Source organism: Numidum massiliense (genome assembly GCF_001375555.1).
Lineage (GTDB): Bacteria > Bacillota > Bacilli > Thermoactinomycetales > Novibacillaceae > Numidum > Numidum massiliense.
In genome coordinates, this window is the sequence record NZ_CTDZ01000008.1 from 1 (window position 1) to 57671 (window position 57671).

General features: G+C 51.0%; 47 protein-coding genes and 2 pseudogenes. 32 read left to right on the forward strand and 17 right to left on the reverse strand.

Annotated elements, in window-relative coordinates; all coding sequences use genetic code 11:
• Nucleotides 1-332 precede the first annotated feature (332 nt).
• The 19 genes and pseudogenes from BN1247_RS00170 (at nt 333) to trmL (ending at nt 20630) form a co-directional block, all read left to right on the forward strand.
• The gene (locus BN1247_RS00170) at nt 333-1670 is read left to right on the forward strand and encodes an ABC transporter substrate-binding protein (protein WP_054948551.1); all 1338 of its coding nucleotides are present in this window, start codon (nt 333-335) and stop codon (nt 1668-1670) included.
• 223 nt (nt 1671-1893) lie between these two features.
• Complete coding sequence (locus BN1247_RS00175) at nt 1894-2781, forward strand: carbohydrate ABC transporter permease (protein ID WP_054948647.1); 888 nt, start codon at nt 1894-1896, stop codon at nt 2779-2781.
• 45 nt (nt 2782-2826) lie between these two features.
• Nucleotides 2827-3646 (forward strand): annotated as a pseudogene (locus BN1247_RS00180) (carbohydrate ABC transporter permease).
• An 81-nt stretch (nt 3647-3727) separates the two neighbouring features.
• Nucleotides 3728-4492, forward strand: coding sequence for an MBL fold metallo-hydrolase (locus BN1247_RS00185; RefSeq protein ID WP_054948552.1), 765 nt, complete (start codon nt 3728-3730; stop codon nt 4490-4492).
• A gap of 197 nt (nt 4493-4689) precedes the next feature.
• Complete coding sequence (locus tag BN1247_RS00190; RefSeq protein WP_054948553.1) at nt 4690-5487, forward strand: HAD-IIA family hydrolase; 798 nt, start codon at nt 4690-4692, stop codon at nt 5485-5487.
• A 115-nt stretch (nt 5488-5602) separates the two neighbouring features.
• Complete coding sequence (locus BN1247_RS00195) at nt 5603-6220, forward strand: glycerol-3-phosphate responsive antiterminator (protein WP_231633041.1); 618 nt, start codon at nt 5603-5605, stop codon at nt 6218-6220.
• Nucleotides 6221-6620: 400 nt separating this feature from the next.
• Complete coding sequence (locus BN1247_RS00200; protein WP_054948554.1) at nt 6621-7439, forward strand: glycerophosphodiester phosphodiesterase; 819 nt, start codon at nt 6621-6623, stop codon at nt 7437-7439.
• A 334-nt stretch (nt 7440-7773) separates the two neighbouring features.
• Entirely contained in the window at nt 7774-8403 is a 630-nt protein-coding gene (locus BN1247_RS18295) for a UPF0236 family transposase-like protein (protein ID WP_187119679.1), read from the forward strand.
• A complete protein-coding gene (locus BN1247_RS18300) occupies nt 8327-9124 on the forward strand; it encodes a UPF0236 family transposase-like protein (RefSeq protein ID WP_074011013.1) in 798 nt (265 codons plus the stop codon). Before BN1247_RS18295 ends, BN1247_RS18300 begins: the two co-directional genes overlap by 77 nt.
• A 363-nt stretch (nt 9125-9487) precedes the next feature.
• Nucleotides 9488-10534, forward strand: a complete 1047-nt coding sequence (locus BN1247_RS00215; protein WP_054948557.1) for an extracellular solute-binding protein — start codon at nt 9488-9490, stop codon at nt 10532-10534.
• 11 nt (nt 10535-10545) lie between these two features.
• Nucleotides 10546-11676 carry an ABC transporter ATP-binding protein gene (locus BN1247_RS00220; RefSeq protein ID WP_054948558.1) on the forward strand — a complete coding sequence of 377 codons (1131 nt, stop codon included), beginning with the start codon at nt 10546-10548 and terminating at the stop codon, nt 11674-11676.
• On the forward strand, nt 11673-13490 hold the full coding sequence (locus tag BN1247_RS00225; RefSeq protein WP_082415720.1) for an ABC transporter permease: 1818 nt from the start codon (nt 11673-11675) through the stop codon (nt 13488-13490). Before BN1247_RS00220 ends, BN1247_RS00225 begins: the two co-directional genes overlap by 4 nt.
• A gap of 328 nt (nt 13491-13818) precedes the next feature.
• Nucleotides 13819-15528, forward strand: a complete 1710-nt coding sequence (locus BN1247_RS00230; protein WP_054948559.1) for an ABC-ATPase domain-containing protein — start codon at nt 13819-13821, stop codon at nt 15526-15528.
• 109 nt (nt 15529-15637) lie between these two features.
• Nucleotides 15638-16081 carry a ribonuclease HI gene (rnhA, locus tag BN1247_RS00235; RefSeq protein WP_054948650.1) on the forward strand — a complete coding sequence of 148 codons (444 nt, stop codon included), beginning with the start codon at nt 15638-15640 and terminating at the stop codon, nt 16079-16081.
• A gap of 277 nt (nt 16082-16358) precedes the next feature.
• Nucleotides 16359-17498 (forward strand): tRNA epoxyqueuosine(34) reductase QueG, encoded by a 1140-nt coding sequence (gene queG, locus BN1247_RS00240; protein ID WP_054948560.1) that lies wholly within the window; start codon nt 16359-16361, stop codon nt 17496-17498.
• An 80-nt stretch (nt 17499-17578) separates the two neighbouring features.
• A complete protein-coding gene (locus tag BN1247_RS00245; protein WP_054948561.1) occupies nt 17579-18124 on the forward strand; it encodes a methylated-DNA--[protein]-cysteine S-methyltransferase in 546 nt (181 codons plus the stop codon).
• A 145-nt stretch (nt 18125-18269) separates the two neighbouring features.
• Nucleotides 18270-18779, forward strand: coding sequence for an amidase domain-containing protein (locus tag BN1247_RS00250; protein ID WP_054948562.1), 510 nt, complete (start codon nt 18270-18272; stop codon nt 18777-18779).
• A gap of 458 nt (nt 18780-19237) precedes the next feature.
• Nucleotides 19238-19945, forward strand: coding sequence for a PspA/IM30 family protein (locus BN1247_RS00255; RefSeq protein WP_054948563.1), 708 nt, complete (start codon nt 19238-19240; stop codon nt 19943-19945).
• Nucleotides 19946-20165: 220 nt separating this feature from the next.
• Nucleotides 20166-20630 (forward strand): tRNA (uridine(34)/cytosine(34)/5-carboxymethylaminomethyluridine(34)-2'-O)-methyltransferase TrmL, encoded by a 465-nt coding sequence (gene trmL / locus BN1247_RS00260; RefSeq protein WP_054948564.1) that lies wholly within the window; start codon nt 20166-20168, stop codon nt 20628-20630.
• A gap of 383 nt (nt 20631-21013) precedes the next feature.
• Here trmL and BN1247_RS00265 read toward each other — a convergent pair whose 3' ends face one another.
• Nucleotides 21014-22801: a S9 family peptidase gene (locus BN1247_RS00265; protein WP_054948565.1), complete on the reverse strand. Its 1788-nt coding sequence runs from the start codon at nt 22799-22801 to the stop codon at nt 21014-21016.
• A gap of 335 nt (nt 22802-23136) precedes the next feature.
• Here BN1247_RS00265 and BN1247_RS00270 point away from each other — a divergent pair, with 335 nt between their 5' ends.
• The 5 genes from BN1247_RS00270 to BN1247_RS00290 all read left to right on the forward strand — a co-directional run bounded on the left by BN1247_RS00270 (nt 23137) and on the right by BN1247_RS00290 (nt 30011).
• Complete coding sequence (locus BN1247_RS00270; protein ID WP_054948566.1) at nt 23137-24321, forward strand: GTP-binding protein; 1185 nt, start codon at nt 23137-23139, stop codon at nt 24319-24321.
• Nucleotides 24322-24621: 300 nt separating this feature from the next.
• Complete coding sequence (locus BN1247_RS00275) at nt 24622-24981, forward strand: hypothetical protein (RefSeq protein WP_147675141.1); 360 nt, start codon at nt 24622-24624, stop codon at nt 24979-24981.
• A 321-nt stretch (nt 24982-25302) separates the two neighbouring features.
• Entirely contained in the window at nt 25303-27198 is a 1896-nt protein-coding gene (locus tag BN1247_RS00280; RefSeq protein WP_054948568.1) for a PrkA family serine protein kinase, read from the forward strand.
• 12 nt (nt 27199-27210) lie between these two features.
• On the forward strand, nt 27211-28368 hold the full coding sequence (yhbH, locus tag BN1247_RS00285) for a sporulation protein YhbH (RefSeq protein ID WP_054948569.1): 1158 nt from the start codon (nt 27211-27213) through the stop codon (nt 28366-28368).
• Nucleotides 28369-28553: 185 nt separating this feature from the next.
• A complete protein-coding gene (locus BN1247_RS00290) occupies nt 28554-30011 on the forward strand; it encodes a SpoVR family protein (RefSeq protein WP_054948570.1) in 1458 nt (485 codons plus the stop codon).
• A 154-nt stretch (nt 30012-30165) separates the two neighbouring features.
• On the opposite strand, the gene BN1247_RS00295 is transcribed toward BN1247_RS00290, so the two are convergent.
• The 7 genes from BN1247_RS00295 to BN1247_RS00325 form a co-directional block, all read right to left on the reverse strand.
• Complete coding sequence (locus BN1247_RS00295; RefSeq protein ID WP_054948571.1) at nt 30166-30657, reverse strand: PadR family transcriptional regulator; 492 nt, start codon at nt 30655-30657, stop codon at nt 30166-30168.
• Between the two features lie 96 nt (nt 30658-30753).
• The gene (locus BN1247_RS00300; RefSeq protein ID WP_054948572.1) at nt 30754-33555 is read right to left on the reverse strand and encodes an FtsX-like permease family protein; all 2802 of its coding nucleotides are present in this window, start codon (nt 33553-33555) and stop codon (nt 30754-30756) included.
• Complete coding sequence (locus BN1247_RS00305) at nt 33515-34246, reverse strand: ABC transporter ATP-binding protein (RefSeq protein WP_054948573.1); 732 nt, start codon at nt 34244-34246, stop codon at nt 33515-33517. The genes BN1247_RS00300 and BN1247_RS00305 overlap by 41 nt, the downstream gene beginning before the upstream one ends.
• A 92-nt stretch (nt 34247-34338) precedes the next feature.
• Nucleotides 34339-34653, reverse strand: coding sequence for a DMT family transporter (locus tag BN1247_RS00310; RefSeq protein ID WP_054948574.1), 315 nt, complete (start codon nt 34651-34653; stop codon nt 34339-34341).
• Nucleotides 34654-35664: a DMT family transporter gene (locus tag BN1247_RS17365; protein WP_231633043.1), complete on the reverse strand. Its 1011-nt coding sequence runs from the start codon at nt 35662-35664 to the stop codon at nt 34654-34656.
• A 70-nt stretch (nt 35665-35734) separates the two neighbouring features.
• Nucleotides 35735-36475 carry a DUF4097 family beta strand repeat-containing protein gene (locus BN1247_RS00320; protein ID WP_054948575.1) on the reverse strand — a complete coding sequence of 247 codons (741 nt, stop codon included), beginning with the start codon at nt 36473-36475 and terminating at the stop codon, nt 35735-35737.
• 290 nt (nt 36476-36765) lie between these two features.
• Entirely contained in the window at nt 36766-38442 is a 1677-nt protein-coding gene (locus BN1247_RS00325) for a glycoside hydrolase family 13 protein (RefSeq protein WP_054948576.1), read from the reverse strand.
• Nucleotides 38443-38812: 370 nt separating this feature from the next.
• Here BN1247_RS00325 and BN1247_RS00330 point away from each other — a divergent pair, with 370 nt between their 5' ends.
• From BN1247_RS00330 to BN1247_RS00350, 5 genes are all read left to right on the forward strand, one after another.
• Nucleotides 38813-40132, forward strand: coding sequence for an ABC transporter substrate-binding protein (locus BN1247_RS00330; RefSeq protein ID WP_054948577.1), 1320 nt, complete (start codon nt 38813-38815; stop codon nt 40130-40132).
• Between the two features lie 124 nt (nt 40133-40256).
• Nucleotides 40257-41117: a carbohydrate ABC transporter permease gene (locus tag BN1247_RS00335; RefSeq protein WP_054948578.1), complete on the forward strand. Its 861-nt coding sequence runs from the start codon at nt 40257-40259 to the stop codon at nt 41115-41117.
• A complete protein-coding gene (locus BN1247_RS00340) occupies nt 41117-41932 on the forward strand; it encodes a carbohydrate ABC transporter permease (RefSeq protein WP_054948579.1) in 816 nt (271 codons plus the stop codon). Before BN1247_RS00335 ends, BN1247_RS00340 begins: the two co-directional genes overlap by 1 nt.
• A gap of 225 nt (nt 41933-42157) precedes the next feature.
• Nucleotides 42158-43180, forward strand: coding sequence for a LacI family DNA-binding transcriptional regulator (locus BN1247_RS00345; protein WP_054948580.1), 1023 nt, complete (start codon nt 42158-42160; stop codon nt 43178-43180).
• Nucleotides 43181-43288: 108 nt separating this feature from the next.
• A complete protein-coding gene (locus BN1247_RS00350) occupies nt 43289-44995 on the forward strand; it encodes a glycoside hydrolase family 13 protein (RefSeq protein ID WP_054948581.1) in 1707 nt (568 codons plus the stop codon).
• Nucleotides 44996-45185: 190 nt separating this feature from the next.
• Here BN1247_RS00350 and BN1247_RS00355 read toward each other — a convergent pair whose 3' ends face one another.
• The gene (locus tag BN1247_RS00355) at nt 45186-45401 is read right to left on the reverse strand and encodes a hypothetical protein (RefSeq protein ID WP_054948582.1); all 216 of its coding nucleotides are present in this window, start codon (nt 45399-45401) and stop codon (nt 45186-45188) included.
• Nucleotides 45398-45910 (reverse strand): hypothetical protein, encoded by a 513-nt coding sequence (locus tag BN1247_RS00360; protein WP_187119680.1) that lies wholly within the window; start codon nt 45908-45910, stop codon nt 45398-45400. Before BN1247_RS00360 ends, BN1247_RS00355 begins: the two co-directional genes overlap by 4 nt.
• Nucleotides 45911-46675: 765 nt before the next feature.
• On the opposite strand from BN1247_RS00360, the gene aceB reads away from it, so the two are divergent.
• Entirely contained in the window at nt 46676-48262 is a 1587-nt protein-coding gene (gene aceB, locus BN1247_RS00365) for a malate synthase A (protein ID WP_054948584.1), read from the forward strand.
• 82 nt (nt 48263-48344) lie between these two features.
• Nucleotides 48345-49622 (forward strand): isocitrate lyase, encoded by a 1278-nt coding sequence (gene aceA / locus BN1247_RS00370; RefSeq protein ID WP_054948585.1) that lies wholly within the window; start codon nt 48345-48347, stop codon nt 49620-49622.
• Between the two features lie 281 nt (nt 49623-49903).
• Here the strand turns inward: aceA and BN1247_RS18065 are convergent, their stop codons facing one another.
• Together BN1247_RS18065 and BN1247_RS18070 are read right to left on the reverse strand one after the other, a co-directional pair.
• Nucleotides 49904-50056 (reverse strand): DUF84 family protein, encoded by a 153-nt coding sequence (locus tag BN1247_RS18065; protein ID WP_390622015.1) that lies wholly within the window; start codon nt 50054-50056, stop codon nt 49904-49906.
• A 142-nt stretch (nt 50057-50198) separates the two neighbouring features.
• Nucleotides 50199-50561: pseudogene (locus BN1247_RS18070) on the reverse strand (DUF84 family protein); the annotation flags it as partial.
• A 481-nt stretch (nt 50562-51042) separates the two neighbouring features.
• On the opposite strand from BN1247_RS18070, the gene BN1247_RS00380 reads away from it, so the two are divergent.
• Nucleotides 51043-51552 carry a C40 family peptidase gene (locus BN1247_RS00380; protein WP_074011014.1) on the forward strand — a complete coding sequence of 170 codons (510 nt, stop codon included), beginning with the start codon at nt 51043-51045 and terminating at the stop codon, nt 51550-51552.
• Between the two features lie 133 nt (nt 51553-51685).
• Here the strand turns inward: BN1247_RS00380 and BN1247_RS00385 are convergent, their stop codons facing one another.
• The 5 genes from BN1247_RS00385 to BN1247_RS00405 form a co-directional block, all read right to left on the reverse strand.
• Nucleotides 51686-52129 (reverse strand): GNAT family N-acetyltransferase, encoded by a 444-nt coding sequence (locus BN1247_RS00385; protein WP_054948587.1) that lies wholly within the window; start codon nt 52127-52129, stop codon nt 51686-51688.
• Entirely contained in the window at nt 52119-53549 is a 1431-nt protein-coding gene (locus BN1247_RS00390; RefSeq protein ID WP_054948588.1) for a YheC/YheD family endospore coat-associated protein, read from the reverse strand. Before BN1247_RS00390 ends, BN1247_RS00385 begins: the two co-directional genes overlap by 11 nt.
• A 103-nt stretch (nt 53550-53652) precedes the next feature.
• Nucleotides 53653-55041 (reverse strand): YheC/YheD family endospore coat-associated protein, encoded by a 1389-nt coding sequence (locus BN1247_RS00395; protein ID WP_054948589.1) that lies wholly within the window; start codon nt 55039-55041, stop codon nt 53653-53655.
• 10 nt (nt 55042-55051) lie between these two features.
• Nucleotides 55052-56191, reverse strand: a complete 1140-nt coding sequence (locus tag BN1247_RS00400; protein ID WP_054948590.1) for a YheC/YheD family endospore coat-associated protein — start codon at nt 56189-56191, stop codon at nt 55052-55054.
• A complete protein-coding gene (locus BN1247_RS00405; protein ID WP_054948591.1) occupies nt 56188-57618 on the reverse strand; it encodes a YheC/YheD family endospore coat-associated protein in 1431 nt (476 codons plus the stop codon). The genes BN1247_RS00400 and BN1247_RS00405 overlap by 4 nt, the downstream gene beginning before the upstream one ends.
• Nucleotides 57619-57671 lie beyond the last annotated feature (53 nt).

Here is a 57671-nt window from a genome sequence, read left to right on the forward strand (position 1 = left end):
GTTAATCGCCGTCCTTGAAGAGTTAACTCCTCAAGGGCGGACAACAAGTGAACGTTAGGGAATGACATATTTAGGTCTTTAAATCCTTGATCCTGTAAGGTCGTCGAGTAAAGCTTGACACATACTCATCCGTTTTTAATATTGACAAAAGCACTGGCTGTTTGCTATACTCAGCTCACTGTAATCGATCACATTTGAATATTTTAGGCGGACAGAGAACTGGAGAAACCCTACCCGTAAAACACGTATTCTCACTTGAGTAATGTGTGTTGCTTTACGGCGGAGGGTTTTTCTTTTGGAGAAGCAATCATTTCGTTTATGGGGGGATCTGGATGAGGAAGCGTACGGAGAAAGTTACCACTTGGCGTTCGAATAGCTTGCGGAGCATCGTCTTGCTGCTCGTCATTGCGTGGGTCGTCATCGGCTGTAGCGGAGGTAGTTCGCAAGCGGACAAGAAGATAGGAGCCAAAAAAGTTGAGCTAGAGTTTTACTTTCCGGTCGCGGTAGGTGGACCGATCGCCAAAGTGATTGACTCGTTAGTTGCCGATTTTGAAAAAGAGCAACCCGATATTAAAGTAACGCCGATTTTTGGCGGGAGTTATCAAGAGACGATGACGAAAGTGCAGACGGCGATTCAAGGTGGTAATGCCCCAGACCTGGCGGTGCTATTCGCTGTCGATTTGTTTACCCTGCTATCGATGGATGCGATTGAACCGTTAAACCGATTTGTGACGGACGAGTATATCGACGACTTTTATGAAGGATTCATGGAGAATTCGCGCGTTGACAAAGACATTTGGAGCATCCCGTACCAGCGAAGTACCATCGTATTGTATTACAACAAAGAAGCGTTCAAAAAAGCGGGGTTAGACGCAGACCAACCACCTAAGTCGTGGGAAGAATTAACGGAATACGCTAAAAAATTAACCGTTAAAGAAGGGGACAAAGTGCGGCAGTGGGGACTTGAAATTCCGAGCACCGGGTACCAGTATTGGATGTTTCAAGCACTCGCTTTGCAAACCGGCTCTAACATTATGGCCGCTGACGGTAAGAGTGTTTCTTTTTCCTCGCCGAGTAGTGAAGAAGCACTACAATTTTATGTCGATTTAGGAAAGAAACATAAGGTCATGCCGGAAGGGGTCATTGAATGGGCGACGGTACCTTCCGACTTCATCAGTGGCAAAACGGCGATGATGTATCATACGACGGGCAACTTAACGACAGTGAAGGAAGGGGCGAAGTTTGACTTTGGCGTCGCCTTTTTACCGGCGAACAAGCAATTTGGGTCGCCGACAGGGGGTGGCAACCTGTATATTTTTAAGGACATTCCAGAAGAAAATAAAGAAGCGGCGATGAAGTTTGTCGAGTTTTTAACACAGCCGGAACGAGTGGCCCAATGGTCGATGGACACCGGCTACGTGGCGACGCGAAAATCGGCCTACAAAACGGAGCGACTGGCAAAGTACGTTGAGGAATTTCCGCAAGCGAAAGTTTCCATGGAGCAATTACAGTATGCGGACAGCGAGTTGGCGACGTACAACAACGGCCAAGTGCAAAAGATCCTCAACGACAACATTCAAGCGGCGCTGAATGGGACGAGTAGCGTTCAGGAAGCCTTAAAAAAGGCACAGGAGGAAGCGGATAAAATATTGAGCAAGTACGCGAAATAGTTCTCCGCATAGAAGACGCGATGATTGGTTGCAGTAGTGATACGCTGTTTGACTGAAACGGTGGTACGATGGCTAGCGATTAGTGTGTTGATGTGGTGTGACGTTGATCGGTTACTTGATTGGTAGCGTTTGGACGCGCGGGGAGGAGGTCAGCTGTTTGAACGGGGAAACACCGACGGAAAGTTCATCAGAGTTGGCGGTTAAAGGAATGACACGTGTGTGTATGTCTAAGCGACGGTTTTTACGGGCTAAAGTGAAGGAAAATGTGTTCGCATACGCACTGTTGTTGCCGTCGCTCGTTTTTTTCGGTTTGTTTACGTTTTACCCTATGCTAAAGTCGCTTTATTTAAGTTTTTTTGAAACGGTGGGCAGTGGCATCCAGTTTATCGGTTTCACCCAGTACGAACAGTTAGATAGCGACGAAGTTTTTCACAAAGTGCTCTGGAATAATACACTTTTAGTCATCGGGACAGTTCCGACGAGTATGTTACTTGCGATGTATCTCGCCATTTGGCTTAACAGTAAATGGAAGGCGAATTCATTTTTGCGGGCGTCGTTTTTTTACCCGACAGTCGTGCCGATGATCGCGATCGCTAACATTTGGCTATTTATATACACCCCGGACTACGGTTTGATCGATAAGTTTTTATCACTGTTCGGATTAAACGGGGAAAACTGGCTCGGTAATCCCGACTGGGTGATGCTGGCGATTATCGTCATGATTATTTGGAAAGAGACAGGTTTCTTTATGGTGTTTTATTTAGCTGGGTTACAGAACTTGCCGCACGACGTGTATGAGGCAGCGAAGTTAGAAGGCGCGAGGCCGCTACAAACATTTAGACACATTACATTTCCGCTGTTGATGCCGACGACGCTGTTTGTGTTAATTATCGCTGTAACCAACTCGTTTAAGTTAGTCGATCACATCTTTATTATGACGAAGGGCGGGCCGGATAATGCGAGTAACTTACTCTTGTATTACATTTACGAAACAGCGTTTAGTTTCCTCGACTTTGGCAAAGCGGCTGCCTTAACCGTCGTTTTGTTAGTCGTGCTGCTCGCTATATCCGCTTTTAACTATTTGTATTTGGATAAGCGCATTCACTACTAATATTTTTTTACATCCGTCAGGCGAAAGGAAGGGAGGAGGGCGCGCATGTCGCTGTATCGAATCGTGAACGCCGGCGTTATTACGGTACTCGCTATCGTATGTGTCGTCCCACTCGCATGGGCGCTAATGACGTCGTTCACACCGGCGAGTGAGGTGGTGACGCAGGCGAATCCGTTCGCCATCTCACAGTTGACGCTAGACAATTACGTGCAGGCGTGGCAGATGGCGCCATTTTTGACCTACTATTTAAACACGTTGACGATCGTCGTCGGCATTTTGGCGGTACAGCTCGTCACGATCACGTTGGCCGCCTACGCCTTTGCGCGTTTGAATTTTATCGGGAAAAATGTGCTGTTTCTCCTATTTTTGACGCAAATTATGATTCCGCCAGACGTACTCATCTTTCCGAACTATACGATCGTGCACCAGCTCGGTTTAGTCGATACGAAACTGGCGGTCATGCTTCCGTATTGGGCTTCCGCATTCGGTGTCTTTCTGTTGCGGCAGACGTTTAAACAAGTGCCGCTCGACTTAGAGGAAGCGGCAAAAATGGACGGGTGTCGTTGGTGGCAACTGTTGTGGCACGTATACTTTCCACTGGCGAGACCGACGTATGTCGCCTTTGCCCTCATTTCGATTAGTACCCACTGGAGCAACTTTATGTGGCCGCTCATCGTCACGAATACGGATGCGAGCCGGCCGTTAACTGTTGGGATGGCGATGTTTGCCCAGTCGTACGAAACGGGGGCGCAGTGGGGGGATTGTGACAGCCGCGACGATTATGGTTATTTTGCCGCTGTTACTTGCATTTTTCGCTTTCCAGCGACAATTCGTCACTAGCTTCATGCATTCGGGTATGAAATAATTATGGATGAGTCATATGCAATAAACGGCGATCGGTCATGGACGCGATGGAAAAGTTAATGGGAAAGGCCGGTGACTGTCGATGGAAATTACGCTATTGGGGACGGCGAGTGCGGCGGGCAGTGTCGAACGCGATAATACATATCTGTTACTAAATTGCGCCGGCGATTACACGATGGTCGACGTAGGCGGCAATCCGCTCGGTAAGTTAAAACAGTTAGGCATATGTTTGGACGACGTTCAACGCGTCGTATTAACGCATTTTCACATCGATCACATTTACGGGTTGCCGTCGTTGTTGTGGGGGATGTGGATTCACGGACGGACAAAGCCGCTGACGATTTACTGTGCTGCAGAAAATGAAGCGAGGCTCTCAGAATGGTTGCACGTGATGGGGACTGCGGAATGGCCGGTGAAATTTGCCATTCACATCCACCCCTTCACCTGGCAAGAAGAGACGGTACTCATTGCGCAGGAAGATTATGCACTGTCGACGTTTCCGAGTAAGCACTCCGGACCGACCGTCGGCCTTAAGTGTGTCGAAAAGGCGTCTCAAAAAGTATTCGTCTATTCTTCCGATGCGACGCCGAGCGAATGGATTAAGGCACAGCCGCACATCGACCTGTTAGTGCACGAAGCGACGACGGCAACAACGGACATTCCGGTCCATACGAATTTAGCGCAAATCGTGCAGTTTTATCCGCTTGAGCATAAAGATCGCATCGGGCAGGTCGTCCTCGTCCATTTAACGGACGGAGAAGATTACGACGCCATCCTAACCGAACTCGAGCAAGAGACGAAAGCGCGCATCCAGCTCGGTCACGATTTGATGCAGATCGACGTTTAGACAATTAGTGAGAAATACGTCAGGGGAGAGACGAGGAGACCCCGAGCAACGTAACGCGCCTATGGTATAGCGTATGCTAAAGGAAAACGGGCAAATGTGCAAAAATGCCACGTCCGCAAGCATACGCTAACGTAGCAGTCGTTATTTCGCTTGGGGTCTTTTTGTTTGGAATTTTCTTATAGCCAAGGATGAGGGGGATGACTGTGCTGGCAACGGTTGGCGGTTTCATCTTTGATCTCGACGGCACGATTTATGTAGGGGAGCAGCTCATTCCGGGGGCTGACGAGGCGATTAACTATTTGCAGTCCCACGGGAAGCGAATATTATTTTTAACGAATAAGACGATTGTATCTCGCGACAGTTATGTACAAAAATTAACTAAATTAGGCATTGACGGCGTGGGGTTGGATCAAGTGCTTAGTCCGACGCTACTGACGATCCGCTACTTACGCGAAAAGAGACCGGGGGCGCGGTTGTTCGTCATCGGCGAGCCGTTAATCAAAACAGAGCTACAGCAGGCAGGTTTTTTACAAGCGCGGACGCCGCTCGAAACGGACGTTGTCGTTATTTCTTGGGATCGGGAGTTTCATTACGACCACCTCGACTTTGCCTATCAAGCGGTCAAAAAAGGCGCACTGACGATTGCGACCAACCCCGACCGCACATGTCCCGTTGAAGGGGGCGACGTACCGGATTGCGGGGCGATGATCGGTGCACTCGAAGGGGCGAGTGGCAAAAAAGTTGACGTCATCATCGGTAAGCCGTCGCCTCTGATGGCGCAAGCCGCGCTTGATCTGTTGCAGTTGCCGCGTCACAGTTGTATGATTGTCGGCGACCGTCTAGAGACGGATATCTTAATGGGACGCGAGGTTGGCATCCAAACGGCTCTCGTGTTAACAGGTATTACGGGTAAGGAACAGCTCGCTTCGTCTACGTTACAGCCAGACGTCGTCCTCGAGTCGGTGGCTGATTTAGTTGCATTCATTAAGAAATAAAGATAATGGCAATACGCGAAATAAATAAAGGAATCTTGCCCCGTGCTGTAGAATGACTAAGCAATGCAAACGTATATGAACATCATTGAGTATGGCAAAAAGGGGGCTCACACGTTTGTACGATAAAACTGGTATGACCACAATTCGTTACGCACTTAAGCATAAACCGATGATCACTTCACTGTTAACCGACGAAGACATGGACGACTTATTGGCGACGTCGTCAAACATTAGCTTTTTGTTAGCGGGCGACATTTTTTCGTTAGAAAAAATGGTGGCGCGCGTTCGCGATGCCGGAAAACTCGTGTTTGTACACTTTGATCTCATCGCGGGGATTGGTAAAGACAACGCGGGCGTCCGTTTTCTCGCCGACCAAGTCGGTGCCGATGGCATCGTGACGACGCGCTCAAACATCGTTTTAGCGAGTAAAAGGCACAACATGATGACGGTACAACGTTTGTTTGCCCTCGACTCCGTGTCGATCGATAACGGGATGCGCGTCATTAAAACGACCCAACCCGATGCGATTGAAGTTCTACCGGGGATTGTCGTACCGCGCATTATTGAACGGATCCACCGCGAGATCGATGTACCGGTCATTGCGGGCGGGTTAATTACGGATCTCTTTGATGTCGAGGCGGCTTTAGCATGTGGCGCCGTCGGCATTTCGACATCGGCTAAAAAACTGTGGCAGTGGCAAGACGAGCGATTGGTCAAAAATAAAAGCCAGTAGCGGTTACCCCAGTCAACTATTTTTTGAAGATTATGGGGGTAGTGTTAAAAAAGAGCTGAAATATGAAGGGCACGTTAAATTATATTTAATTGTTTGTAAAACACAGGTGACTGGTAGTTGTTATGGTTGACAATTGACAACATATTTGTTACATTCACATAAAGGTTGTCCAATTAAAAACAGTCAGTGGTAGGCAGAGAGTATTGGAGAAGCACCTTGCCCGTGAGTGAGCCGTGTGTGAGGCGTACACGCTAACTAAGTAGAGACTGCCTCCATGCTCTCACGTGTCAAGGTGTTATTATTTTCCACTCCAAGTGGCATCAGCTTCTAAACGTCGTCATTGGACATCCTAAAAAAATGGAGAGGATGATCAAGATTGAGTCGGAGTTGGGGAAGAGATATGGGTCGTCTCGTCAAACTGATGTTAGTCGCTACCGTACTATTCGCGGTGTTGTTTGTCCCATTCGGTGAAGGAGTCGCTGCAGCTGAATCGCACAAAGTAACGAATGTCGCGCACCGCGGCGCTTCGGGGTACGCGCCGGAGAATACGATGGCTGCGTTTGCGAAGGCAAAGGAAATGAACGCGGATTACATTGAGTTGGACGTGCAAATGAGCAAAGACGGTCACCTCGTCATTATGCACGATACGACCGTTGACCGTACGACGGATGGGACAGGAAAAGTCGGCGACTTAACGTTAGCCGAATTGCGGCAGTTAGATGCTGGAAGTTGGTTCTCGCCAAATTTTGCCGGTGAAAAAGTGCCGACGTTCGACGAAGTATTGGATCACTTCGGGGGAAAAATGGGGATTCTAATCGAATTGAAGGATCCGGCCTTGTATCCCGGGGTTGAACGGAAAGTAGCGGCAGCTTTGCGCGCGCGAAACTTGGACAAGCCTAAAAACAAAAAAATTATCGTCCAATCTTTCGACCACGAGTCGGTACAAATTTTTCGCCGGTTGCTGCCACGGGTGCCGGTAGGCGTGCTCATCCGCAATAATCCGAACGGTATATCCGACTGGGAGCTCGCCATGTTCTCCACTTATGCCGATTATGTCAACCCAAATCGGTTGATGGTCGATGCACGGCTCACTCGACGCATCCACCAGTTCGGCATGCGCATTTGGGCTTGGACCGTGCGGAAGCCGGAAGAAGCCGTACAACTGAAAGAAGCGGGAGTCGACGGCATTATTACCGACTACCCGGATTACGTACGTTGATACTTGGCGTTAGAAACAAGATGTCCAAATATTCATACGGAATATGGTCTTAGCGTAGGTGGCACATAGTCACCTATTTTTTTTTATGTTATGTTATGACATAGTAAAGTCAACGTCCAACTACACCACATGGTCTTCCGGCGTGAGCCGTTGGCTATCGATTAAGTCACTCAACGTATGTGTAACATTTCTCTCGAAGGGTTTTAGCAGGAATTTGGAGGGAGAATATAGAAAAGGAAGACCTAAATAGTACTCCTAACCACCACGAAAGGAGAGGTCTTCCTTGAAAACCATTATACCAGAAATCGCTACTATCTTGGAACAGTCTACAGATATGTTGTCGTTTTGGGAAAGCTTACGTATTCGCCTGATGGAAGTGATGGCTGATCTGTTCGGAGAATTTTTGGAGCAGCTCGATCAGATGATGACGACGCATTACAAGGAAAAATACGGTTGGAAAAGTGAGCGATTGGACAGCCGGGAGTTCACCAGTTTTTTTGGGACAGTGTCCTATAAACGCCACTTGATGTACGACCGAAACGGAAACGCACATTACCCTGTCGATGAGGCAATCGGTTTAAAACGCCGTAAAAGATACAGCCCAGACCTTATGATGCTCGGAGCAGAGTTAGCTGCAGCGCCGGGAATGACCTACCGCCTCGCCTCAGAGGTCACGCAAAAACTTGCCGGTATAACGATCAGCCATACGACGTTTCAGCGCTTAGTAAAAGAAGCAGGTGAAGCTCAAGCTGTCATGGATGCTGAAAAAAGGGATCGAATTTTTGAGGATACGGTAATTCCTAACTCTCCGTCCGTTAAGCACTTATATTGCGAAGCANGATGGCTTATACGTCAAAGGGAGAGGCAAAGGAATAGAGATCAAAAATATGCTTGCCTATACCGGGTGGGAGCAAAACGGACAGCGTGTCTCGTTAACAGATCGTCACGTCTTTTCTACCGTTGAATCGGTGGATGACTTTTGGGAAATAGGTTATGCAGCGATTCGACATCGTTGGGATCTCTCACATACACATGTGGCGACTAATGCGGATGCGGCTTCATGGATCTCTGAGGAACGCGTTCAAAATACCTTTTCTGAAGCGACATCGGTTGTCCGCCAATTGGATCCTTTTCACGTAAAGAGGAGTATTCGTCGCGGGTTGAGCCGCCAGCCAAGGCTCATTCCTCAAATTGAAAAGGCAATATCCGAAAAAAATAAGGATAGGTTTAAAGCGGTGATTGATACGGCACAGGGAAATGCAGAGACGGAGCGAGAGGAAAAGCGTATCGAGAACATGCAGAAGTATCTTGAAGGGCACTGGGAGATCCTCTGCGACTGGCGTGAGGTTAGTCCAGACGTGCCAAAAAATGCTCGTAGGATGGGATGCATGGAATCGAACCAGAGACGTCTGGCATACCGCATGAAACGTCGTGGCATGTACTGGAGTGAAGAAGGGGCTCAAGCCATCGCCAAAGTACAACAAGGCGTTACCAATGGGACGTTGAGACAGGCATTATTAACTGTCTGGCCCAACCGCCAAGTGACACAAAAACTAAAACGCCATGCGAGGCGAATAGGTAAGTCGGATCACATTGGGGTTCAAGTTGGCAGGATCCAAGTAGGTGCCGCATCAGCTTCAAGTGCTATTGGGTATTTGGATAAGGTGGTTAATCGCCGTCCTTGAAGAGTTAACTCCTCAAGGGCGGACAACAAGTGAACGTTAGGGAATGACATATTTAGGTCTTTAAATCCTTGATCCTGTAAGGTCGTCGAGTAAAGCTTGACACATACTCACTCAACATATTATTTGACGAATCGGAGGGCAATTGCTATAATGCACATCAATAGCAATTAGTTGGCACGTTGCCGACACGGGACAGGCAATTTTTTTACGGAGAGGCGGAGACGAAGAGAACCTTGCCGTAAACACACGTCCGTTTAACGACGCGTGTTTATTGACGGTAAGGTTTTTTGACTCTAAGATCAGTTGCGTGTCGCAGACGCCTTAATTGTGAAAAAAAAGGAGTTTAAGAGGAGGTTCTTATTTATGCGCCGCAAGCGGAAGTGGCTGCACGTCGCCGTTGTACTCATGTTGTCGTTATCTGTCGCTTTAGCCGCGTGTTCATCGTCCAAAGACGTGGGAGGGAAAGACGGCAAAACGGGGAAGATCGTGCTTTATTCGCCGGAGACGCCGGACATGTCGAAAGAGCTCGCGCAAGCTTTTGAAAAGGCTTTCTCAGGGTCGAAAGTAGACGATCAATACGGTGGGACGAGTGTCATCGTCAACAAATTGATTGCGGAAAAAAGTAGTCCGAAAGCGGACGTTTGGTACGGTGGCGGGGGAATTTTTCCTTTTGAATCGGCGAAAAGCAAAGATATTATTACATCGTACACCCCGGAGTACGCCAAAGATTGGAAAGTCGTGCAAAACGGGATTAAAATGCGCGACGACGATTGGGACTGGGTCGGCGTCAACGTATTCGTGTTAGGTTTTATTTACAATACTGATCTCGTCAAAAAAGAAGATGCCCCAAAAACGTGGGACGATTTGCTCGATCCGAAGTGGAAGGGCAAAGTGCAAATGCCGAATCCGGCCGCATCTGGTACGGCGACGTTAACCGTCCTCAGCCAGCTCATGAAGCGCGGCGACGACGAAGGCTGGAAGTACTTCGAAAAGCTCGTCGAGCAGACGAATGCGATTCCCGATTCTGGGCTCGCACCGTCGCAAGCGGTTGCAAAAGGGGAAGCGGAGGTGGCGATCGCCTTTGACTTCATGGCTTATGAAATGCAAGGGCGCGGAGAAAGTGTCGACTTCGTCGTCCCCGATGAAACGCCGATTCTCGTCAACCCAGCGACGTTAGTTAAGGACGGCCCCAATCCGGAAGGGGGCAAACAGCTCATCGACTATTTGCTCTCCAAAGAGGGGCAAGAACTGTTCGCTAAGTGGTACATGATTCCAATTCGCGACGACGTCGAGTCAAAAACGCCGCTAAACTTGGAGAAGGTGCTTCCACACGCCCAAGACTTAGACTACGATTGGGTCGTGAAAAATTACGACCGCATCCGCGAAGAGTGGCAAGAAAAATTTGATTAGGGGTAATAGCGATGGGTTCAGTGATGATTGAACATTTGTATAAACAGTTTGACGATTTCGTGGCATTAGACGATGTCAACCTAGAGATTAAGGAGGGCGAGTTTTTCGCCCTCTTGGGTCCGTCCGGCTGTGGGAAAACGACGACGATGCGCTGCGTCGCCGGGTTTGAAGACCCTAGCTCGGGGCGTATTTTGATCGGCGACAAAGACGTCAGCCACGTGCCGGCGAATGCGCGCAGCTGCGGCATGGTGTTCCAAAGCTACGCCTTATTCCCACACTTGACCGTGTTTGAAAATGTCGCCTACAGCTTAAACGTGCGTCGTTTTTACGAAGGTGGGGTTGGGACGAAGTTTGCGGTTTTAAGCCGCCTCTTCAGCCGCAAGTTCGGGAAGGTTCCTACAGACATTGAGCAAAAAGTGCGAGATACGCTCGACTTTGTCGAGCTGGGTCACTTAGCCGACCGACTGCCGGGGCAGCTATCCGGCGGACAACAACAGCGGGTCGCTTTGGCGCGCGCACTCATTATGGAACCGGCCGTATTGTTAATGGATGAGCCGTTGTCCAACTTAGATAAAAAATTGCGCAATAGCATGCGGGTGACGATTCGCCAAATCCAGCAAAAAGTAGGCATTACGACGATTTTTGTTACACACGACCAAGAAGAAGCAATGAGCATGGCCGACCGCGTGGCGGTGATGTCGGGGGGCAAAGTCGTTCAGATTGACACGCCGACGAACTTGTACAGCCACCCGAACTCCGAGTTCGTCGCCGACTTTGTCGGATCGTCTAATATTTTTACGGCGGCAGTTAAAGCGAGTGACGCACGCGAAGGGACGACGCTGTCATTCGGCGAGCAACAAACGTTGCAGTCGGCATTCCCAGCGTACGACACGGAGGTGCAAGTGCTCATTCGCCCGGAAAGCATCCAACTGTACACGGAAAAACAAGTCGCACCGTCGTTGAATGTGCTCACTGGAATAGTGACACTGGCCACTTACTTAGGGTCGACGGTTCGCTACGACGTGCAAGTAGGGGCACACGCCTTTCAAGTCGATACGATTTTTAAAAATGGAGGGCCACTTCTTTCACCCGGGGCGAAGGTGACGTTAGCTGTTGAGCCGGAGCGGGTGGTGATTTTATGAAGCCAGAAAAACACTCACAACCGTCCGCTCCCGGGCAGCCCGTACAACCTTCCGGTACAGAACAACCCGTACAACCGCAACCGCCCGGTCCAAAGCAACGTGCCACACGTCACCGTAAACGCAGGCCGCGTTTTGACGGTTTTACCGTTGTGAAGTGGCTTGTATACGTGTTTTTTGCCCTTTTTCTCATCCTGCCGCTGCTCTCGATTTTTTTAGTCAGTTTCATCGGCGAACCGGTTAACATTCTCGGTAGCTTTATCGACGGTGACGTGTTACAGACGACCTTGCAGCAACTATCGTCGCTCTCGCTCCAACCGTATACAGAGATGTTGGGGAAGCTGCGATATTTACTGTCTTTGTGGAACAGTGTAAAACTGGCGCTCGGCGTCGCTGTTCTAGTCACTATCGTCGTGTTGCCGATCGCCTACGCCTATGCGCGCACGAACATGCCGTTTAAGAAGTTATTCGCCGTGCTTTCGACTGTGCCGCTCGTCATGCCGACGTTTATCGCCGCAAACGCCTTTATTCTCATGTTCGGCGAGACCGGGTGGGTCAATTACATGTGGCGCACACTCGGTGGCGATGGGGTGTTGTTTGAAGTGAAATCGATGCTCGGCATCGTGCTCGTGCAGCTATTCTTCTTTTTCCCTTACGCTTTATGGCCGATGGTCGCCGCCTTTAAAGTGAGCGATGTGACGCTGGAGGAAGCGTCGCAAAATTTAGGGGCAAAAGGGCCGTTTACGTTTTTTCGCGTCACCCTGCCACTAGCGACGCCAGGCATTATTTCGAGCATGTTGCTTGTGTTTACTGTCAGTTTTTCCGACTTCGGGACGCCGATCTTCATGGCCCCGAAAAAGCTCAACTTAATCGTCGTCGATGCGTACCGCGAAATATCTGGCTTTTTTAACTGGTCGGGGTCAGCGATTCTAACCGTCGTCATGGTACTCGTCGCCGCGCTGTTTTTCTGGTTACAGCGGTTAGTGACGAAAGGGCGGGAGTACGGTACGATTTCCGGAAAGCCGACGCGGCAAAAATTAGTGTCGCACAAAGGGGTGACACGCGGGTTAGCCGTGTACACGTTTATTGTCATGTTCATCCCTTTGCTCGCACTCGGGACGATTGTGCTCGCTTCACTGGCGACGACGTGGGGGCACAAGGCGCTCCCCGACGGGTATACGTTTGCCCATTATGCGACTATTTTTAGCAGCTCGTCGGAAAACGTCGTCAACAGTTTAGTGTTGGCCTTCGGTTCCCTGCTGCTAAGTGTCGTCATTGCGACCTTCGTCTCTTACTTTGTCGTACGCCGCGGTTCGGCCGGCCTCGACTTCTTGTCGTCGATCCCCCTCGTCATTCCCGGCATTGCCATCGGGGTCGCTTTTATTCAAACGTTTAACGCGACACCACTACAACTGACGGGGACGGCGCTCATCCTGATCGTCGCTTACACGGTTCGGCGCATGCCGTACATGATCCGTTCCACGATGGGAACGATGATGGCGATTAAGCGCGACATTGAGGAGGCAGCAGTGAACTTGGGCGCTTCGCCGCTACTGGCGGCCCTTACTGTCGTCGGCCCACTCATGTTGCCAGGTATTTCTGCCGGAGCGATTCTCGTCTTTGTTACCGTGATTAAAGAAACGAGTATTTCGGTTTTAATCGGGCAAGGCGACTGGGCGCCGATGAGCTTGTCCGTGTTTCAAAACATGCTGCGCGGACAGTATTATACTGCTTCGGCGATGGCGGTCTTCATTATCGCGATCGTCATTGTGTTGCAAGTCGTGGCGCGCAAGTTGACGAGAGATGAGATGTATTAACTTGTGAGGGAAGGCAGCCGCTGTTCTCGCTTGGAACAACGGCTACTTTTGTCATATAATAACGAAAGATAATGTCAAAATTTACTTCTTAAATGACGTTGGGTAACGTTAGATAATATTGGGCGCCTCCTCAGCAGTACTCTGTACAGTAATTGGAAGTGTCCATTTTTTATGCAAAAAAATGCAAAAACACCCCGCCTACCCCACCGACTATTCGTACCCATGTTGCGCCAGACAAACAAAATTGTTATCGTAAGGAAACAAGAAAACATGTGGGCACGCAACGTGTGTCACTGCGATCGTTGCCACTTGCTGGAAGGAGTTTGTTATGGAGAGGTTGCGCAGCTTGTTACACCGGTTAGACGGGAAAGGGTATAAAGCGTACAAAGACATGCAAGGGACGTACCGCTTCCCCGGATGCACGCTGGCGATCGATTACGTGCAAGGCGATCCCTTTGCGACTCCGTCCCGCGTCCGCGTGCGCGTGCCGCAGTCGCGGGCGCGACTACAAACTGCTTGGTATGAAACGGCGCACCGTCGCGTGGCGCTGGAAGATTTTATTGCACGGCAACTGGCGGTGGTCATCCAGCGCCATGTACCGCACGTCGGCGGTACGGGCAAAAGCGGCCTCATCGCCGTCGACGCCCCGGGGCAAGAGATTTTGCCGCGTACGGCGGTGCGCGTGGCAGATCAATTTGTGGAAGCGCGACTGAGTGTCGGACTTCCAGCGAGCGGTAGGCGCATTTTGGGGCGGCAAGCGGCACAAATGTTGCTCGAAGCACTGCCACTCCTCGCGGAAAAAGCGCTCTGCACCGCCGCGTTCGATCAGGCGCAACTGGAGCGGCGGCTTAAGCTCGTCGACAACCAACAGGCGATTCGCGCCCACATGCGGGAAAAAGGGTGGATCGCCTTCGTAGCGAACGGGGCGCTGTTGCCGCGGCAGAGCGGGGTGAGCGACCGACCGCTTAAAGGAGAAAACGTCGTGACGTTCCAAGCGCCGCCGACGTTAGAAGCTGAAATCCAAGTGCCCCACGGCGCACCGCTTCGCGGCATGGCCCTTCCGGCAGGTGTCCACCTCATCGTCGGTGGCGGCTATCACGGAAAGAGCACACTCCTCAAGGCACTCGAACGCGGGGTGTACGATCACATCGAAGGGGACGGGCGCGAGTATGTGCTAACGGACGCGCGCGCGGTAAAAATACGGGCCGAAGACGGGCGCCGCGTGGAAAAAGTGAACATCTCGCCTTTTATTAACAACTTACCTTTCGGCCAGACGACAGAGCGTTTTTCCACGGAAGATGCGAGTGGCAGTACATCGCAAGCGGCGAACATCGTCGAGGCGTTAGAGTCCGGTTGTCGCGCGTTGCTCATCGATGAAGATACGAGTGCGACGAACTTTATGATTCGCGACGGCAGGATGCAACAACTCGTGGCCAAAGCGCAGGAGCCGATCACCCCCTTCATCGACCGGGTACGCCAGTTGCTGGAGGAACAGGGGGTGTCGACCGTGCTCGTGCTCGGCGGGTCAGGCGATTATTTCGACGTCGCCGACACGGTTATTATGATGGACAACTACTTGCCTTACGACGTAACCGCAAAAGCACGTGAAATTGCTCAGGCTGCAGGTACTGTGCGGGCAGTGGAACGGGACGGGGCGTTTGGTCAGTTGCTGCGCCGTGCACCGGAAAGATCTAGCTTCGATGCCTCGCGCGGTAAGAAAGAAAAAGTGGATGCCAAAGGGTTGCACCAGATCGTGTACGGACGGACGACGGTTGACCTGACGCTCGTCGAACAGCTCGTCGATGCGAGTCAGACGCGGGCAATCGCGCAAATGATGCGTCTTATTGCTGCTGAAGCTGATGGGCGAACGGCGCTTGGTCACTTAATCGATCAGTTGTACGCCCGTATTGCACAGGAAGGATTAGCGGCGATTTCACCTTACAAAGATAAGGAAGTACACCCTGGCGACCTTGCCCTGCCACGTAAGTTCGAACTGGCAGCGGCGGTGAACCGGCTGCGCACGTTGCGGATGCGGTAAAAGTGGCCGGGTGGGTATGGGCGTACATGATTAATATTAGGTAGTTCGCGTGGTTGATCTAATTAGGAAGTGTATGTTACAAAGTGGCAATGGACGAAAGGGCGATTCGATGAAAGACGTAACAATTTATACGGATGGCGCTTGTTCGGGAAATCCCGGCCCTGGCGGTTGGGGGGCGGTGCTCCTTTATGGCCAACACCGCAAAGAACTGTCGGGCGGGGAAAGGGAGACGACGAATAACCGCATGGAAATACAAGCATCCCTTTCCGCGCTGCAGCAATTGAAACAGCCGTGCCGCGTACAGCTGTACAGCGACAGTGCGTATCTCGTCAACTGCATGAAGCAGCGCTGGTACGTCAAATGGCAACAAAATGGCTGGCAGACGAGTAAGAAACAACCGGTAGAAAATAAAGACTTGTGGCAGGCACTACTCCGCGAGATGGAGCGCCACGACGTCACGTTTCACAAAGTGAGAGGGCATAGCGACAATGAGCTGAACAACCGCTGTGACGAACTGGCGCGAGCGGCGAGCAAGCAGGTGCAAAATAGTTAAACCTTCGACCCTCGCCGCTATCCGTTGCACGGTAGGAATTGGCGCTGTCTGGATTATTTTGGAGAACTTTGGAGGACTGCTGACCGAAACGTCGTTGCGCGTGATCCGTATATGTTAAGAGGAACACACGTAAGCGAAAGTAGCGCGAAGTTGCACGAAGTTGTACGAAGCTGTACGAAGGCGTGTGTATTTTTAAATATACTTATCGTGTGAATCAGTGAGTTTAGTAAATCAGTGAATGTGTGGTATTTATTCGGAAAGCGGGGTGAAGGGCAGGATGGACAGTGTAGACGGCGCTAAGTTAAAAGAAGAGTTGACACAGTACGCCCAGGAAATCGGCATCGATAAAATCGGCTTTTGTTCTGCGGCGCCATTTACGGAATTACGGGAGCGGCTCGTCGAACATCGGGGCAAAGGGTACGAGTCCGGTTTTGAAGAAAAAGATATTGAGAAGCGCGTCGATCCATCACTGTCGCTACCAGGGGCGCAAAGCATCGTTGCCATTGCGCTCGCTTATCCGAGCAGACTGCCGGAACGACGCAAGCAGGTACCTGGTGCACATCGTGGTCTCATGGCGCGTGTGGCGTGGGGGCAAGACTATCACCACGTGCTCCGGGATCGCTTGCAAAAACTGAAAACCTTTTTACTCGAACGCGTCACGGGCGCGACAGCCGAAGTGATGGTCGATACGGGACCGCTGTCCGACCGTGCCGTCGCCGAGCGAGCTGGGATCGGCTGGATAGGAAAAAACACGCTCCTCATCACCCCGGAGTTCGGTTCATGGGTGTACTTAGGAGAAATGGTGACGGATGTTTATTTTCCGCCAGACGAACCGTTGCCGGACGGTTGCGGCGACTGTACGCGCTGCCTCGATGCTTGTCCGACGAGTGCTTTAGTACAGCCGCGCCAGTTAAATGCGCAGCAATGTCTCGCTTACTTGACGTTGACGCGCGATGCGCTCGCAGAGCCGTATCGGGACAAAGTCGGAACCCGCTTGTACGGTTGTGACACGTGTCAATCGGTTTGTCCTTATAACAAAGGGAAAAATGCGACCCACCATCCGGAATTTACGCCCGACCCGGACCAGAGTAAGCCGTTGCTTAAACCGTTGCTCGAGCTGAGCAACCGCGAATTCAAAGAGCAGTTCGGGCAGTCTTCCGCGGCGTGGCGCGGCAAAAAGCCGATCCAACGCAACGCCATTATTGCGCTAGCGCATTTTAAGGACGAGACAGCCGTGCCGCTGTTAGCACGCGTGCTGCAGGAAGATCCGCGGCCAGCCATTCGCGGCACGGCAGCGTGGGCATTGCACAAAATTGGCGGCCATGCGGCAGGAGCAGCTTTGGAGCAAGCGGCTGAATGCGAACGCGATGCCGACGTGCTGGCTGAAATCGCGCAGTCACACAAAAGAGAGGCTTAACTGGCTGAAGACGAGGGAGAAAATGACGATTGCGGTCGTGTATGTAGTTCTAATTTTTAGATGAAGGGAGCGGATAGAGGATGGGCGTTGCAGAAATAGTTGGCGAAACGCCTGACATCGCCTACGCGGTTGCGGACACGCCGATTGGCGCCGTAACCGTTGCGACATGGCAAGAAAAAGTGTGTTGGTTGTCTTTTGTCAGCAGTAAGCCGGCCGAGTGGGAACTTGACATGTGGTGCAAGCGTTGGTTAGGGAACGACGTGCGCTGCACAGCAGGCGAGGCTGACGTGCAGCCAGTACTTAAACAGTTGGACGAATACTTTGCGGGAAAACGCTGCTACTTCGACGTACCGATTGCTTTTCTAGGGGGCACGTCGTTTCAACAAAAAGTGTGGCAGGAGCTGTTGAACATTCCGTACGGCGAGGTGCGCACCTATAAAGAAATCGCTCAGGCGGTTGGCATTCCGAAAGCGGTGCGCGCGGTCGGCGGCGCGAACAACCGCAACCCGCTTTCCATCATCGTGCCTTGTCACCGCGTGATCGGTTCCAATGGCGCTTTAGTCGGATACGGTGGCGGCCTAGAGAAGAAAGAGTACTTGCTTAGGTTGGAAGGGTACTTGCAATGAATGACATATTAAAAAGAAGCGGACTCTCTATACAGAAAGTCCGCTTCTCGCTTTTTTGATCATATTATTTTATCAACATACCCCCATGCGCATAAGATGAAAACAACGCATCTTCAGAGTGATTTTTGGAGGGGGAACGAGTGACATGCGCATTTCAGGGCAAGGCTATGACCGCCATCGCGTACTACAATACGCCGACGAGTGGTGGAACGACTATAACCCGCGCTTTCATAAATTTGACGTCGACTGCACGAACTACGTCTCACAGTGCATGTACGCAGGAGGGTTTTCGATGCACGGTGCACCCCAGCGCGGGCAAGGCTGGTGGTATCAAGGGGGCCGGGGATCGGGTGCCCAGTGGAGCTACAGTTGGAGTGTCGCCCACAGTTTGCACACGTATTTAGCGAGCGGCAAGGCAGCTCTACCCGTGGAACGCGTCACACACCCGGCAGAATTAGAAGTTGGCGATATTATTCTTTACGACTGGGACGGTAACGGCACGTGGGGGCATAGCGTTATAGTGACTGGTTACAGTGAACACGGACCACTCGTTCACGCCCATACAGACAACAGTCGCTTTCGACTGTGGGCGTACCAAGATTCGCGCGGCTGGTCAGAGCGTACGAAGTATCAGTTTTTCCACATTGACGCTTGAATTGCGAGATACATGGTAAAGACATCGGGGGAAGTAGGGCACTGCGTCGGAAGAAATGTTGTATCGAGGAAAACTTAAACGGTCCTCCGTTCCTCCGTTCATAGAGCTAGGCAACGACGTTTTTACAAAAAAATTGCTCTTAAGTGAAACCTAATGCCGTTTCCTTTCGTAATACTCAATAGAGGAGACGGCGCTAGGCGTAACGTGCGAAGCAAGCAGCCCTGGGGCGATCGACGTAAAATGTATGCGCGGGGCAAAACTCCGTGAAATGGGCGCGCAAAACTTGTATACTTGAAGTAATCGCACGTTTTCACTTTTTGTGCATGGCAACACTTTTTTTATAAGCACTAGAGCTGCCTAGCTTGCCTAGCTGTCTAGCAGCTTAGCAGTCTGCCGCAGACGCAGCTGCATCCCCGCATACATAGGGGATCAAAAATGGATACGATGGAGGGGTTTTCATGTTCACATTTTTCAAGCGGTTAAAGACGATCACTGAAGCGACGTTAAACGACTTGCTGGATAAAGCAGAAGATCCGGTAAAAATGCTCAACCAGTATTTGCGGGACATGGGGGAAGAAATTAATACGGCCGAAGTGGCGGTAGCGAAACAGATTGCTGTCGAGAAAAAGCTAAAGCAGCAATTGGAAGACGCGGTAAAAATGGTCGAGAAGCGCGAACAGCAAGCGCTCAGGGCGCTTGAAGCTGGCAACGAAGACTTGGCGCGCCGCGCGCTTGAAGATAAGCGAGATCACCAAGAGCGGGTCAACGACTTCCAGTCGCAACATAGCACCGCTAAGGAAACGGCCGACAAGTTAGTCAAGCAGTTGGACGAAATGAAGCGCGAATACGAAAAGATGAAGAACAAGAAAGACACGTTAATCGCGCGTGCAGAAGCGGCGAAGGCGAAGAAGCAAATTAACAAAGTGATGGGCAGCATCGGTACCGACACGGGGGCGCGCGGGTTTGAGCGCATGAGTGACAAAGTGATGCAAATGGAAGCTGAAGCGGAAGCATCGGTAGACCTCACCGCCAAAAACCGCTCACTGGACGACGAGTTGGACGCATTAGGACCCACGGAAGTCGACGCTGAGTTAGAAGCATTGAAACAGCGTCTGGCGAGCAAAAACAGCAGTGCCGCCGAAACGAAGAGTGAAGAAGACAACTAATTCACCTCGCAGCTTAGGGTAGGCGGTAGGAGGGCTTCGGACGATAGCTGACGAGTGCAACGAAGTGCTTAACGTTAGCAACTTATACGTAGGGCTGCGGAACAGAGCCAAAGGAACGCTACAATGAGAGGGGATCTCCCGGTTGGAGGTCCTTTTTATTTTTCGGTGTAGTCGGCTGCGGGCAGGGGAATTATAATGGAATGTAGAGGTGACAAAGCAAATGGCCTTACACATCGTTTTAGTGGAACCAGAAATTCCGTATAATACGGGGAATATCGCCCGCACGTGTGCGGCGACTAACATGAAGCTACATCTCGTGCGGCCTCTCGGTTTTTCTACCGACGATAAATATTTGAAGCGGGCGGGGTTGGACTACTGGCACGCTGTCGACATTACGTATTACGATTCGTTTGCCGAAGTGCAGGGAGCTTTTCCCGCTGGACGCTTTTTTTATTGCACGACGAAGGCGGACAAGCGTCACAGCGACTTTGCCTTTCAAGACGGCGATTTGTTCGTCTTTGGCAAAGAATCGGCCGGTTTGCCGCAGGAGTTGCTCGCGGCGAATCGCGAGACGTGTATGCGCGTGCCGATGGGCGAGGCGGTGCGCTCGTTAAACTTGTCGAACAGTGTCGCGATCGTCGCTTACGAGGCGTTGCGGCAAATGGACTATCCGAGGTTGCGGTAGTTGCTGTGCAGGAGAAAGAGGGCTTACGAGTAGCAGCCTGTACAGGTTGTACAGGCTATGGAGCCTACGAATAGCATATCTCGGTTTCGGTTAATGGGAAAAAGGGCCGTCCGGCGAGGCGCAAGATTAACTCGCGGACAGCCCTTTTTGCATTGTTGACCCGTTTAAACCGTTCGGACCGATTAAAAGTTAAACGTCTTGTCTTCGTTGTAACCGGCGGTAAAGATGGCGCCGAGAAAAGCGACAGATACAACTAAAATGATCGCCAAACCCATCAAACTTTCGCTCCTTTACAGCTCATTTAGTTTTAGTATATACGATACGGTGGGCATATGGGAAGTCCTGCGCCGCAGGATCGTAATCCTCGACAGCCCCACAACACCTTACTGGTGCCGCTCGAGGAAGTCGAGAATGAGACGGTTTACTTTGATCTCGTTCTCCTTCTTGGTGAAGCCGTGACCTTCGTCTTCCAAGACGAGGTACTCGACGGCGACACCCCGTTCTTTGAGGGCAGCGACGATCTGATCCGATTCCGCCTTCACGACGCGCGGGTCGTTTGCTCCTTGGATGACGAGCATCGGTTTCGTCATTTGCTCCAAATACGTGATCGGCGAGTCCTTCGTCAGCCGCTCTTTATCTTCTACCGGATCGCCGAGCCACTGTTTCATCATTGGTTTCCAATGTTCCGGTACGGAGTCGAGGAAGGTGAACAAGTTACTCGGGCCGAATATGTCGACCGCGGCGCGGAAGTATTCCGGATGGCGCCCGGCGAGTAGCAATGTCATATATCCACCGTAACTGCCACCGACGACAAATAGCTTGTCGCGGTCGGAAATGCCTTGGTCGAACAGCCACTCGATGCCAGCGACGCAGTCGAGGCGCGGTCCTTCTCCCCAGTCGCCTTCGACTAATTTAGTGAAAGAGGCGCCGTAACACGTACTGCCGCGGAAGTTGGGCGCAAAGATCGTGTAGCCGCGGGCGAGTAAAAATTGGAACAAGGCGCGGAATTGCTTGCGCTCAGCCCATTGTGGTCCGCCGTGAGGCCAAAACACGGTGTAACCGTTAGCGACGCCTGCTTGTGGGTGAAACAGCAGGGCTTCGATGCGTTTACCGTCGAAGGAGTCGTAATGTACCACTTCTGGCTCGATTAATTCGTCGGGAGAGATGCCTAAGACGCGGTTTTCTGTAAGTGCTGTCCATTGTTCGCCAGGCGCTTTGCGGTAAATGTTGAAGTTATGTGTCGCGCTGCGGCCGAGTAAGTAGACGTTGCCGCTGTCGGCGACATGTAGCTGCTCGACGATCGCCACTGGGAGCGGCATAGCTGTTAGTTCTCCTGTAGCTACGTCGTAAGCGTACAGCTTGTCGGTGACGCCTTTTTCTGTCGCGAGGTACAGCGTGCCACTTTGTTTGTGCCATTTGATTTCCTTGACTTCTTCGTTTTCGATGTGCACGAGCGGTTTAAACGTGCGCGACGTTAAGTTGTAGTGAGCGACATACGAAAATTCGCGATCGTAATTCGTGACGAAGTAGAGCTCCTCGTCATTGGCAAAGACGATGTCTGTCACCGTGTGCACGACGTCGGGGGACGGCGTTAAACAGAGGTGTTCCTCGCCGACGTTGACGTATCCGAGTATGTACGTGTTCGCAAACGTTTTAATGTAAGCTAACGCGCGTTCATTCGGGCTCGTCGCGAGGAGGTAACCCGGTCCGTCACTGCCTTCGATGAGCAGTTCGTCCGTTTGCGTGCGTAAATTGCGGCGGCGAATATCGAGGAAGGTCGGGTTATTTTTACTCGACATGTAGTATACGCGTTCGCCGTCAGTCGATAAGGAGGCGAAGTAATACTTTTCCTCTTTTTCCCCTGTAATGAGCGGGAACGGCTCGCCTCCGGACGGCGGGAGGGCGTAAATTTGATAATTTTCATCCCCGTCGTGATCAAAGCCACTCAAGATGAAGTTGTTGTTCGGGTCAATTTTAATAAACTGACAGCTTTCGTCGTTCGCGGTGAGCGGGTACGGGTACGTGTTCGGCAAATCCATCGCCCACAAGTTGAACTTTCCGTTTAAATTACTGCTGAATACGAGCCGTTTTTCGTCTTTACTAACGGCAAATTGCGAGATGACGTATGTACGGAAGTACTGTTCGACATCTGGTTTTGGAAAGGGGATCATTCGTGTTTCTCCTCTCGAAAAATGATAGGGATTGCTTAAGTTACGTTTATCTTAACACAAAGTACACCGCTGCTGGCAGTTGAAAAAAGCTTGCTTTTACCTGGCTCGTTAGCGATAATAAAGAATAACCATTACGGTTTGTGTAAGTGCCGATGTTTCACGTGCACGTACTGTGTCTTTGGGAACTACGTCATTGGCGTAATTATTATTGTACGATATATTGCACACCTTCGGGTGATATATCGTGCGTTAGCCAGTGTCGACAGCAAACGTAGGCACTTACTATGTCTACGACACAAATCGTAATGACTACGGTTATCATAGGAGATGATCACGTGAATAAAATTCCTGTAACTGTCCTCAGTGGCTATTTAGGCGCAGGTAAAACGACCTTGCTCAACTATCTGTTGCAAAACGAGCACGACTTAAAAATAGCGGTCATCGTCAACGATATGAGCGAGATTAATATTGACGCCCAACTAGTGAAACAGGGGGGTGGCTTGTCGCGGACAGAAGAAAAACTTGTCGAGATGTCCAACGGCTGCATTTGCTGTACGTTGCGCGAAGACCTTCTCGTAGAAGTGGAGAAATTGGCGCGCGCGGGAGGGATCGATTACATCGTTATCGAGTCGACTGGCATTAGCGAGCCGATTCCGGTGGCACAAACTTTTTCCTACATAGACGAGGAAATGGGGATCGACTTAACGCAGTTTTGTACGTTAGATACGATGGTCACTGTCGTCGACGCGAACCGCTTTTGGCAGGACTTTCAGTCGGGGGACAGTTTACTCGACCGTAAAGAGGCGTTAGGCGAAGACGATACGCGGGAAATTGCCGACTTGTTAATTGACCAAATCGAGTTTTGCGACGTGCTGCTCCTGAATAAATGTGACCTAGTGTCTGAGGAGGCACTCGATCAATTGGAAGCTGTCTTGCGCACATTGCAGCCTACGGCCAAAATTATTCGCACTGTGAAAGGAAAGATCGACCCGCAGGAAGTGTTAAACACGGGACGCTTCGATTTTGAACGTGCCAGTGCAGCAGCTGGGTGGATTCAAGAATTGAACAACGTCCACCATACGCCCGAAACGGAAGAGTACGGGATCGGGTCTTTCGTGTACAGTCGGCGCGTGCCGTTTCATTCGGAACGGTTTTACGAGTGGTTACAGCGAATGCCGCGAAACATTGTACGGGCAAAAGGGATTACGTGGTGGGCGACGCGCAACGACGTGGCGATTTTACTGTCGCAGGCGGGGCAATCTGTGTCGATCGAACCGCTTTCGTATTGGGTCGCTTCCTTGTCAGAGGCAGAGCAGGCGCACATACGGCGCAACGAACCGGAGGCGTTAGCGGAGTGGGATGACGAAGTGGGCGATCGGATGACGAAGCTCGTCGTAATCGGGACAGCCCTCGATCGGGTAGAGATTTGCAAACAACTGGATATGTGTTTGCTGACGCCGGAAGAATACCGCGCCGATTGGAAGGCAATGTGCGATCCGTTCCAATGGACGATCGCGTAGTCTCGGCAGCTTCACGGCAACCGCTTCATTGCGGCAGCTTCACGGCGACCGCTTCATAACGACCGCTTTAAGCGGTCGTTTTTTTGCTTATTTGCCGATCTTCCTTCGTCTATTTTGCCTTCGCTTCCACTGCATCCTATGTCTCAACGGGGTATTTCATCACGTAAACGCGAGTACGACAAAAAGTTTTTTAACATTTTCCGAAAAAAAGTGTTGTCACGTCCGCCAAACTGTTATATAATAAACTCAACAACTACAAACTGTATTAATACAACTGACAGAAGTCAGAAGCAAGTGCAAATGGTACGGAACGACGGGACTCGCGTTACGGACATTACGGACATTACGGACATTACGAACGTTACGGACAGTACGAATGGAACGAACAGAACTAAACGGAACGAGCAACACGAACCAAACACATTCGGAGAACCGACAGAGGGGGAGATTTTAATGGCGGATTGTTACGATTGCAACGGAAACGGAGAAGTGACTTGCCCGGGGTGCCGTGGACGAGGCTTTGACTCGCGCGATATGACGTGTTTAGTTTGTCACGGGCGCGGTGAGACGTATTGCACGACGTGCATGGGCACGGGTGCGAGCGAAGAAGGCGTCAGTCAAGCACCGGCATCTCAGCAGCCATTGACTGCCGCTGGTTAACGAGAGCGGCAGGGTAAAGCTTAAGACGTTGTTCTTTTCCTCCACCCCGTAGCGGACGGCCCGCGCGGGGTTTTTTTTGCGCCTGTTTTTTTCAACCGACATCCAATCCCCGCAACCGCCCGGCCTTAGGAAACTTGTCGCAACTTCCGCGTACGAGCGCATACTTATATAGTATCCCCCAGATCAATCATCCGTTTCGAAGACACAACACCTTATCGACTTTCTCACCCGGCCTTCGCACCACACGAGCCAGGTCGGAGCGATCTCACAGCCGGACGCCGCTCGCACAGGGGGATTGATCGGAAGGAGAGGAAAAAACAGGTGGACATCTTAAAACGCATTGCTGAACATCGCCAAGAAGAGAAGAAGTTGGCCTGGGAAGGGACTTTCGCGGACTACTTACAAATCGTTCGCGCACAGCCGTCAGTGGCGCAGACCGCACATTCCCGCATCTATCATATGATCAAAGACGCCGGTGTCGAGGAAGCTGACGAAGGCAAATCCTACTCCTTTTTTAGCCGCGAAATATTTGGACTCGAACGCTGTATCGAGCGGTTAGTGGAAGAGTATTTTCATTCAGCGGCACGGCGCCTCGACGTCCGCAAACGCATCTTATTGTTAATGGGACCGGTGAGCGGCGGAAAATCGACGATTGTCACCTTATTAAAAGAAGGGTTAGAAAAATATTCGCGCACCGACGCCGGTGCTGTTTACGCCATTAAAGGTTGTCCGATGCACGAAGAACCGCTCCACCTTATTCCACAAACGCTGAGGCCGGAATTGGAAAAAGAGTTCGGCGTGCGCATCGAAGGGCGACTTTGTCCGTCGTGTCAATTGCGGTTAAAGACGGAGTACGCGGGTCGCGTAGAAGACATACCGGTCGAGCGCGTGTTACTGACGGAAGAAGACCGCGTCGGCATCGGTACGTTCAGCCCCTCTGATCCGAAGTCGCAAGATATTGCCGATCTAACTGGGAGTATCGATTTCTCCACGATTGCCGAATACGGCTCCGAATCTGATCCGCGCGCGTACCGCTTTGACGGCGAGCTGAATAAGGCGAACCGCGGGTTAATGGAGTTTCAGGAAATGTTGAAGTGCGACGAGAAGTTTTTGTGGAATTTGCTTTCGCTTACACAAGAGGGAAATTTTAAAGCGGGGCGGTACGCACTAATCTCCGCGGACGAACTCATTATTGCTCATACGAATGAAGCGGAGTACCGATCGTTTATTAGTAACAAAAAAAATGAGGCGCTGCAGTCGCGCATCATCGTCATGCCGGTCCCGTACAACTTAAAAGTGACACAAGAAGAAAAAATTTACTTGAAACTTATCCAACAGAGCGACATGAGCCACATTCACATCGCCCCGCACGCCTTACGGGCGGCAGCGGTGTTTAGCATTTTGACGCGGTTGCGGGAATCGAAAAAACAAGGGATGGATTTGTTGAAAAAAATGCGCCTTTACGACGGTGAAGAAGTGGAAGGGGTGAAAGGGTCCGACTTGCGCGAGCTGCAGCAGGAGTATTTGGACGAAGGGATGGACGGCGTTGATCCGCGCTACGTCATTAACCGCATCTCTAGTGCGCTCATCCGCCAAGACGCCACCTGCATTAACGCACTCGACATTTTACGCGCCTTGAAAGACGGACTCGACCAACACCCATCCATTCAAAAAGAGCAGCGCGAACGCTACCTCAACTTCGTCTCCGTCGCGCGCAAAGAATACGACGAGGCGGCGAAAAGAGAAGTGCAAAAGGCGTTCGTCTATTCATACGAAGAGTCGGCGAAAACGCTGTTAGACAATTACTTGGACAACGTGGAAGCGTACTGTAATCGGCACAAAATTCGCGACCCGATTACGGGAGAAGAACTCGATCCGGACGAGAAGTTGATGCGCTCGATCGAAGAGCAGATCGGCATTTCCGAAAATGCAAAAAAATCGTTTCGCGAAGAAATTCTCATCCGCATTTCCGCGTACGCCCGCAAAGGCAAGCGGTTTGACTACAACAGCCACGAGCGGTTGCGCGAAGCGATCCAGAAAAAACTGTTTACCGATTTAAAAGACGTCGTCAAAATTACGACGTCGGCAAAGACGCCCGACGAGAACCAGTTGAAAAAAATTAACGAGGTGACGAAGCGGCTCATTGACGAGCACAACTATTGTCCAGTTTGTGCGAACGAACTTTTGAAATACGTCGGCAGTTTGCTAAATCGGTAGGAGGGAGTGGCAATGGGCGAATCGACCTTTATCGTTTCGCGTGAAGACTGGTCGCTGCATCGAAAAGGGCACCTCGATCAACAACGGCACAAAGAAAAAGTGAAAGAGGCGATCCGCGACAATTTGCCGGATCTCATCTCCGAAGAGAGCATCATTATGTCTGACGGACGCGACGTCGTGAAAATTCCGATCCGTTCGATGGAAGAATATAAGATTCGTTACAATTACGACAAGTCGAAGCACGTCGGGCAAGGAGACGGCGATAGCCGCGTCGGCGATCTGGTAGCGCGCGGCCGCGAGCGGGGGATGGCACCCGGTCAAGGACGCGGTGCCGGCGACCAACCTGGGACAGACTATTACGAAGCGGAAATTTCCGTCGAAGAGTTAGAAGAAATGTTGTTTCGCGAATTAGCGTTGCCGAACTTAAAACCGAAGGCGGCCGACAACATCGTCACGCAGGAGACGCGCTTTAACGACGTACGTAAAACGGGACTCACGGGAAACATCGATAAGAAACGGACGATCCTCTCCGCGATCCGCCGCAACGCTTTACACGGGCGTCCCGGGTTGCATCGCATATCCGTCGACGACTTGCGTTTTAAGACGTGGGAAGAGGTGGAAATCCCGCATTCGAACGCCGTCGTCATTGCGATGATGGACACGAGCGGAAGTATGGGGATCTTCGAGAAATATATGGCGCGTAGTTTCTTTTTTTGGATGGTTCGTTTTTTGCGCACGCGCTATGAAAAGGTCGAGGTTGTGTTCATCGCTCACCATACGGAAGCGAAAGAAGTGAGCGAGGAGGCGTTTTTTTCTAAAGGAGAAAGTGGTGGGACGATTTGTTCTTCTGCCTATCAGAAAGCACTCGACATCATCGAGGAGCGGTATGCGCCGAGCCAGTACAACATATACCCGTTTCACTTCTCGGACGGCGACAATTTGACGTCGGACAACGAGCGTTGCGTACAGCTCGTGAAACAGTTGATGGGAATGTGCAATTTATTCGGGTACTGTGAAGTTAATCAGTACCAACGACATTCTAGCTTAATGTCCGTATTCAGGCGTCTCGACGCCCCGTTGTTTAAGTACTACATCATTAAAGATAAACGCGAAGTGTATCAAGCGCTGAAGACATTTTTTAAAGAAGAGGAAGCGCCTTCGGCCGGCTAAGTGGCTTGAGGCTGTAACGCTTGCCCTTGAGACGGTCGAGGATCAGCAAGAACAGCATGCCACACGTATTAGGAACAGCATATGTCTGAGCAATATGTCACACATCCTGCATGCGTCCGAAGCAAGATGCCAGACATAGACTGTCTCTAAGGCAGTCATAACGATCGCTCGTGGGGGAGGTCGACATGGCGGTAGATGATCGTAAGAAACTAGAGCGCGCGATTGCCGAAATTACGGAAATCGCGCGCGGCTTTAAGTTAGATTTTTTTCCGATGCGCTATGAAATATGTCCTTCAGATATTATTTACACGTTCGGGGCATACGGGATGCCGACCCGCTTCAGTCATTGGAGCTTCGGTAAGGCGTTTCACAAAATGAAGCTGCAGTACGACTTCAATTTAAGTAAAATATATGAACTCGTCATTAACTCTAATCCTTGTTATGCCTTTTTGCTCGAAGGAAATTCACTGATCCAGAACAAATTGATCGTGGCGCACGTGCTCGCACATAGCGACTTTTTTAAAAACAATGCCCACTTTCGCAATACGAAGCGCGATATGGTCGAAAGCATGGCTGCGAGTGCTGAACGCATTCGCGACTATGAAATACGCTACGGCAAAGACGCTGTTGAACGCTGTCTCGACGCTGTGTTGGCGATTAATGAACACGTCGATCCGAGTTTACTCCGCCCGCAACTGCGCTGGAACGCCGAGGAAGCGGAAGAGCGGGACTTGACGCGCGATTGGCGGGAGAGGGGTGAGCGAAGCCAGCGAAGTGAGCCGTACGAAGAATTGTGGGCACTCGACGAGCAGGAGAAGCAGCTTAAGCGCGAAGCAGAGCGGCGGCGAGAGCAGCCGCGCAAATTTCCACCGGAACCGGAAAAGGACCTGTTACTGTTCATTCAAGCACACAGTCCAATCTTAGAAGATTGGCAGCGCGACATCCTAACGATCTTGTGGGAAGAAATGTTGTATTTCTGGCCACAGTTGGAGACGAAAGTTATGAACGAAGGTTGGGCGTCGTATTGGCACGCGCGCATTTTGCGCGAACTCGACTTGACCGAAGAAGAGACGATCGAATTTTCCATGCTCAATGCGTCCGTCATTCAACCCGCTCGCACGAGCATTAACCCGTACCACCTCGGGGTGAAAATATTTGAGGACATCGAAAAAAGATGGGACAATCCGACGGAGGAAGAGCAGCGGCGGTTTGGCCGTAAGCCAGGCCAGGGGCGGGAAAAAATTTTTGAAGTGCGGGAGATTGAACGCGACACGTCGTTCATCCGCGATTATTTAACGAAAGACCTTCTACAGCGTCTCGACCTGTTTTTGTTCCAAAAGCACGGCAACGACTGGATCGTTTCCGATAAGGAGTGGCAATCTGTCCGCGACCAACTCGTCGCCGCGCGCGTCAACGGCGGCTTCCCGTACATTACGGTCGAGGACGGCGATTATTTACAAAATGGTGAGCTGTATTTAAAGCACCAATACGAAGGCTTGGAACTCGATGTGAAACATTTGGAAAAAGTGCTCCCGTACGTTCACGAGCTGTGGGGGCGAGTCGTCCACTTGGAGACGACGATTGAAGAGCGGCACGTCCTATTTACGTGCGACGGGAAGAAAACGAACCGGCGCTTGCTGTGAGCGCCGACAGCCTTTAATTGACGTTGACACGGTGGTAAGTGGGAAGGGAAAGCGACCCTTAGGAACGGTCTTTGTGTCGTCTTAGGAAAACAAGATCTTGGGCAAATAGTGCACGTAACACCTCTTAAGCACCGACATAGCTTAAGAGGTGTTTTTATACGAGCATGTCCAGCCAGCGCAAGTCGGCCTCTAAATGCAGTAACCCACCTTCGACGAGCAAGAGCATGTCGCGGTCTTTGGCCGCGTGCAGGTCGTTCTTAAACTGCGTCAGTTGCAAAATTTGTTTGATCACTAAGTGCCGCTGCCGCTCGATCATGCGCTGTTGCTCAGGAAAATCTATCGTGCGCGCACACAAAACTTTGAAATAAAACTCATCCTTAAGTAGCGAATGTTTGACAGGTTTTAATAGCCATTCGTGCAGTTCCGTTTTTCCTACTTCCGTAATGCGGTACTGTTTGCGGTCTCTTTCATCCTCGCCGAGTGGTTGGACGTAGCCGTCGCGTACTAACCGTTCCAGTGTCGTATACACTTGACCCGTGTTGAGCCGCCACTGGTGATAAACGAGCGCATCAAATTGCGTTTTAATTTCATAACCGTGACGCGGTTGTGTATATAGCAAACCTAAAATTGCATGTTTGACGGACATCCCGACCACCATTTCTATATTCTGTACTAAATGCGTGTCTGCTTGGGTGTCAATGCGGCTAACAGAATTGTTCGCGTACACCTACTCAAGTCACGTTTACTCGTTTTTTAACGTTTCATTCAATGAGACGTTAGCAGCTTTCCAGCCCGGGAGCAAACTCGCGAGCCCACTCGTCACAAGGGCTAACGCAAATCCGGCCCAGACCGACTTCCATGAGATGGCAAAAGGGAGCGGCATCCACAAATCGCCGTTTTGTACGGCTGTTAGGTACATCATGAGTACGCCCATCGCGCCGCCGACTAGTGCTGCCACAGTGCCGCTAATAAAGGCTTCACTCAGTATGACTTTCATTACTTGCCAGCGGGTAAAGCCGAGGGCCCGCATCGTGCCGACTTCGCCGCGGCGTGCCATCACCTGCATAAGCCACGCGTTGGCCATACCGATCCCAGCTACAATTATACTAAAGATAGCAACAGTACGGAGTAAGGTAGTCATCTTCTCCGTTTGCGCTACGCGTACTTGTAGGATGTCGGGTAAGGTGGCAATGTGCGCGATATGTGTAGCGTCGCTTTGCCAGATTAATTTTTTTACCGTTTGTTCGCGGCCGTCAGCTACGTTTAGTAACACTTCTTGCTGTGCGCCGATGTGAAAATCTCTGGCGAATGCGTCTTCGTGCACAAACCCGACGTAGCCGCCGCGCGTCATCGTCTTCACGACACCGACGACGGTAAACGGCTTTATGCCAGTCGCTGTGTCGAGTGCTATTTGTTCCCCAACCTTGCCATCCCAACGTTCGTAAGCGGTGACGCCGAGAACGACTGTGCGCGGGTTCTTTAGCTTTTCCAAAAGTTCTCCGTGTGTGTGTTGGTCGTTCGCTGCAGTTTCCCCGGAGGAAAATATAGGGGAACGCGCCATTTGTTCCTCGTTGACACCGTACACGTCGAACGTCCCTAACTGATCGCCTGCCTGCCAGTTTACGTCATTCCTCTGCACAGCAGTGGTAGATTGGACGCCGTCGATCTGTTGTAGTTGACCGATTTGCTCCGCCGAGCGCGGGCGGTCATAGTTGACCCGCACATCGCCACCGGACGTTTGTCGCGTGAGATCGATGGCTCCTTGCTCAAATGAGAGGACGAGCGAGCCGAGAAAAACGACTAAGGTGATGCCGAAACTCAAACTAGCCGCTGTCCACGCCGTACGCGATTTGTGGCGTGCGATGTTTTGCACTGTGAATCGACTCTCTCGCCCAAATAACAGGCGGTTGAGCGGAGCGGGTATCCGCTGTACGACAGCAAACGCGTACGGCAATAGTAGGGCGATACCTAGAAAAAACGGGACAAAAGCGACCATGTGGTTGACGAATAAGCTCGGTAGTAGCATGGCGAGTCCGAGTATGACTCGGGCGCTTTCGAGCGCGGGTTCAAGTGGCGTTGCCACGCCTTTAAAGACATCTACTGCACTGATACGGCTCGCGTTTACTAGCGGAACGATTGCCGCGGCGAGCGGAATGACGATACCTGCAGAAAAGGCGGCGATCATCGGCGTTAGCCACTCAATACGAAACTGTATTTTGTCTTGAAACGACTGAAACAGTATGTCGGTCAGTCCGAGCGATAACAAAAACCCTAGTCCCAGACCGAGGAGCGCCCCGGTGAAAGCGAGTAAAAACAGTTCGCGAAACAGATGGCCAGTTATTTGCCGTGGGGTATAGCCGTACGTTTTCATAATGGCAAATTCGTCGCGTCGTTCCGCGACGCTCATCGACGACGTGTTGTACATAATGAAGGCACTAAGAATCAAGCTAATGCCGCCGATGACGTACAGCATGCTGTACAATTCCGCAAAGCCGACCCCTACGCGGTGTCGGTCGGCGACGACGGCGCGTGTGCGGAGCCCCTCTTCCGGTGCCGACGCCAGCGACTCGTCCAGTTGCTCGCGCACGAATCGCGGCGCGAGATCGTCCTGAGCGCGAACGTATACTTTGTCAATGCGGCGCGTGTCTTGTTCGAGACCTGCGGCGCCTTGTTCGAGTCCCGCGTCTTGTCCAAGCCATTCTTGTAACGTCTCAAGTGGCAACAACACGTGCCACGCTCGCCCACTAGCGGCCGCCCAGCTGTCGGGATTAAAGAAAAACAAGGGGTTGCGCACGACTGCAGTCACTGTTACCTCATGTGTTTCTGAATGGTCTGTAACGTTGCGTTTACTTGTGCCACCGTAGGGGGCGCTAGGGCTATCGGACGTTCGACGGCGTGCGTCATTGTCTGAAGACCGTTGATCCGATCGATTAGCGCGTTCATCCGTCCCGCCGAAAGAAGAGTGTTCATCCGTCCCGTCGCGTCCAAGTTCGGGACGATTGCCTCTTTGTCCCAGGGTGACGCGATCACCGACTTGCACATCCCACACGGCGGCCGTTTTTTCATCGACGACGAGTCCGTCTGCAGTGAGGTCTCCCGCGAGCACTTCCAACTGCAAAATGTCGCTCGTCATGTCATCCACGCCGATGACGTTCACTTTGTGTGGTTCGTCTTGCTGGTTCTGACTGGCATTGGCTTCTGTAGACGTACGAACTTCTGTAGATGTACGGGCTTCTGTAGATGTACGAGGTAAGCGATCGAGGGAAAAAGGTACGTCTAGCCGGCCGACGGTAGCGGCAACGCCTTTTATTGCTGCGGCGCGCTCGACCCAATCGCGTGTGAGACGCCCCTCGCTACTAGAAATGTAAAAATCAGCGTTGCCGTCTGCGCGGTCAGCGATTTCTTCCAGCGTGCGCTCGGTCGTCTGCACCGTACTGAGTACGGCCGTCGTTGCGCCGACCCCGACGGCGATGGCGATGACCGTAAGGAAAGAACGCCACTTTTTACGCATTAAAATCCGCCAGGAAACCTGCCATGAGTTCATCTTTATCGGCCTCCTCGCGCAAAATTTCAGTTTCTATTTTACCGTCTTTCAGCATGAGGACGCGGTCGGCGTAACCCGCTGCGAAAATGTCGTGCGTTACCATGACGATTGTGTGGTGTTCTTCTTTGTGTAACTTAGCCAACAGCTGTAAGATGTCGTTCCCTGTTTTGCGGTCGAGATTGCCGGTCGGCTCATCAGCTAAAATAAAGCGCGGGTTAGGTGCCAATGCGCGCGCAATAGCGATGCGCTGTTGCTGACCACCACTTAAGGTGTGCGGAAACGATGGCGCTTTGTCTTCTAAATCCATTGCGGAAATTAGCTTCGTGACACGAGTTGTAATTTCAATTTGCGACACGCTGTCCGCGTGAAGCGGAAAAGCGATGTTTTCCGCCACCGTTAGCGTCGGCAACAGGCGATAGTTTTGAAAGATGAAGCCGATGTTGCGGCGGCGGAACATGGTGCGCGCTTTTTCGGATAATGTGTTTAAAGAGATGTCGTCGATGACGACTTCTCCGGTTGTCGGTACGTCCAATCCGCCGAGCAAATGCAGCAAGGTACTTTTTCCAGAGCCACTCGGGCCCATCACGGCGACGAACTCACCTTTTTTTATGCTTAGATCCACGTTAGCGAGCGCTTGGAACGTTTCATTGCCGTTCTGAAACGTGCGACTTAAATTCCGGGTAACGATCATGTTTACCTCTCCTACGGGGAATGATCAACACTTGTTAAGTGGTGTACCGTGGCCCATCCAGTGCAAGGTGACGTTGTGCATATTTGATGCATTCAACTAATTATCTTTAACGTAACGACAATCATCAATATACCGGCGATGCAGAATAGACGCAGCACATGGCGCGATTCTTTAAAAAAGAGGATACCGACGACTGCGGAGCCTAACGTACCAATTCCGGTCCAAACGGCGTAGGCAGTTGACAGTGGGATGACCTGCATTGCCGTCGACAAAAAATAAAAGCTCGTAATGAAGCCGCCATAGAGTAACAGGTTGTTCGTCCAATTGTCATGTGTGGATGTTTGTTTGATGCCGACCACCCCGACAATTTCAAACAAACCCGCGATGATAAGATAGGTCCATGCCATTTATGCCGCCCCCCGACTGGTATCGCCCGTCAACTTTAATCCGATAATAAACAATGTTAGCAGCAAGATGAGCGCAATTTTGAGTAAGCTGATTGGCTCGTGGAAAAAGAACATGTCAGCTAAGATCGTTCCACTTGCCCCGATCCCAGCAAAGACAGCGTAAACCGTGCCGATCGGTATCGCCTTGGCCGCGCGCACGAGCAAATCAAAACTGCCAAGCATCGCGATGACCGTCAGTAGGCCGATTGACCCCGTTTTTAATTGGCTGGCCCAAAAAATTTCCAGTAAGCCGCCGGCACATACGTACAACCAGGCGCGGCTAGTCGATAGACGTTGCACGCCTTCTGCAGGTTGCACGCCTTCAGCAGGTTGCACATCTTCTGCAGGTTGCACGTCCTCTGCAGGATATACGTCCACTGAAGGAGCGGTCTTAATCCTTTGCTCGACATCGCTCGCCTTTTGCGTGCGATTGGCAAGGTCTATCCTATGTGTCCGGGAAGTATTTTCTTCATTTCGATACTGGTTGATGTGGTTTGTCTGATCGAACGCATCAGCCCGCCCGCTTCTCCGTGTAGTGTCCACTCGGTTGATTCTTTCGGTTTGCGTAGTGTCGCGCGGCGGTTGTTTCGGGAAAACCGTATACCACAATCCCCAACCGACGGCGTGAACAATGAGTCCTTTCATCCACAGCGCACTTATTTTGTTGACGAAGTCATTTTGGAAATAACCGTTTTTGCCACTTAACAACCACTGTAGAAACTGCCCTTCGTATGAGCCGGCCGGTAGGTCAGCAGGCGGTACGAGGCCGAACAAAAAGATACACGCGATGTGCGCAGCGACAAAAATGGTGGCGTGGCGATAGACATAGGCGCGCTCCAACTTGGCGTGGGCTGCACCGTACAGTGGATGTTCTTCATCCTTGCGACTGCCTGGCGGAAATCGGTCTGTACTGTTGTGGCGGCTCGTTAGAAATCGCTCCGTATTGCTGTTTTTGCCGTCAGATGGCTTCATTTGCTTAACTCCTTTCGCCGTCGGTTTATGTTTTTCCTGTTAATTGCGTGTGTGACGCAAGCGTTATTGGCTAGCGGGTAACCGTAATGTTTCCAGACGTCGCTCTCAGCTGCACATCGTGTTCACCGTTACCGCTCGTACCTGACAGTGTGTGCTTGTCAGACGAACTCGACATCGTAAAATCGACCTGTTTGGAACCGGAAGTGGTCGTCGCTCGGACGGACATGTTCGGCTGCTTTTCATTTAGCTTCAGGAGAATGTTCCCGCTCGTACTCGACAGATTGATATCGGTGGCAAACGTGGCAAAATCGATCGATACGCCCCCACTCGTCGTACTGCCGCTTATGTGTCGCGCCGTCAGGCCATGGGCGTCGAAGCGACCTGACGTCGTGTCAAATTGGATGTGATCTAAGCTCAAGTCCCGCAGCTTAATGCTGCCCGACGACCCGGAGAACTGCACATTGTGTTGAAACGACTTGGGGACGTTGACCGATAGTTTCGGCCCTAACGATTGACTTAATGTAATGATCCCCAGGCGAAACTCTCCGCCTTCCATCCCGATGTCGACGCTACTGTCGCTCTTTGACAACGCGAGTTTCGGTCCGTTTTCTGTCGTCGCAAGGACGACATCTAACGTGTCGGTGTCTCCGTAGCTTACTTCGACAGGCGTGTTGCCGTGAGTGATGGCAATTGTGTCGATCCCGTTCACTTCGACCGATGCGGCATCTGTCGCTTGCTCACCTCCGAGACCAGAACAGCCAGCAACGACTAACACAGCTACCAACAATGGCAGGATGACCCTGTTTGCCATTCGCTTAATCCCTCCAATAAAAAACGTTCGCGAAGAAATGCTCGGCCTATATACTGAGTATATACATACTGAGTATACAAACGCAGCGGGGAAATGGCAACCCCAATTTTCAAATGTGAGCGCACAAAAAAAGAAGCCTGCACACAGGCTTCCAAATTCCGTTCATTTGGCTTTCTGAACCCTCAAATATACCGAAAAGGGGTCGTGTTAAATGGCCTCGTTTTCGGTACTGATCACAGATCAACGAGAACTGATCAAATAGCTGGGTTAGTACAGGCGAAAGCGGCATGTCACACGCGGTAAATGCGCGTTTCGTACGGTTTTAAGGCGAACGCCGTGAGGGGATCGTGTGGGGAGACGTCGTAATTGTGCAACAGGAGCTGATCACGGTGCAGCTGAAAAGTGTCGCAACGATAGTCGGCTTGTTGCGGCGATAAGTTACAGATGACGACGACTCGCTCGCCTGAGAGTGTCCGCGTATAAGCATAAATGTACCGATCATCCGCTAATAGTAAGTCGTACGTGCCGTAAGTAAACAGTTCATGTCCTTTTCTTAACGCGATGAGCTGTTTGTAAAAGTGTAAGATAGAGCGAGAGCCCTTGTCAGTGCTACTTATGCTCTGCTTGGCGACGTTAATCGCTTTATAATTCGGATTCACGGCGAGCCACGGAGTGCCCGTTGTAAAGCCAGCGTGGGGCGCATCGCTCCACTGCATCGGGGTGCGTGCATTGTCCCGCGCCGTCGCCCAAATCGAAGCCATAATCGTTTCGTGTGGTACGCCTGCTTCGCGCTTTAGGCGGTACGTGTTTTTTACTTTGACGTCATCATAGGCATCGATCGACGGGAAGCGGACGTTCGTCATGCCGATTTCCTGCCCTTGATAAATAAAGGGAGTGCCTTGCATTAAAAAGTACATTGCCGCCAGTGCGGTTGCGCTTTCGTACCAATACTGTTCATCGTCGCCCCACGTAGACACTGCGCGCGGAATGTCGTGGTTTTCAATGTATAAGGCGTTCCATCCTCTTCCTTCTAACCCTTTTTGCCACCGTGTGAGTACTTGTTTTAGGCCGACAATATCTACTTCCCGCCGTTCCTCCGTTTGCCACAAATCTAAATGCTCAAATTGAAAAATCATGTTCATCTTGCCGTGCGCCTCATCGACCCAAAGCGGGGCGTCTGCGGCTGACACACCGTTTGCTTCTCCTACAGTCACAATGTCGTAGTTAGCAAAGGTTCGCTCTTTCAACTCTGTTAAATAATCGTCAATACCGTCCACGTTCATATGATTGGCGAACGAGGGGACGTATTTAAGTCCGTCGGGATTCGGCATGTCGGGGAGCCCTTCCGCCTTTTTAATGTGGCTAATGGCATCAATGCGAAATCCGTCGATCCCTTTATCTAGCCACCAGTTGATCATCTCGTAAACCGCTTCGCGCACCTCGCGATTTTCCCAATTTAAATCGGGTTGTTTCCGCGAAAAGAGATGCATGTAATATTGATCAGTCTCTTCATCGTACTCCCACACCGAGCCGCCAAAAATACTTTCCCAGTTGTTCGGTTCTTTGCCATCTTTGCCGTCGCGCCATATGTACCAATCGCGCTTCGGATTGTCTTTAGATGAACGAGATTCAATAAACCACTCGTGTTCGTCGCTCGTATGATTGACGACTAAATCGATGATTAATTTCATCCCGCGTCGGTGCGTTTCTTGTAACAATTGATCAAAATCGGCCATCGTGCCAAACTCGGCCATAATCGCTTTGTAATCGCTAATATCGTAGCCGTTGTCGTCGTTGGGAGAGGCATACATCGGACAGAGCCAAAGGACATCAATACCTAAATCGCGTAAATAATCCAGTTTAGAAATAATGCCTTGTAAATCGCCGATCCCGTCGCCGTTGGAGTCCATAAAACTGCGCGGGTATATTTGGTATGCGATCGCTTCTTTCCACCATACTTTTTTCATACGTCTCGCCTCTTTCTGTGAAGCAAATAGTGCAATCGGTTGTCATACAACGCTATCGTAACAAGGTATGAAGGAAATGTAAAGTAAGGTTGGTGATTAACCGTTAATATGAATAATTAGTGACTACAATAGCTGTTGTACACACATGGGATTGCAGATTGTAATCAATTATGATAGTGTTAGTAGTGCAATCGGTTGCTCAAACTTAAGCCCTGATTTTACAGTTCGCAGCGCAGTTCACATGTGCTATGAGGCAATACGCGACATAAGGGCGCGATCCAAAGGGACAGTTTTTGAACAAAGATGTTGTTAAAGTACGTTGTCGTTGAAAAGGCGTACATATCGAATCCATGAAGGAGGAACGAAACAGATGAAGACACGGAAAGTTTTTTTAGCTATGGTCGCGCTGTTGCTCGTCGTGAGCGTCGGTTTGGTCGGTTGTTCATCGACGAGTGGTGGAGATGAGGGGAAAGGCAGTACAGAGAGTAAAGACAAGGAACAAGTTACTTTGGATGTGTTTCAATTTAAGGTAGAGTTTAAGAAAGCGTTTGAAGATGTTGCCAAAACGTATGAGAAGGAAAACAGCAATGTAAAAATTAACATCACGACTGTCGGTGGCGGCGAAGACTACGGCGCTGCGTTAAAGTCTAAGTTTGCTTCCGGCAACGAACCAGCTATTTTTAACGTCGGCGGACCGCAAGACGTTCTCGATTGGGATGGGAAACTAGCAGACCTCGCAGATACGAAAGCAGCGGCCGCGGCGTTAGAAGGCACGCTTGACGGCGTCCAAAAAGACGGAGAAACGTTAGGGCTACCTTACAACCAAGAAGGTTACGGCTTTATTTACAACAAGAAGGTTTTTGCCGAAGCTGGTATTGACGCGGACAAAATTAAGAGCTTTACAGATTTGGAAAAAGCGGTAAAGACGTTAGATGAGAAAAAAGAAAAGTTACAGCTAGACGCTGTGTTTGCGTTCCCCGCGAAAGAAACGTGGGTGACGGGGCTGCATTTGGCCAATACGTTTTTGGCTCCCGAATTTGACCACAACGTGTTAAACGCCTTCAATGCCGACACCGTAGGATTTAAGTACGAAGACGCCATGAAAAAAGTTGTGGACTTACAAAATAAATACTCCGTGCAGCCGACGGTCAGCCTCGACTACTCAAAACAAGTCGAAGAACTATTCTCGACTGAGCGTGTGGCGATCATTCAGCAAGGAAACTGGGTGTATAACTCGATTGCCGATATTGACCCGGAGCTCGCTGAAGAACATATCGGAATCATCCCGATTCCAGTGGAAGGATACGAAGAAGACGTTCTCCCTGTCGGTGTGCCGATGTACTGGGCCGTCAATAAAAACAAAGATGAGCATGTGATCGAGGAAGCGAAGAAATTTCTCGATTGGTTGTACACGAGTGAAGAAGGTAAAGAAATCGTCTTGAACGACTTTAAATTTATTCCCGCTTATGACGGTTACGATGCGGACAAGATTGCCGATCCGTTAGCGGCCACTATTTACGACTACGCCCAAAAGAAACAGACGATCGGCTGGATCTTCATGGGTGAGCCAACTGGCTGGGGACAAAATAAACTAGGGACGAACATCCAAAAGTACCTTAGTGAAAAGATGAGTTGGGACGACGTCATTAAACAGTCGCAACAAGCGTGGGAAAAGGCGCGAAAGAAATAAACGGTGCTCACAGGTAACGTTCGCAGAGGTTTTGGAAAACAAACAAAGCGGCATCGTCGGTATGCTGCTTTGTTTTCCCGCACAGTTCTTTAGAAAACGTCATTTACAGTAGGAGTGTCCGTTCATGCGAAATCGGGATGTGGCGTTTTGGGTTTTTTTAGCGCCAGTTTTAGTTGCTTTGCTAACCGTCGTCATCATGCCGTTAATTATCGGCACGTATTATTCGTTTACCGATTGGAACGGCATTGACAGCAAGCAGTTCGTCGGCTTTGCAAACTACAGTGAACTATTTCAAGACGAGGAGTTTTTAAGTGCACTGTGGTTTACGGCCAAATTCTCGATAGCCTCTGTCCTCGCAATTAATGTCATCGGCCTCGGCTTGGCCGTCATTGTGACGCAAAAAATTAAGTCGCGCTTTTTTTTGCGCACCGTCTTTTTTATGCCAAACTTAATCGGTGGCTTGATCCTGGGCTTTATTTGGCAGTTCATTTTCATTAAAGTGTTTGCCAGTTTAGGTGACCTCTTCGGGGCTCAGAACTTGCAAGGTTGGTTGTCGACGACAGAAACAGGTTTTTGGGGTCTTGTCATCTTAATGACTTGGCAAATGGCCGGTTATATTATGGTTATTTATATCGCTTATTTAGAAAATGTACCGCAAGAGTTACTCGAAGCGGCCGACTTAGACGGGGCCAATCGCTTTCAGCGCTTCCGTCACATTACGTTTCCACTCGTGGCACCAGCGTTTACCGTCAGTATGTTTTTAACGCTGTCCAATTCCTTTAAACTGTACGATCAGAACTTATCGCTGACCGCAGGTGGTCCGTACAATTCGACGCAAATGATAGCGATGGAAATTTTTAATACGGCGTTCGGTGAAAATCAAATGGCGTATGCGCAGGCGAAGGCGGTCATTTTCTTTGTGATTGTGGCAGTTATTTCCTTGACGCAAGTGTACATTAACAAAAAACGGGAGGTAGAGATGTAGTGAAAAAAAAGCACCCGTACGTTACCGAAATTTTCGGCGTGTTGTTGGCTTTATTGTGGCTCTCCCCGTTTTATTTAATGATCGTCAATTCGTTTAAAACAAAACGAGAGATTTTTACCGACACGTTGCGCATCCCAGAAGTATGGACGGTCGATAATTACGTCGAGGCGTTCGCGCAACTCGACTTTGTGCAGACGTTAATGAACTCGCTAATCATTACGGTTGTCAGTGTGACGGTGATCATCGTCTGTTCCGCCATGGCCGCTTACGCTCTTTCACGCAATAAAAGCAAGTTGAGTGGGCTGCTGTTTTTTGTGTTCGTTGCGGCGATGCTCATTCCGTTTCAGTCGGTCATGATCCCACTTGTCTCCATTTTTGGTAAAATGGAGATGTTAAATCGGATGGGGCTGATCTTTATGTACCTAGGGTTTGGCTCCAGCTTGTCGATTTTTTTATTTCACGGCACACTTAATGGGGTCCCAACGGCGCTAGATGAAGCGGCGGCAATCGACGGTTGCAACAAATATCAAACGTTTTGGCGCATTATTTTTCCGTTGTTAAAACCGATTGCTGTGACGGTCGGCATTTTAAACACGATTTGGATTTGGAATGACTATTTATTGCCCTCTCTCGTCATAAATCAAGAAGGGACGCAAACGATCCCGCTAAAAATGTTCTTCTTTTTCGGCGAATACACGAAGCAGTGGCATTTAGCGATGGCAGGGTTGACACTCGGCATCATTCCGGTCATTGTCGCTTACTTTTTTGCGCAGCGACAAATTATTAAAGGCGTCGCGGAAGGTGCGGTTAAGTAAGGGGACGACATATAGGCAATTTATGAGCGCCAGTTATTATTATTCGCGACGTGATTAAGCACTGCGTGACTATGCTCAGAGATAATATATACTGCATGATTAGGACTTACGCTATGAAGCCCAGCTTATGAAGCCCAGCGTTATTAAGCCCACACTGTTATGAAACGGGACGAGATGAAAATGTACGCTAGTTGGCGTGACGAAGTTAGGAAGGTAGATTCAACGATGGCAATTACGATCAAAGACGTGGCAAAAAAGGCGCAAGTCGCGCCTTCTACTGTGTCGCGCGTCATTGCGGACAGCCCGCGCATTAGTGAAAAAACGAAGCGGAAAGTGCGCAAAGTCATGGAAGAACTCGGGTATCATCCAAACATTAACGCGCGCAGTTTAGCGGTGAAAGCGACGCAAACGATCGGCCTCGTCATGGCGCGTTCGACGAGTCAATCGATGCACAACCCTTTTTTTCCGGAAGTCATTCGCGGCATAAGTGCGTACTGTCGACAAAAAGAGTATAGTATTTCGATGACGACTGGCGAAACGGCGGAGGAAATTTTTCAAGATGTCGTAAAGATGGTGCAAGGGAGTCGCGTCGACGGCATGCTCGTGTTGTATTCGCGTAAAGACGACCGGGTCGTGCAATATTTAAAGGAGATCGATTTTCCGTTTGTCCTCATTGGAAAGCCGCCAGCAGAAAATGCGGGGATTACTTACGTCGATAACAATAATTACCGCGCCGCAAGAGAGCTCACAGACTATTTAATCGGCCTTGGCCATGAAAAAATTGCCTACATCGGCGGGGATGTGAAGCTGACGGTCACACAAGAACGGTTCAACGGTTACAGTGAAGCGATGCGGTTAGCCAATTTCGCCGTATCAGATGACTATGTGAAGTACATCGCTTTTGAGCGGGAGGAAGGAAAGCGAGCCGTCAACGAAATTATGGACTTACCGCAGCCGCCGACGGCATTGATCGTCGCCGACGATTTAGTTGCTCTCGGCGTGTTAAGTGCGCTGCAGGAAAAACAGATAAAAGTACCTGAAGAGGTGAGCGTCGTCAGTTTTAACAATGCGCTCATATCGGAATTAGCGAGCCCGCCGTTGACGACTGTCGATATTAACATTTTTCAATTAGGCTTTGAGGCGGCGAAGTGCGTGTTGGAGCTCGTCGAGCAACCGGAGATGATGAGTAAACACGTGATTGTACCGACAGCGATTGTGAAACGAGAGACGTGTCGCCGGAGAGACTAAGCGACTTGGCAACTATCGCAATTCCTTGTGCAGCCTTTGTACGGGATTTGACTTGTATCGCTAATTTAAGCAGGCGCATGAGAACGGAGGAAAAAAGGGGTGCAATCAATGACGCACAATTGGTGGAAAGAAAGTGTCGTTTATCAAATATACCCGCGCAGTTTTATGGACAGCAACGGGGATGGGATCGGTGACTTGCAGGGCATCATTTCTAAGCTCGATTATTTGCAAACGCTCGGTGTCGACGTTATTTGGCTATCGCCGATTTATGCCTCGCCGAACGACGACAACGGCTACGATATTAGCGATTACCGCAGCATTTTGCCGGAATTCGGGACGATGGACGATTTCGATGAACTGCTCGCGGCGGCCCATGCGCGGGGATTAAAGGTCATTATGGACCTCGTCGTCAACCACACGTCCGACGAACATGCGTGGTTCGTCGAAGCGCGCCAGTCGAGAGAGAGCCCTTACCGCGACTATTACATTTGGAAACCTGGGAAGGACGGGCAGGCGCCGAACAACTGGGAAAGTAACTTTGGCGGCTCGGCTTGGGAATACGACGAGGCGACGGATGAATACTACTTGCACTTGTTTAGTAAGAAACAGCCAGACCTCAATTGGGAAAATCCGCGCATGAGACGCGACATTTACGACATGATGACGTGGTGGTTGGATAAAGGGATCGACGGGTTTCGCATGGACGTTATTAACTTTATTTCGAAACACCCCGACTTGCCTGACGGGGAACGAATCGCCGGGAAAAAATATGCGTCAGGAAGTCCGTATTACGTGAATGGGCCGCGCGTTCACGCGTTTTTACAAGAAATGAATGCGCAGGTGCTATCACGCCACGACCTACTCACCGTCGGGGAAATGCCCGGTGTGACGGTTGAGGAGGCGCAGCGCTACACTGGGGAAGACAGGCAAGAGCTCAACATGGTATTTCAGTTTGAGCACGTCGGACTCGGCAGTGGGCCGAATGGCAAGTGGAGTAACCTCTCGTGGAAGTTGCCCGACTTAAAGCGCATCCTCTCGCGGTGGCAATATGGCTTAGCGGAGACAGGGTGGAACAGCTTGTATTGGAACAACCACGATCAGCCGCGCGTCGTTTCTAAGTTTGGCGACGACGGGGCGTATCGCGTCGAAAGTGCGAAAATGCTGGCGACGTGTCTCCACCTGATGCAAGGCACGCCTTACATTTATCAAGGGGAAGAGCTCGGGATGACGAACGTCGCCTTCCCGTCGATCGCCCACTACCGCGACATTGAAACGATTAACTTTTACAACGAAGCGATGCGGCAGGAAGGCAGCGATGAAGACGACGTGCTAGCAGCAATTCACGCCATTAGCCGCGACAATGCCCGCACGCCGATGCAGTGGAACGCGGAGGAGCAGGCGGGGTTTACGACCGGGACGCCGTGGCTCGCCGTTAATCCGAATTACCGTTCGATCAATGCAGCGCAGGCGCTCAGCGACGAACACTCCGTCTTTTACTACTACCAGCAGCTCATTCGCTTGCGCAAACAATACCCGCTCATCGTTTACGGCCGGTATGAGTTACTTCTTCCGGACGACGAACAAATTTTTGCTTACACGCGGACGCTCGGAAAGGAACAGTTACTCGTCCTCTGCAATTTTTCCGCTTCGCGAGCCGTATGTGAGCTACCCGCACCGCTGTCCACCCAGCTGTCCGCTTCTAGCGCAAAGGTGTTGATCGCCAATTACGACGATCGGGAACGGGAGCAGGAGCAGGTGGACGGTTGTCTCGACCTTCGTCCGTATGAGGCGGTAGCTTTTTTACTCGAAAGGTGAGGATAGGATCGCGTGTCATTCTGTGTCATTCAATGAAAGGTTATGAAGGGAACGCTATTCGCGAGCGTTCCTCTTGCAGAAACTCGCCACAGGCCGTGGAGCAAACCGGGCGGCTGTCTCTTCAGATGAAACTTACGGGGCGCGCTGTCGCAATCGCAGCGCGCTATTTCTGTGTCCCTCACCCTATATTTTACTCACCCCAAGAAAAGTCATTGCGGTAAATCGCGTTCGGAACGCCGATGTAATCTACTTTGTTGTCGTGTTCGCTGACGATGAGTGCCCGTTCTTCGATGTTTAACGTTTCTCCAGGCGGAAATTGCACGTCCCAGTATACTGTCAAGTCGACAACTTCGCTCGGTTTTAAGGTAATCCCTTTGGCGGGGAACGGTTTGTTGTCCTTATTCACGATAATATCCTTTTGTCAAACTTAATGTTCGGGTTGTTGCTAATGAAACCTGTGATGCGTACAGGGTAATCGTTGTCGTTTCTGACCCCGATTTTTAACGGATTCGATTGTGGGAATACAGCAAATTCCCGGATTAATACCATGATGCCGGAATAGCCTCCTTCTATGACGTTGACGGTAATTTCACCGAGGTTAAGCACCTTCGTACCGTCTTTCGTTTTAAAGGAAATTTTCGTAAATGTATGGTTGCCAGGTTTTTGTGTCGACAAATCGATCGCAAGTGCTTTTTGCTCCAATTTATCTTGGGGAGGGTTTTCTTCAATCTTGAACGAATCAAGGGACACGATGTCAGTTTCAGGCAATAACTTGACCTCTTCAACGTATTGATCGTCGACTTTCAACTCCGATGAATGATTAAATGCAAGGTTTAAAATATAAGAATCGTCCTGCTCCCCCTCTTCGGCGCTAGGATCGAAATAAGCTTCGTAACTTCCTTGATTTAGGACCATTTCAAAGGTGGGGGGCGACGACTTTTTTTCGGTGGATGTGGGCTTCGTGCAACTAACGAGTAATAAGGTACTGATCAGGATTAATGTTAAGGTGCGCCGTTTGCTCATCGTTTGTTGTCTCCCCTCTAAGTTTAAGAATATAGGCCTTCCGGATGGTGGAAGGCCTTGACTTTAATGGTACTTTTGGAGGCTGTCCTTGAAAATTTGTAAGTGACCTTCTTACTAGACATATTCTTGAATTTTTCGACTGTATAAGGTGTACCGTACGCACTCGTTTGAGAAATGAATGTCCACTTGTCAAATAGGTACGGAAAGAACCAACGCTTTTTTGACCACGACAACCTCTCCTTTAACCTTAAAATTTTGTTACAGTGTTTACATTCGACACTTACAAATAACAATCCTTCTATTTTCAAATACTTTTTCTGTGAATAATTAGGATCTTTCTAGGCACTAATGCCTATTTTTCAATTTCCTGTTATGACAGGCACAACGAAATGATGAGTGGGCCTGTCTTTTGCAAAATAAATAGCATAAAAGTGTTTACATATTTGCTTTACTGTTATATAATACATAAAAACATATGCTAACTGTACTTATACAGAATAGGAGGGCTGAGTGCCAGCAGGTGGGGGGAAAAGATTGAGGATTTAGGATTGATCGATAGCACCACAGCGAAGGAGAAAAAAGGTGAATAGACAAAGCAGTGAACAAGAGAGGAACATGTGAGGAACAAGCATAATAGCGAAAGGATGAAGGGACCTCATGGAAGCTAAAACGGAGCGGCTGAACGTGATCGGGGATGTGCCCGAGGCGTACAGCGACATTTTGACGGCGGAGGCACTAGACTTCGTCGCCACGTTAGCAGAGCTATTCGAGGGACGGCGGCGAGAGTTGCTTAAGCGCCGCGAGGAGAGACAGGCAGCGTTTGATGCAGGGGAGATGGCCGATTTTTTACCGGAAACGGCACACATTCGCGAAGGTTCGTGGAAGGTGGCATCGGCTCCGCACGACTTGCGCGACCGCCGGGTAGAAATTACGGGACCGGTCGACCGCAAAATGGTCATTAACGCCTTGAATTCCGGCGCTAACGTATTTATGGCTTGCTTCGAAGATGCGAATGCGCCGACGTGGGCGAATAACATAGAAGGGCAAATTAACTTGCGCGACGCTGTTAACCGCACAATTAGTTACGTTAGTCCGGAAGGGAAGCAGTATGCGCTAAAGGAAAAATTGGCTACGCTCGCTGTGCGGCCACGCGGCTGGCACCTCGTCGAAAAGCACGTCCAATACGACGGAGAGCCAATTTCCGCTAGTTTGTTCGACTTTGGCCTCTTTTTCTTCCACAATGCGCGAACGTTGATCGCAAATGGGAGCGGCCCTTATTTTTACTTACCGAAGATGGAGAGTCATTTAGAGGCGCGGCTATGGAACGACGTGTTTAACTTTGCGGAAGATGCGCTCGGCATCCCGCGGGGGACGATTAAAGTGACGGTGCTCATCGAGACGATTTGGGCCGCCTTCGAGACAGAAGAAATTTTATACGAGCTGCGCGAGCGTTCCGCTGCCCTAAACTGTGGGCGCTGGGATTACATTTTTAGCTTTATTAAAATGTTCCGTAACCATCCCGACGTCGTGTTGCCCGACCGGGCGAGCGTGACGATGACGTCGCCCTTTATGCGCGCTTACTCACTGCACACGGTAAAAACGTGTCACAAGCGCGGTGCTCATGCGATCGGCGGCATGGCCGCGCAAATTCCAGTGAAAAACGATCCGGCAGCCAACGAAGTGGCCTTTGCGAAGGTGCGCGAGGATAAGACGCGGGAAGCGAAAGACGGCCACGACGGTACGTGGGTGGCGCACCCCGGGCTCGTACCCGTCGCCTTAGAAGTGTTTAACGCGTATATGCCTAAAGCGAACCAGATTGACAAACAGCGCGACGATGTCCAGGTGACGGCGGAGCAGTTGCTCGAAGTGCCCCAAGGGGACATAACGGAAGCGGGTCTACGGACGAACGTTCGCGTCGGGTTGCAGTATATCGAAGCGTGGTTTGCCGGGCGCGGTGCCGTGCCGATCGACAACTTGATGGAAGACGCGGCAACGGCAGAAATTTCTCGGGCGCAAGTTTGGCAGTGGATTCGCAGTCCGCAAGGGGTGTTAACGGACGGGCGAAAGGTGACTGCCGAGCTGTTTGAACAGATCTTGCAGGAGGAACGCCAGAAGCTCAGTGAAAGTTACGGTAGTGAACGTGAAAGCACCATTGCCGCAGCTAGTGACCTGTTGCAGAAAATTGTGTTAGACGACGAGTTTGTGACGTTTTTGACCTTGCCAGGATATGAACTGTTGTCGTAATTGCCGTTGTCGCAACGATTGAAAACTAACGAAGCACACATTCAGAAGAAGTGATCGCCAACTAATAGGAGGAGAAACTGTTATGACGAAAAGTGAGGAAGCGCGCAAGTTGGAGGAGAGCTGGGAGACGTATAGCCGCTGGCAAGGGATTGAACGACCCTATTCAGGAGACGACGTCGTTCGCCTGCGCGGGTCGGTGCAAATCGAATACACACTAGCGCAAATGGGTGCGGAGCGGCTGTGGGAGCTGTTGCACACAGAAGATTACGTGCACGCCCTCGGCGCGTTGACCGGTAACCAAGCGGTGCAACAAGTGAAGGCGGGTCTTAAAGCGATTTACTTGAGCGGGTGGCAGGTGGCGGCCGATGCGAACTTGGCCGGACAGATGTACCCCGACCAAAGCTTGTATCCGGCAAACAGTGTGCCCCACGTCGTCAAGCGCATCAACCAAGCGCTACAGCGTGCAGACCAAATTGACCACTCGGAAGGAAACAGCGGGAAACATTGGTTTGCGCCGATCGTCGCCGATGCCGAAGCCGGGTTCGGTGGACATTTAAACGTGTTTGAACTGATGAAATCGATGATTGAAGCTGGCGCAGCAGGGGTTCACTTCGAGGACCAACTCGCGTCGGAGAAAAAATGTGGCCACATGGGCGGTAAGGTGCTCATTCCGACACAGCAGGCGATTCAACACTTAGTTGCAGCACGGCTCGCGTCTGACGTAATGGGTGTGCCGACGCTCATCGTCGCCCGCACGGATGCGAACGCGGCGACCTTGCTGACGAGTGACGTCGATTCCCGCGACCACAAGTTTATGACTGGCGAACGCACGACAGAAGGGTTTTATAAGGTAAAGGCTGGCATTGAACAGGCGATTGCCCGCGGACTCGCTTATGCACCCTACGCCGACTTGCTCTGGTGCGAGACGTCGGAGCCGAACATCGCGGAAGCGCGCCAGTTTGCCGAGGCAATTCACAGCAAGTACCCTGGAAAACTGCTCGCCTACAACTGTTCGCCTTCGTTTAACTGGAAGAAGAAGCTCGACGATGCGGCGATCGCTTCGTTCCAGCAAGAACTCGGAAAAATGGGCTACAAGTTCCAGTTCATTACGCTCGCTGGATTCCACGCGCTCAACAACAGCATGTTTGAATTAGCGTCTGCTTATCGGGATCACGGGATGACGGCATATTCGGAATTACAGCAACGAGAATTTGCCAATGAGGCGAGCGGCTACACGGCGACGCGACACCAACGCGAAGTCGGCACCGGTTATTTTGACGAAGTCGCGCAAGTGATTACGGGTGGCACGTCGTCGACAACCGCTCTGACGGGTTCGACCGAAGAGGAACAGTTTATTTAATCGTTTCCTCATCGGTTACCCCATTCATTCGTCTCAAAAGTGGTTATGCGACTAACCAGCAGTTGAGGCAGCGGGAAGGGGGTACTGCCCACCCCCATTCCCTTTAGGTTACGAAAATCGCTACTTTTTTGTACCCTCTCCTTTACCACGCCATTACAGGAGGGGGCTTTTTTTATGATGTAGCTGCTTTGAGGGCTACTTTGATGTAGCTCCTTGATATAGCTAATTCTTTGTAGCTACAAGGTCGCCCGAGAACTCTCGTCACCGATAACGTGAGAGGTTCAATGATTATAATACTCCGGATTCACAAACCGTGCAAACGCACAAATGACGACGTCGCGGAACATGGCTACGCGCGTGATGCGGTTGTCCGTCAGCACGCCGATTGCCCCTTCGCGTTGCTTTACATTGCGTGCGCCCGTCCACTCGTCCATCACTGTCCCGAGTTCCTTTCCTTGATACAGCTGCTCGGCGACGGCAGGCGGCAGTTGCACGCGGTGCCCGCCGCCGATGCCGACCGCGCAGCTGCTCGGCGACGGCAGGCGGCAGTTGCACGCGGTGCCCGCCGCCGATGCCGACCGCGCCGTCGCTACATACGACAGCCCCCCAGTTGCAGACGAACAAACCGTGGGGCGTCTCGACGACCCCGCCTTCGAGTCCGATCCCGTACGCCAACGGTTCGCCGTATGCGCGATGTAATTCCGTGTGATTGAACCCTTCCGCGTCATGCGACTCCGAGTGTTGTACCCTCATCTGTTGTAATACCGCACGCGCGCGATTGATCGCCCCAGTAATCGTTTCTTCGTCAGAAAAGGGCTGTTTGGACACGCCGGAAGCGACAGCGATGCCGACGACAGTGCCGCCTAGCTGTAAGTCGTGGCAAGCGAGACGCACCGCGTCCACCTTCGCCGGATTTTTGGAGCCGACAGCGATTTGCATGCAATCCCCCCTAACAAAACCAACTTAAATTATACCAACCTGCAATGGGGTGGCCAAAATTACCATTGTGTGACTGCCAATAATTTCACCTGTGTCCAATGTTCTCCTGCTAATTTTAACACGTTCGGCGGTGAAGGATGTCCCGATAAGCCTCATTCTACGAGGTGGCATGTACCGTATGCAAACGTATCAAAAGAGTGTACCTATGGGATGAAAGCTGTTTCTGTACCAATAGTCGAAGATTCTATTTCGCGAAAAGGCACCCAACAGTTTCCCATTTGATTTTAAACGAGAAGAGACAACGACAAGTTTCAAAAAAAAAAGTTGGAAAATAAATGGAAACTATTGCTGTGCTAATTCGGATAATTGTTGTGTTAACATGGGGGTACTTCGCGGACGAACCCACCAAAGATGTCGCCGTAAGAACATCCGGGGGGACATTCCGCAAGTGGGATAACAAAAGAGGAGATGGTGTGAAGACATGTTTTCAAAGGCAAAAAAATCAGTCGGTACGTTTGCAATCGCGGTGACAGTTGCATTCGGGTTGATCTTTTCGGTAGGGAGTGGACAAGCTTACGCGGCAACACCTACTAGTGCGCCGTCGTCGCAAACAGTAGCTGACAAAATTATTGTTACGGGAAACCAGTACATAGGCACACCGTACCAGTTCGGGGCACGATACGGGCAAACGCGGACGTTTGACTGCTCGTCGTTCGTCAAAACGGTGTACGCGAAACATAACGTTTACTTGCCCCGTTCGTCGCGTCAACAGTCGCAAGTCGGGAAGTACGTACCTCGCAATCAATTGCAAAAAGGTGACCTCGTCTTTTTCTCGACGAGTAAATCAAAAGGGCGCGTCGGTCACGTAGGTATTTACGCTGGCAACGGTCTCCTTTTACACACATATGGACCGGGTGGCGTGCGCTACGACAGTTTGAACAAAGGTTGGTTGAACCGCGCCTACATTACGGCCAAACGGGTGCTAAAGTAATAAGACACATTCAATCTTGTTGTTCGCAACGAGAAACAGTGCAGGCTATAAAAGCTCCACGTGGTGAATCGCAAGTGAGAAATGAATAAAACAGCGTATGTAAAAAAATAGGAAGGCGTCGTATACCGCCTTCCTATTTATTAATGATTCCCTCTATTTCCTCGCGGCGCCAGTCGCCCGCACCGAGCCAAAGCGTCGGTTTTCCCGTTACCCCTGTAAACATGTCGAAGGCGACCATGTTCATGGAGAAGCACAAGTTTAAGCTTGCTGTATTGTCGACGGCGACGCGCGCGTACATGCGTCCAAGCCTGTTGACGATGAAAGAGACGAGCTGCTTGGCTACGCCTTTATTGCGAGCAGTCGGTTTTACCGCGATGATCGCTTCGTCGACGCCGTATTTGCCGACGGCGATGATGCCGACTAACTGTTTGTTGTGTACGGCGACAGCGATTGCTGTACCGAGATGTTCGCGGCCTAGCGGTAAATCGCGCAACCAGCGCAGCGCCTTGTGCGTGAGGCGCTGGTCACCGTACTTGCGCAAAAAAAGCAGTAGGCGGCTGCGGTATTTATCGAGCATTCGTAGAGGAATGTCGCGGATGACCAACGGTTTCGCCTCGCTTCGCTAAGTAATCGGCATATTGAATGAGTCGTTCGAGGGAGCGTTTGCGAATGTGCGGTTCGTCGAACTTCATCGGTTTGGCGTTCGCTTCAAACAACCAAAAACGGCGTTCTAGGTCGAGCCCTAAGTCGAGCGACATCTCGCCTAACATTTGCCCACTTTGCTGTTCAATCCGTTCGGCAATTAACACCGATGTCGTAACCGCCTGCTCGTAGACACTCCGCGCCGCGGTACCGAAGACGCGCGGCAGGACGTGCTTGACTGCGCCGATCCGCCCGCCGCGGGGGACGTGGGTCGTTATGCCGTGTGCATCGGCGATGCGGATGCCGACACCTGTTACCGTCCATTGGCCGTTACCGTTTTTTTGTACGAGGGCGCGTAAATCGAAGGGGCACCCGTCGTAGCGCAGGAGGACGATCCCTTGTTGAATCATGTAGCGCTTGCCGCGGGAGAGTGCGTCGATTTGCTTGTATAACGTTTTGAGTGACGTTGTCCGATAGCGCTTTAATTGTTTGGCGTTGCCGGTTACAACTGTTAAGCGGTATTGTGTACCTTTTTGTTGCACTTGCATAATGCCGACCCCGGCGTGGCCGTGCGCCGGTTTGACGTAAACGAGCGGGTATTGTCGTAACATGTCCGCGAGTGTCTGCTCGCTGCCCCACTCGCGCGTGTGCGGCACATAACGCTGCAAGAAGGCGTCGTCTTCACTCCACTGGACGAGGCGTTGTTTATCGAAAAAAGACGGGTTAAACAGCCTTGTTTTGCTTGAGGCCGAAAAAAGTTGCAGCGCCTGTTGCTCCGCTGACCGTTGTTCAGACAAGCGGTCGGGGATGCGGTTGTACACGACGTGGGGCCAAGGAAATGTGCAGCGAACCCACTGATTGCCGTTTGGGTGATGCGTGTATCCCTCGATTTGCGCGGTATTTTCGTCGACCCCTTCCGGAGTAAAGACGAAAACGAGTACGCCCATGCGGCGCCCCGTTTGCACAATATCACTGAAATTGGCTTTGTTGCCGCGAAAGCCCGGTTTGCTGTGATATGTGGACGTTAAAATGCCGATGAGCGGCGAAACGCGCCAGTCGTTAACGCTTACGCGTAGCGGTTGCACGGGAAAAATTAGCTCGTCTGGGAATGGTAGCCGCGAGGAGATGGCCAATTGATCTCCTCCGGCGCCAAAGGTGACCGTTACGGGTCGGTTAACCGCTTGGTTATTTTCGCGACCCGGCTTGCTCAGGTGGTTTTGTTTGCTTCGGTTACTCAGTTTACTGCGTTCGCGTGCACGTTCTTCACTGCGCGTTCTTTGTGTACGGTGTGGCACGTATACGTACCACGTCTGTTCTCTTGTCCAGACGAGTCGCTCGAGTTTCTTGTTCGTCATTGAGATGCACGTCCCCCTTGTTACTAGTACAGCACATGCAGCATACTTATTTGCCACTTCCCCCCGTAGCCCGCCAGCCGCATGTCGCTTGTGTGTAAAGGCATTAGATGAATTCAGCTAACTTTAGGCTATATTCGGTAATAAAGCGCGCCGATTGCCGTCCCGCAGAACGCAGGTCGGGATGGTAAAAGATGTGCCGTCCCGGTTTGGCGTTCACTTCGAAGAGCCAGACGCGCTGGTGGGTATCGATCCCCATATCCATCCCTAATTCACCTAATAACCCGGGGGTCGTCCCTTCAAGCGCTTGTGCAATGGCGACTGCTGCCTGTTCCAATTTTTTTTGCAATTGTGGACCGGAAGACCCGTAGTGCATCCGAAACAGTTCGTGCGCGGGAATGACCGATCCACCCGTGCGAACGTGAGTCGTGACACTGCCTGTGCCAGCAACTTTTGCCGCCGTTCCTGCTAATTTCCATTCATTGCAGGCATTTTTGTGCATGTGCAGGCGAAAGTCGACGGCGCGGTTTTCGTGCCGGATGAGGCGAATACCTTGTTGTGCGATATAGCGGTCCATGCGTGTCGCTTGCTGAGAGAAGAAATAGCGCACGAGTTTATCGAGAGATGTAAACCGTTTGAGGACGTTACGCTGTAAGGAGTGGTAACGGCAGTAATAGCTGCCTTTCGCTTGCTGTGTAATGCGGATGATCCCAAGCCCCAAGCTACCGCTGCTCGGCTTTAAGTAGAGCATTTGATGGCGGTTTAACATCTCTTGCAACTCTTTGACGCGCGGCGAATGAATCGTTTCCGGAATGTACTGAGACGCGACCGGGTGATTGTACAATTGCTCATGAATATGCCACTTGTTGAAGAACCCTTGGTTAAACCAGCGAATGTTATGTCGGTGGTTTAAGAGGCGCTCTTTACAGGCGACGACGGACGGTTCCATCTCTTGTTTGCGGTTCGGCACGCGATCGTAGACGACATCGGGGAGCGGTGTGCGTTCCGCCCGCCATACGTATTGTTTATGCGCCGGGTGATAGTGGATAAACCATCCAGTAACTGTTTCGTTCTGCCAATCGACCATGGCCGGTGTAAAGACGAAAAAAATCGGTCCGTCTGCTAGTCCTGCGACGAGAAATTGTTTGAAGAGGGATGTCCGCGCTCCGAACGGTTTTAGTGGTGAACCGGTGAACCCAGTCGTCAAAATGCCGATGACCGGCCCTAGGCGGAGCGTCCGATTGTGAAATATGACGCGCGCGGCGGAGATCGGCGGTAAGGAGAGTTCCGCGGCGACAGAGGCGGGTAAATAGATCACCTCTTCTTTTTTACCTTTAATAGAGGCGATGCGGGTGATCAGCTCTTTATTGCCGCAGCAAAGACGTACAGAAGAACCTGCCGTGCAACCGAGCTTGCGCATGATCGCGGGTGTCATAACGACAGCCTTCGTCGGTGCCGAGCGCAGGCGATGAAGGCGACATACGTACGAGTTCATGATGATCCTCCTACTTACTTTGCAGTAATGAATGGGCGTAAAGCATCGGGCGTTTAACTGCAGTGTAGTATATGTCTTTCGTGCCTGCTTGTTGAAACGAGTGGCGACCCGGTTTTGAATTAACTTCGAGTAGCCAAACGCGCCCCTGACGATCGATGCCGATGTCGATCCCCAATTCACAAAGACGGCCGTGCTCGCGTTCGATGAGCGGTGGCACCTCTTTACAAATCGTGTGCACGTGTCGTTCGATTTGCCGCATCGTCTCCGCGTCGAACGACAGCTTATGCAAGAACGGGGCGAACGGCTCGGCTTTTCCACCCCCATGCAAATTCGATGTCAAGGAACGTCGATTTCCCGTACGCACCGCCATCCCGGTTAGTTGCCACGTCCGTCGTTCGTCTTTTTGCATTAACGCGCGAACGTCGAACGGGGTGTTGTCCGGCGTATGCAAGTGGAGGTACGGTTGTAAAATGTATCGGCTCTTTCCGATAAATTGGTGTAACCAGGCGAAGGTTGTCGTTTCTGTGGCGAATGTGTGTGCGAGTGGTTCGTTCTTTTTGCTCCGGCCGAGGACGGCATACGTATTTCCTTGTTTGTGGTGAAAAATAGCGACAATGCCGTTCCCTTGACTACCTCCACTTGGCTTAGCGACAAAGGCGCCGTATTGGTGTAAATATTTTTCGGCGTCTGTCGGTTTCGTGTAACGTTCGGTCGACGGCATGTAGGCCGTAAGATTAGGCGCGCGGGAGACGATTTGCGCCAGCTGCCACTTTCCTTTCAGCGACAGTCCCAGTAGCTCCGTAAACGGGTCGCGCTCAATTAATTGCACATACGGCTTGTAACTTAAGTAATGCGCACTCGTGACGTAAAAACAGCGGTCGTAAATGACCCCTGGTATGTCTGTCTCAACTTTCACCCACTTGTTAGTCGCGTGATGGTGACGGTAACCGCGTACGCGGCGGGTGCGCCAATCGATGTGTTTCGGGCTAAAGACGACGACCGCGATTCCGAGTCGCCTGCCGATCCGCGAGAGCTGTTCGTAATAGACGCGCTCGGAAAAAGGCGGGTACTTGTTCGTCGAACAGACGATAATACCGAGTGCGTTCGCGCGACGCTGCCTGTTTGGTAGTGGCTTGGTGAGGCGTCTCATCGGATCACCTTCGTTTTGGTGCGAATCGACCTCGAACGGCTTTTTAGTGGGAATTTAGTGACGTATAAGGTGTAATCCATCGTTTTGTGGACAGAAGGACGGATGAGCAGCTCTGCATTCGCAATCGCATCGTCTGTTTTCGACGGCTTAGAGTTAATTTCTAGCAGCCAAACTTTACCCTTTTTATCGACTGCTAAATCAATGCCGAGTTCGGCGAAGTGGCCGTTAATTTGCTGCTCAAAGACGTGCGCGACTTGTAGGGCGCAGCCGCGCAAGCTAGGGAGTGTCGGTTTCGGCAAATTCGGATCGACTTGCTGTAAAATGTGCGACACCGGCGCAATGGTGCCACCGCGGGCCAAGTTAGAGACGATACTCGTATCGGCGGCGATGCGACCGACGATCGACGTAATCGTCCATTGGCCACGGCCATTTTTTTGCACGAGGGCGCGAAAATCGATGTTGCGATTGAGCGAGGTGATTAGTTGCAACCCTTGCTGCATTAAATATTTTCCTTGCCGGCTACGACGCGCCATGTGTTGGGCGACTTCCTTAAGAGATAAATCTTTTTTGGTTATCGTGCTGTTTAAAGTGGTATACTGCATGTGATAACGGCCGCCCTTGGACGTCAAGCGCATGACGCCTTGCCCCAAACTGCCATTGACCGGCTTGACATACACCGTTTCGTATTGCTTAAGCATATCTCGCAATTGCATAATTTTATCGTAGGGCCTGGTTACTGGGAGGATGGGACGCATTTTTGCATCGTGCCACAAGGCGCTATGGACTTGCCATTTATCTAAGAACTGTTCATTGAACAGTTGGACGGGGTAGCGGCGCTTGAGCCATTGGATTTTTTGCTGTAAGTGTTCGCCTGCTTCGATGCGGCGGGAAGTAATCCGGTTGTATACGACTTCGGGCAAGGGACACTTATGTTGCTCCCAGCAGCCGTTAACATTGACCCAACCGTTTATTTGTTTCCCTTGTACGTCAAGGTCTTCTGCGGTAAATACGTACAGGCGGATGCCGCGCAATAGGGCGGCTTGTTGACATTCGTTGTAAAAGCGGGTCATACTGCCGAAACGCTGGTCGTGCGCCGCTTGGCTGTTAATGCCGTTCGTAAGCACCCCTAAGAGCGGACCGAGTTGTAAGCGGTGGTGTTGCGGAAAATAGCGAATATTAACAGCTCCGTCCCCGTATAGGCCGAGTAAGCGTGCGAGGGAAGCGCGCATCCGCAGCATACGGCTTTTATTTGCCCGTTGACTAGGGGCGACGCGCACGATATTAGAAGCAGATCCGCACGATACGACGAGCGGTTCCCTTGACGATAGGCGCCACTTTTTCGTTAATAGTTGGGGGAGAACGAAGTCGACGTCTGTAGGAAAAGTGGTGTCGGGGCTGATGAACAGCTGCAATTTAACCTGATTCATGAAGATCCCCTCCGCATAAACTACTTCATAATATGTAGGCGAGTAAACGACAG

What these genes read in the sequence shown, in the direction of transcription:
- aceA (WP_054948585.1), top strand. Translation starts at nt 48,345, where the DNA reads ATGACGAAAAGTGAGGAAGCGCGCAAGTTGGAGGAGAGCTGGGAGACG.
- trmL (WP_054948564.1), top strand. Translation starts at nt 20,166, where the DNA reads ATGGCCTTACACATCGTTTTAGTGGAACCAGAAATTCCGTATAATACG.
- BN1247_RS00350 (WP_054948581.1), top strand. Translation starts at nt 43,289, where the DNA reads ATGACGCACAATTGGTGGAAAGAAAGTGTCGTTTATCAAATATACCCG.
- BN1247_RS00245 (WP_054948561.1), top strand. Translation starts at nt 17,579, where the DNA reads ATGGGCGTTGCAGAAATAGTTGGCGAAACGCCTGACATCGCCTACGCG.
- aceB (WP_054948584.1), top strand. Translation starts at nt 46,676, where the DNA reads ATGGAAGCTAAAACGGAGCGGCTGAACGTGATCGGGGATGTGCCCGAG.
- BN1247_RS00300 (WP_054948572.1), bottom strand. Translation starts at nt 33,555, where the DNA reads ATGAACTCATGGCAGGTTTCCTGGCGGATTTTAATGCGTAAAAAGTGG.
- BN1247_RS00215 (WP_054948557.1), top strand. Translation starts at nt 9,488, where the DNA reads ATGCGCCGCAAGCGGAAGTGGCTGCACGTCGCCGTTGTACTCATGTTG.
- BN1247_RS00405 (WP_054948591.1), bottom strand. Translation starts at nt 57,618, where the DNA reads ATGAATCAGGTTAAATTGCAGCTGTTCATCAGCCCCGACACCACTTTT.
- BN1247_RS00190 (WP_054948553.1), top strand. Translation starts at nt 4,690, where the DNA reads ATGACTGTGCTGGCAACGGTTGGCGGTTTCATCTTTGATCTCGACGGC.
- BN1247_RS00335 (WP_054948578.1), top strand. Translation starts at nt 40,257, where the DNA reads ATGCGAAATCGGGATGTGGCGTTTTGGGTTTTTTTAGCGCCAGTTTTA.
- BN1247_RS00345 (WP_054948580.1), top strand. Translation starts at nt 42,158, where the DNA reads ATGGCAATTACGATCAAAGACGTGGCAAAAAAGGCGCAAGTCGCGCCT.
- BN1247_RS00175 (WP_054948647.1), top strand. Translation starts at nt 1,894, where the DNA reads ATGTCTAAGCGACGGTTTTTACGGGCTAAAGTGAAGGAAAATGTGTTC.
- BN1247_RS00325 (WP_054948576.1), bottom strand. Translation starts at nt 38,442, where the DNA reads ATGAAAAAAGTATGGTGGAAAGAAGCGATCGCATACCAAATATACCCG.
- BN1247_RS00330 (WP_054948577.1), top strand. Translation starts at nt 38,813, where the DNA reads ATGAAGACACGGAAAGTTTTTTTAGCTATGGTCGCGCTGTTGCTCGTC.
- BN1247_RS00275 (WP_147675141.1), top strand. Translation starts at nt 24,622, where the DNA reads ATGGTACGGAACGACGGGACTCGCGTTACGGACATTACGGACATTACG.
- BN1247_RS00255 (WP_054948563.1), top strand. Translation starts at nt 19,238, where the DNA reads ATGTTCACATTTTTCAAGCGGTTAAAGACGATCACTGAAGCGACGTTA.
- BN1247_RS00200 (WP_054948554.1), top strand. Translation starts at nt 6,621, where the DNA reads ATGGGTCGTCTCGTCAAACTGATGTTAGTCGCTACCGTACTATTCGCG.
- BN1247_RS00310 (WP_054948574.1), bottom strand. Translation starts at nt 34,653, where the DNA reads ATGGCATGGACCTATCTTATCATCGCGGGTTTGTTTGAAATTGTCGGG.
- BN1247_RS00400 (WP_054948590.1), bottom strand. Translation starts at nt 56,191, where the DNA reads ATGAGACGCCTCACCAAGCCACTACCAAACAGGCAGCGTCGCGCGAAC.
- BN1247_RS00220 (WP_054948558.1), top strand. Translation starts at nt 10,546, where the DNA reads ATGGGTTCAGTGATGATTGAACATTTGTATAAACAGTTTGACGATTTC.
- BN1247_RS00250 (WP_054948562.1), top strand. Translation starts at nt 18,270, where the DNA reads ATGCGCATTTCAGGGCAAGGCTATGACCGCCATCGCGTACTACAATAC.
- BN1247_RS00265 (WP_054948565.1), bottom strand. Translation starts at nt 22,801, where the DNA reads ATGATCCCCTTTCCAAAACCAGATGTCGAACAGTACTTCCGTACATAC.
- BN1247_RS00305 (WP_054948573.1), bottom strand. Translation starts at nt 34,246, where the DNA reads ATGATCGTTACCCGGAATTTAAGTCGCACGTTTCAGAACGGCAATGAA.
- BN1247_RS18300 (WP_074011013.1), top strand. Translation starts at nt 8,327, where the DNA reads ATGCTTGCCTATACCGGGTGGGAGCAAAACGGACAGCGTGTCTCGTTA.
- BN1247_RS00395 (WP_054948589.1), bottom strand. Translation starts at nt 55,041, where the DNA reads ATGAACTCGTACGTATGTCGCCTTCATCGCCTGCGCTCGGCACCGACG.
- BN1247_RS00360 (WP_187119680.1), bottom strand. Translation starts at nt 45,910, where the DNA reads ATGGTCCTAAATCAAGGAAGTTACGAAGCTTATTTCGATCCTAGCGCC.
- BN1247_RS00290 (WP_054948570.1), top strand. Translation starts at nt 28,554, where the DNA reads ATGGCGGTAGATGATCGTAAGAAACTAGAGCGCGCGATTGCCGAAATT.
- yhbH (WP_054948569.1), top strand. Translation starts at nt 27,211, where the DNA reads ATGGGCGAATCGACCTTTATCGTTTCGCGTGAAGACTGGTCGCTGCAT.
- BN1247_RS00230 (WP_054948559.1), top strand. Translation starts at nt 13,819, where the DNA reads ATGGAGAGGTTGCGCAGCTTGTTACACCGGTTAGACGGGAAAGGGTAT.
- BN1247_RS00170 (WP_054948551.1), top strand. Translation starts at nt 333, where the DNA reads ATGAGGAAGCGTACGGAGAAAGTTACCACTTGGCGTTCGAATAGCTTG.
- BN1247_RS00295 (WP_054948571.1), bottom strand. Translation starts at nt 30,657, where the DNA reads ATGTCCGTCAAACATGCAATTTTAGGTTTGCTATATACACAACCGCGT.
- BN1247_RS00385 (WP_054948587.1), bottom strand. Translation starts at nt 52,129, where the DNA reads ATGCTCGATAAATACCGCAGCCGCCTACTGCTTTTTTTGCGCAAGTAC.
- rnhA (WP_054948650.1), top strand. Translation starts at nt 15,638, where the DNA reads ATGAAAGACGTAACAATTTATACGGATGGCGCTTGTTCGGGAAATCCC.
- BN1247_RS00320 (WP_054948575.1), bottom strand. Translation starts at nt 36,475, where the DNA reads ATGGCAAACAGGGTCATCCTGCCATTGTTGGTAGCTGTGTTAGTCGTT.
- BN1247_RS18065 (WP_390622015.1), bottom strand. Translation starts at nt 50,056, where the DNA reads ATGGACGAGTGGACGGGCGCACGCAATGTAAAGCAACGCGAAGGGGCA.
- BN1247_RS00185 (WP_054948552.1), top strand. Translation starts at nt 3,728, where the DNA reads ATGGAAATTACGCTATTGGGGACGGCGAGTGCGGCGGGCAGTGTCGAA.
- BN1247_RS00380 (WP_074011014.1), top strand. Translation starts at nt 51,043, where the DNA reads ATGTTTTCAAAGGCAAAAAAATCAGTCGGTACGTTTGCAATCGCGGTG.
- BN1247_RS00390 (WP_054948588.1), bottom strand. Translation starts at nt 53,549, where the DNA reads ATGACGAACAAGAAACTCGAGCGACTCGTCTGGACAAGAGAACAGACG.
- BN1247_RS17365 (WP_231633043.1), bottom strand. Translation starts at nt 35,664, where the DNA reads ATGAAGCCATCTGACGGCAAAAACAGCAATACGGAGCGATTTCTAACG.
- queG (WP_054948560.1), top strand. Translation starts at nt 16,359, where the DNA reads ATGGACAGTGTAGACGGCGCTAAGTTAAAAGAAGAGTTGACACAGTAC.
- BN1247_RS00225 (WP_082415720.1), top strand. Translation starts at nt 11,673, where the DNA reads ATGAAGCCAGAAAAACACTCACAACCGTCCGCTCCCGGGCAGCCCGTA.